The 46,604-nt window shown below is 61.5% G+C and carries 47 protein-coding genes; 32 read left to right on the top strand and 15 right to left on the bottom strand.

Going from position 1 to position 46,604, the window contains the following annotated elements; all coding sequences use genetic code 11:
- Positions 1–72: 72 nt before the first annotated feature.
- Entirely contained in the window at positions 73–1,047 is a 975-nt protein-coding gene (locus SO156_RS35885) for a quinone oxidoreductase family protein (RefSeq protein WP_498538082.1), read from the top strand.
- A 40-nt stretch (positions 1,048–1,087) separates the two neighbouring features.
- On the opposite strand, the gene SO156_RS35890 is transcribed toward SO156_RS35885, so the two are convergent.
- Together SO156_RS35890 and SO156_RS35895 are read right to left on the bottom strand one after the other, a co-directional pair.
- Positions 1,088–1,363, bottom strand: a complete 276-nt coding sequence (locus tag SO156_RS35890) for a hypothetical protein (RefSeq protein ID WP_254104509.1) — start codon at positions 1,361–1,363, stop codon at positions 1,088–1,090.
- A 117-nt stretch (positions 1,364–1,480) separates the two neighbouring features.
- Positions 1,481–2,092 (bottom strand): S24 family peptidase, encoded by a 612-nt coding sequence (locus SO156_RS35895; RefSeq protein ID WP_458148843.1) that lies wholly within the window; start codon positions 2,090–2,092, stop codon positions 1,481–1,483.
- 172 nt (positions 2,093–2,264) lie between these two features.
- On the opposite strand from SO156_RS35895, the gene SO156_RS35900 reads away from it, so the two are divergent.
- Both SO156_RS35900 and SO156_RS35905 read left to right on the top strand, forming a co-directional pair.
- Positions 2,265–2,780 (top strand): GcrA family cell cycle regulator, encoded by a 516-nt coding sequence (locus SO156_RS35900; protein WP_498538083.1) that lies wholly within the window; start codon positions 2,265–2,267, stop codon positions 2,778–2,780.
- Between the two features lie 59 nt (positions 2,781–2,839).
- Positions 2,840–3,421 (top strand): hypothetical protein, encoded by a 582-nt coding sequence (locus SO156_RS35905; RefSeq protein ID WP_498538084.1) that lies wholly within the window; start codon positions 2,840–2,842, stop codon positions 3,419–3,421.
- 254 nt (positions 3,422–3,675) lie between these two features.
- Here the strand turns inward: SO156_RS35905 and SO156_RS35910 are convergent, their stop codons facing one another.
- Positions 3,676–4,032, bottom strand: a complete 357-nt coding sequence (locus tag SO156_RS35910; RefSeq protein ID WP_498538085.1) for a hypothetical protein — start codon at positions 4,030–4,032, stop codon at positions 3,676–3,678.
- A gap of 203 nt (positions 4,033–4,235) precedes the next feature.
- On the opposite strand from SO156_RS35910, the gene SO156_RS35915 reads away from it, so the two are divergent.
- From SO156_RS35915 to SO156_RS35925, 3 genes are all read left to right on the top strand, one after another.
- Positions 4,236–4,700, top strand: a complete 465-nt coding sequence (locus SO156_RS35915; protein ID WP_458148839.1) for a hypothetical protein — start codon at positions 4,236–4,238, stop codon at positions 4,698–4,700.
- A gap of 481 nt (positions 4,701–5,181) precedes the next feature.
- Positions 5,182–5,364, top strand: a complete 183-nt coding sequence (locus tag SO156_RS35920) for a hypothetical protein (protein WP_027528419.1) — start codon at positions 5,182–5,184, stop codon at positions 5,362–5,364.
- A gap of 127 nt (positions 5,365–5,491) precedes the next feature.
- Positions 5,492–5,833 carry a phasin gene (locus SO156_RS35925; protein ID WP_458148838.1) on the top strand — a complete coding sequence of 114 codons (342 nt, stop codon included), beginning with the start codon at positions 5,492–5,494 and terminating at the stop codon, positions 5,831–5,833.
- Positions 5,834–6,090: 257 nt separating this feature from the next.
- Here the strand turns inward: SO156_RS35925 and SO156_RS35930 are convergent, their stop codons facing one another.
- The 5 genes from SO156_RS35930 to SO156_RS35950 all read right to left on the bottom strand — a co-directional run bounded on the left by SO156_RS35930 (position 6,091) and on the right by SO156_RS35950 (position 9,750).
- Positions 6,091–6,222 (bottom strand): hypothetical protein, encoded by a 132-nt coding sequence (locus tag SO156_RS35930; protein WP_458148837.1) that lies wholly within the window; start codon positions 6,220–6,222, stop codon positions 6,091–6,093.
- 35 nt (positions 6,223–6,257) lie between these two features.
- Complete coding sequence (locus SO156_RS35935; RefSeq protein ID WP_498538086.1) at positions 6,258–6,404, bottom strand: hypothetical protein; 147 nt, start codon at positions 6,402–6,404, stop codon at positions 6,258–6,260.
- A 111-nt stretch (positions 6,405–6,515) separates the two neighbouring features.
- A complete protein-coding gene (locus SO156_RS35940; protein WP_498538087.1) occupies positions 6,516–6,938 on the bottom strand; it encodes a DUF4870 family protein in 423 nt (140 codons plus the stop codon).
- Between the two features lie 63 nt (positions 6,939–7,001).
- Positions 7,002–7,832 (bottom strand): alpha/beta fold hydrolase, encoded by an 831-nt coding sequence (locus tag SO156_RS35945; protein WP_458148835.1) that lies wholly within the window; start codon positions 7,830–7,832, stop codon positions 7,002–7,004.
- A 121-nt stretch (positions 7,833–7,953) separates the two neighbouring features.
- Complete coding sequence (locus SO156_RS35950; RefSeq protein WP_498538088.1) at positions 7,954–9,750, bottom strand: ShlB/FhaC/HecB family hemolysin secretion/activation protein; 1,797 nt, start codon at positions 9,748–9,750, stop codon at positions 7,954–7,956.
- Positions 9,751–9,881: 131 nt separating this feature from the next.
- Here SO156_RS35950 and SO156_RS35955 point away from each other — a divergent pair, with 131 nt between their 5' ends.
- Positions 9,882–11,096: a FecR family protein gene (locus SO156_RS35955; protein ID WP_498538089.1), complete on the top strand. Its 1,215-nt coding sequence runs from the start codon at positions 9,882–9,884 to the stop codon at positions 11,094–11,096.
- 62 nt (positions 11,097–11,158) lie between these two features.
- Complete coding sequence (locus tag SO156_RS35960) at positions 11,159–13,909, top strand: EAL domain-containing protein (protein WP_498538090.1); 2,751 nt, start codon at positions 11,159–11,161, stop codon at positions 13,907–13,909.
- A 43-nt stretch (positions 13,910–13,952) separates the two neighbouring features.
- Here the strand turns inward: SO156_RS35960 and SO156_RS35965 are convergent, their stop codons facing one another.
- A complete protein-coding gene (locus SO156_RS35965) occupies positions 13,953–14,213 on the bottom strand; it encodes a hypothetical protein (protein WP_458148831.1) in 261 nt (86 codons plus the stop codon).
- A gap of 268 nt (positions 14,214–14,481) precedes the next feature.
- Between SO156_RS35965 and rocF the strand changes: the two genes are divergently transcribed.
- The 4 genes from rocF (at position 14,482) to SO156_RS35985 (ending at position 17,814) form a co-directional block, all read left to right on the top strand.
- Positions 14,482–15,459: an arginase gene (rocF, locus tag SO156_RS35970; RefSeq protein WP_458148830.1), complete on the top strand. Its 978-nt coding sequence runs from the start codon at positions 14,482–14,484 to the stop codon at positions 15,457–15,459.
- A 170-nt stretch (positions 15,460–15,629) separates the two neighbouring features.
- Positions 15,630–16,901 carry a sulfite dehydrogenase gene (gene soxC, locus SO156_RS35975; RefSeq protein ID WP_498538091.1) on the top strand — a complete coding sequence of 424 codons (1,272 nt, stop codon included), beginning with the start codon at positions 15,630–15,632 and terminating at the stop codon, positions 16,899–16,901.
- Entirely contained in the window at positions 16,888–17,427 is a 540-nt protein-coding gene (locus SO156_RS35980) for a c-type cytochrome (protein WP_458148828.1), read from the top strand. The genes soxC and SO156_RS35980 overlap by 14 nt, the downstream gene beginning before the upstream one ends.
- Positions 17,428–17,532: 105 nt before the next feature.
- Entirely contained in the window at positions 17,533–17,814 is a 282-nt protein-coding gene (locus tag SO156_RS35985; RefSeq protein WP_458148827.1) for a hypothetical protein, read from the top strand.
- A gap of 17 nt (positions 17,815–17,831) precedes the next feature.
- On the opposite strand, the gene SO156_RS35990 is transcribed toward SO156_RS35985, so the two are convergent.
- From SO156_RS35990 to SO156_RS36000, 3 genes are all read right to left on the bottom strand, one after another.
- On the bottom strand, positions 17,832–19,046 hold the full coding sequence (locus tag SO156_RS35990; protein ID WP_458148826.1) for a mandelate racemase/muconate lactonizing enzyme family protein: 1,215 nt from the start codon (positions 19,044–19,046) through the stop codon (positions 17,832–17,834).
- 533 nt (positions 19,047–19,579) lie between these two features.
- Positions 19,580–20,866 (bottom strand): NRAMP family divalent metal transporter, encoded by a 1,287-nt coding sequence (locus SO156_RS35995; RefSeq protein ID WP_498538092.1) that lies wholly within the window; start codon positions 20,864–20,866, stop codon positions 19,580–19,582.
- 226 nt (positions 20,867–21,092) lie between these two features.
- Positions 21,093–21,278, bottom strand: a complete 186-nt coding sequence (locus SO156_RS36000) for a hypothetical protein (protein WP_458148824.1) — start codon at positions 21,276–21,278, stop codon at positions 21,093–21,095.
- 478 nt (positions 21,279–21,756) lie between these two features.
- Here SO156_RS36000 and SO156_RS36005 point away from each other — a divergent pair, with 478 nt between their 5' ends.
- From SO156_RS36005 to SO156_RS36035, 7 genes are all read left to right on the top strand, one after another.
- Complete coding sequence (locus tag SO156_RS36005; protein WP_498538093.1) at positions 21,757–22,482, top strand: DUF4261 domain-containing protein; 726 nt, start codon at positions 21,757–21,759, stop codon at positions 22,480–22,482.
- Positions 22,483–22,552: 70 nt separating this feature from the next.
- Positions 22,553–23,212, top strand: a complete 660-nt coding sequence (locus SO156_RS36010; RefSeq protein ID WP_498538094.1) for an imm11 family protein — start codon at positions 22,553–22,555, stop codon at positions 23,210–23,212.
- A gap of 403 nt (positions 23,213–23,615) precedes the next feature.
- Positions 23,616–25,292: a hypothetical protein gene (locus SO156_RS36015; RefSeq protein WP_498538095.1), complete on the top strand. Its 1,677-nt coding sequence runs from the start codon at positions 23,616–23,618 to the stop codon at positions 25,290–25,292.
- A 353-nt stretch (positions 25,293–25,645) separates the two neighbouring features.
- Positions 25,646–26,275 (top strand): imm11 family protein, encoded by a 630-nt coding sequence (locus SO156_RS36020; protein ID WP_458148821.1) that lies wholly within the window; start codon positions 25,646–25,648, stop codon positions 26,273–26,275.
- A gap of 36 nt (positions 26,276–26,311) precedes the next feature.
- Positions 26,312–27,661 carry an AHH domain-containing protein gene (locus tag SO156_RS36025; protein ID WP_498538096.1) on the top strand — a complete coding sequence of 450 codons (1,350 nt, stop codon included), beginning with the start codon at positions 26,312–26,314 and terminating at the stop codon, positions 27,659–27,661.
- A gap of 347 nt (positions 27,662–28,008) precedes the next feature.
- Complete coding sequence (locus tag SO156_RS36030; RefSeq protein ID WP_498538097.1) at positions 28,009–28,482, top strand: cupin domain-containing protein; 474 nt, start codon at positions 28,009–28,011, stop codon at positions 28,480–28,482.
- Between the two features lie 302 nt (positions 28,483–28,784).
- Complete coding sequence (locus SO156_RS36035; protein ID WP_498538098.1) at positions 28,785–30,218, top strand: DUF1254 domain-containing protein; 1,434 nt, start codon at positions 28,785–28,787, stop codon at positions 30,216–30,218.
- Between the two features lie 458 nt (positions 30,219–30,676).
- On the opposite strand, the gene SO156_RS36040 is transcribed toward SO156_RS36035, so the two are convergent.
- Positions 30,677–31,435: a bestrophin-like domain gene (locus tag SO156_RS36040; RefSeq protein ID WP_498538099.1), complete on the bottom strand. Its 759-nt coding sequence runs from the start codon at positions 31,433–31,435 to the stop codon at positions 30,677–30,679.
- A gap of 1,533 nt (positions 31,436–32,968) precedes the next feature.
- Here SO156_RS36040 and SO156_RS36045 point away from each other — a divergent pair.
- From SO156_RS36045 to SO156_RS36075, 7 genes are all read left to right on the top strand, one after another.
- Positions 32,969–33,241 (top strand): hypothetical protein, encoded by a 273-nt coding sequence (locus tag SO156_RS36045; RefSeq protein WP_498538107.1) that lies wholly within the window; start codon positions 32,969–32,971, stop codon positions 33,239–33,241.
- Positions 33,238–33,537 carry a hypothetical protein gene (locus SO156_RS36050; protein ID WP_498538100.1) on the top strand — a complete coding sequence of 100 codons (300 nt, stop codon included), beginning with the start codon at positions 33,238–33,240 and terminating at the stop codon, positions 33,535–33,537. Before SO156_RS36045 ends, SO156_RS36050 begins: the two co-directional genes overlap by 4 nt.
- Positions 33,534–34,037, top strand: coding sequence for a GNAT family N-acetyltransferase (locus SO156_RS36055; RefSeq protein ID WP_498538101.1), 504 nt, complete (start codon positions 33,534–33,536; stop codon positions 34,035–34,037). The genes SO156_RS36050 and SO156_RS36055 overlap by 4 nt, the downstream gene beginning before the upstream one ends.
- Before the next feature lie 264 nt (positions 34,038–34,301).
- The gene (locus SO156_RS36060; protein ID WP_458148809.1) at positions 34,302–35,576 is read left to right on the top strand and encodes a CaiB/BaiF CoA transferase family protein; all 1,275 of its coding nucleotides are present in this window, start codon (positions 34,302–34,304) and stop codon (positions 35,574–35,576) included.
- Positions 35,577–35,621: 45 nt separating this feature from the next.
- The gene (gene maiA / locus SO156_RS36065) at positions 35,622–36,278 is read left to right on the top strand and encodes a maleylacetoacetate isomerase (RefSeq protein ID WP_458148808.1); all 657 of its coding nucleotides are present in this window, start codon (positions 35,622–35,624) and stop codon (positions 36,276–36,278) included.
- Positions 36,279–36,342: 64 nt separating this feature from the next.
- A complete protein-coding gene (locus tag SO156_RS36070; protein WP_458148807.1) occupies positions 36,343–37,572 on the top strand; it encodes an acyl-CoA dehydrogenase family protein in 1,230 nt (409 codons plus the stop codon).
- Between the two features lie 9 nt (positions 37,573–37,581).
- Positions 37,582–38,145, top strand: a complete 564-nt coding sequence (locus SO156_RS36075) for a flavin reductase family protein (RefSeq protein WP_458148806.1) — start codon at positions 37,582–37,584, stop codon at positions 38,143–38,145.
- A 35-nt stretch (positions 38,146–38,180) separates the two neighbouring features.
- On the opposite strand, the gene SO156_RS36080 is transcribed toward SO156_RS36075, so the two are convergent.
- On the bottom strand, positions 38,181–39,089 hold the full coding sequence (locus SO156_RS36080) for an NAD(P)-dependent oxidoreductase (RefSeq protein ID WP_498538102.1): 909 nt from the start codon (positions 39,087–39,089) through the stop codon (positions 38,181–38,183).
- Positions 39,090–39,267: 178 nt separating this feature from the next.
- Between SO156_RS36080 and SO156_RS36085 the strand changes: the two genes are divergently transcribed.
- From SO156_RS36085 to SO156_RS36110, 6 genes are all read left to right on the top strand, one after another.
- Positions 39,268–40,251 carry an ABC transporter substrate-binding protein gene (locus SO156_RS36085; RefSeq protein WP_458148804.1) on the top strand — a complete coding sequence of 328 codons (984 nt, stop codon included), beginning with the start codon at positions 39,268–39,270 and terminating at the stop codon, positions 40,249–40,251.
- 90 nt (positions 40,252–40,341) lie between these two features.
- Positions 40,342–42,036: a dihydroxy-acid dehydratase gene (ilvD, locus tag SO156_RS36090; protein WP_498538103.1), complete on the top strand. Its 1,695-nt coding sequence runs from the start codon at positions 40,342–40,344 to the stop codon at positions 42,034–42,036.
- 119 nt (positions 42,037–42,155) lie between these two features.
- The gene (locus SO156_RS36095) at positions 42,156–43,001 is read left to right on the top strand and encodes an ABC transporter ATP-binding protein (RefSeq protein WP_498538104.1); all 846 of its coding nucleotides are present in this window, start codon (positions 42,156–42,158) and stop codon (positions 42,999–43,001) included.
- Positions 42,998–43,783 carry an ABC transporter permease gene (locus SO156_RS36100; protein WP_458148801.1) on the top strand — a complete coding sequence of 262 codons (786 nt, stop codon included), beginning with the start codon at positions 42,998–43,000 and terminating at the stop codon, positions 43,781–43,783. The genes SO156_RS36095 and SO156_RS36100 overlap by 4 nt, the downstream gene beginning before the upstream one ends.
- Positions 43,780–44,547, top strand: coding sequence for an ABC transporter permease (locus SO156_RS36105; RefSeq protein WP_498538105.1), 768 nt, complete (start codon positions 43,780–43,782; stop codon positions 44,545–44,547). Before SO156_RS36100 ends, SO156_RS36105 begins: the two co-directional genes overlap by 4 nt.
- 40 nt (positions 44,548–44,587) lie before the next feature.
- A complete protein-coding gene (locus tag SO156_RS36110; RefSeq protein WP_458148799.1) occupies positions 44,588–45,634 on the top strand; it encodes a 2,5-dihydroxypyridine 5,6-dioxygenase NicX family protein in 1,047 nt (348 codons plus the stop codon).
- Between the two features lie 124 nt (positions 45,635–45,758).
- Here SO156_RS36110 and SO156_RS36115 read toward each other — a convergent pair.
- The coding region (locus tag SO156_RS36115; RefSeq protein WP_498538106.1) for a 3-hydroxybutyryl-CoA dehydrogenase at positions 45,759–46,604 on the bottom strand (846 nt) is incomplete at its 5' end.

A 46,604-nucleotide genomic window follows, 5' to 3' on the forward strand; every position in this document is an offset into this window, starting at 1 on the left:
GGACTAAATGCCTATTTCAGAGCCCAATCCGCTTCTTCGGCGAACACTCCAACAATAAGGGAGCAAACACCCATGACGCATGCCATTCGTTTTCACAGGACCGGAGGTCCGGAAGTCCTGGTTTGGGAGCAAGTCGAGGTCGGCAAGCCCGGTCCGGGTGAGGCGCGCATCCGTCACACTGCGGTCGGTCTCAATTTCGTCGACATATATAACCGCTCGGGTCTCTATCCCGCGCAATTGCCGAGCGGGCTCGGCAGCGAGGCGGCCGGCGTGGTCGAGGAGGTCGGACCGGGCGTGACCGATTTGAAGCCGGGTGATCGCGTTGCCTACGGCGCCTCGCCGCTCGGCGCCTATTCCGAGGCGCGGCTGATCCCGGCTGACCGGTTGTTGAAACTTCCGGACGGCGTCGACGACAAAACCGCGGCGGCGATGATGCTGAAGGGGCTCACGACGCAGTATCTGATCCGGCAGACCTATCGTGTGAAGGCGGGCGACACCATACTGCTGCATGCGGCAGCGGGCGGCGTCGGCCTGATTCTGAGCCAATGGGCGAAGCATCTCGGCGCGACAGTGATCGGCACGGTGAGCAACGACGAGAAGGCCAAGCTCGCAAAAGATCACGGCTGCGACCACGTCATCATCTATACCCGCGAGGATTTCGTGAAGCGCGTCGACGAGATCACCGGCGGCAAGAAGGTGCCGGTCGTCTATGATTCCGTCGGCAAGGATACTTTCCTGAAGTCACTGGACTGCCTGGCGCCGCTCGGTGTTGTCGCACTGTTCGGCCAATCCTCCGGCGCGGTCGAGCCGCTCAATCTCGGCCTGCTGGCGCAGAAGGGCTCGCTCTACGTCACCCGCCCGACACTTTTCACTTATGCGGCGAAGCGCGAGAACCTGGTGGCGATGGCAGGTGAGCTGTTTGACGTCGTGAAGTCCGGCGCGGTCAAGATCGAGGTCCACCAGACCTATCCGCTGAAGGACGCGGCGAAGGCGCATGCCGATCTTGCGGCGCGCAAGACCACGGGATCGACCGTGCTTCTGGTGTAATGCCAGATCGGATCGTGATGCAGGCCGCTCGCGGCCTGCGTTACGATCGTTCGTGCTTGCGAAGGTCGCGGGCGTGATCGAAGCGGGCCGCCTGGAGGTCGACCTCTCCAGGCGCAATCTCCGGCAGGGCGGCCTGGGTGAGGATGTCCTCGGTCACGTCCTCGACCGCGGACCCGCTGATTTCGTGGATGAAGCAGATGTTTCCGTACTCACCGGAGGCGACGCGCGAGACGACCTCGCGCCGGGTTACTTCGGGGTCGACGACTGCTTCGCGTCCGCGGCGACCATAATCGATCATCACGACGAAATACTGCATCAAGATTCCTTGCCCGCCTCGAGGCGAGCTGCAGTATTTCTGAAAATAGGAATATAGTCAAGCCCCGTCTTCCAAAAATCGGAAATCGAGGCTCTGTAATCTCGAGCAGATCGCGCGTTACTTGCCCTTGCCTTTGCGAGCGCGGGCCGACTTGGCACGCAGCCGCTCGAGCTGGCCCTTGGGCATGGTGAGGCATATCTCGCCGACCCACTCCAACTTCACGCCGACGATCGGCTTGGCGTTGAAGCTGGCGAGATTGACGAGCGAGGGAGACTTGCCTCGTTCGATGGTCTTCAGATAACGCTCCCCCGTCTTCAGCCGGACTACCGCCTCCTCGCCATAGAAGCTCGACAGCGGGAAACGTTGCTCCTTATAGACCACGATCACGTCGCCGTTCTCGTACTTGGGCAGCATGGAATCGCCCATGACCTCGAAGGCGACGGTCTCCTCCATGATCGGGAAGGGCAGTACGATGTCGCCAAGTCCTTCCGGCGGGACCTGCTCATATTCCGGCTCGATGACGGCGCCGGCGCCGACACGGCCCATGATCGGCGAGAGATTGAGCTCAAGGTATTCCATAATCGGCAGGATCTCCGACGCCTTGACAAGGCGCTCACCGCCGAGGATTTCGGAAACCGCGCCCGGTCGGACGCCCATGGCCTGGGCCAGCCCGCCCTTGCTCTTGCCTGACCGCTTCAGGCCTCGTTCGATCATCGTCGCGTCCAGCATGGTGATTCCCCTCGTTTGTCCAGCTTTCGTAACTACCTTAACCCGAAATTCGGAATTATCTATTACGAATATCAGAAGTCTAGCTTGACTTATTATTCGGAATATCGGAATGTGTGCTTCGCCTCAGGAACGTCGTTCGGACCAGGTGAGGCGGATCACAGGGCAAGACAGTATGGAACCGGGCATCTGGGCGTCGGAGCACTCCGACGCGCTGCGCGACTATTTTCTCAAGGGAATGTCTTTTGCGGAGATCGGCAAGGAGATTAACGTAAGATTTGGAATGAATTACAGCCGAAACGCGGTGATCGGGCGGGCCAAGCGGATGGGTCTCGCCGCGCCCAAGCAGATGCCTGCTCCACCGATCGCGCCGCATCTGCCGAATGGACTGCAGCGCTGGCCAAACCCTGCGGGGAAGGGCGAGGCGTCCAAACCGCCTTTCGTCCCGGCCGAGCCGATCAAGCTGCGCTGCGTCGGTATCCGGCCGCGGCTGGTCTCGCTGCTCGCGCTCGAACCCGGCGACTGCCGCTATCCGTATGGCGGGGACAAGGATGGGGAGGCGATCGCCTTCTGCGGTCATCCCCGGCGCCCGGGCACCAGCTATTGCACGCCCCATTTTCATCTGACCTCCGGGCCCGACACGGCGCGAACGACCGGCCCGGTCATCCTGCGGCTCGTCGCGGCCGCCTGAACCTGGCCGCCCCGTGCTGGGAATCCGATTTCCGGCCTTTTGTGTCAAGGAGTATCCAAGTGGCACGTGCAAAACGCAGCAAAACCTTTCGCCTGGGAGGGATCTACGACCGCAGGTCACGCGACTTGGCGCTCCACGCCGAGGTGGCGGAAGTCGAGGTCGACAATCCCTTAGGCCTTGATCCCGGCGAAAAAATCATCGCGTTGCGCTCGGTCCGCAACGATCCATTGGGCCGGCTCCATGCCCATCACCAGATCGACGAAGCACAGTACCGCGGCGGCCGTGCGTTTCAGAACGACTGGGAGAAGGCGGAGCGGGGTCCGCAGGCGGTCGATCCCAGCCGGGAATATGTCGACGGCACCCTCGGCCGGGAGCCGGTTACCGAGGGCCAGCGCCAGGCGGTGCTGCGGCTGAACCGGGTCGAGCGCGAACTCGGCACGGACGGCGCGGCGCTCGTTCACGACGTCCTGGTGCTCGGATTGACGATGGAGCAGGTCGGCGAACGCCGCACCGTGCGCAGCCAGCGCTGGAACGACTATTTCTCCAAGAGGTTGCAGGAATGCCTGGACCGATTGGCGCAGGTCTACGGCTTTGCGACCGACGGCGGCGAGTCGAGCCCGCCAAGCGCTAAGGCGCGATGAGATCGTCATCGCGCGTTAGGTTATTGTTCGAGCATGATCTCCGCGCAAACGAGTTCCGCGTTTGTCGCGGGGGATAACCGTGTCACACTTTGCGCTAATGCGGTCCTTCGGCTCCGGATCATGTGCGCTTTCTCGCTTGAGGAGGGGGCAGGGACAGTCCGGCGCCGTTTTTTGTCGACATGCCCAAGAGCGCGACGGGATTTGGATGAATCGTCATCGCGCTCTGGGTTATTGTTCGAGCGTGATCATGCATCTCACGGATGCGGCACGATCTGGTACGGTGTCGTGTAGGGTTCGACGCGGAGCGAGGCGTTGGCCAGCAATCCGATCTTGGCGGTCGGCGCTTGCTGCAATTCGCCGTTCTGGCCGCGGTGGACGTTGTATTGCCACACGGTGAGATCGCCCTTCTGCGCCAGCGCATGGGCGACCGCGCTGGCGTCGGTGCCGCCGAGCGCCTGCAGCTCTTCGGCGTTCAGTCCGATGATGATTTCATCCTTGACGGTAACGATCTTGAACAGGTTCATCTTGGCCTCCTGCGCCCATGCGCCGTGTGATGCGAGAGTGAAAAGCGCAACCGCCGCGCCCTTGATGAGATCACTGCGAGAAAGCATTCCGTCTTCCTTTGCTGGATGCGCGCCCGAATCGTTAGTCCAGAAGTCAGCCATGGCGCCCGTGATCTGCGTGGCCGTATCGCACTGGGCTCTTGGTCGCTCGCTTGCGAATGACGGTTCATGCCTTTGAAAAATATCTTAAGATGGTGAACCGCGACGGGGCGCGCCGCGTCCAAGCACGAGACTTAAGGGGGGACCTTCCGATGAAATTTGCCGGCGTCGTTTGCTTCCTCGCTTCCCTGGCTGCGGCCGGCGCCGTTCACGCGGCCGATCCTTCCTACGTCGGAACCTGGAAATTCACGAGCGCGGTGGTGGCGCCTTGGGCGGATGCGCAACACAAGCCCGACAGCGCCGAACAGGCACGGCTGATGGGCAAGATGGTTCTCGTCAAAGCCAAGGAAATCTCCGGCCCGCGCCCCTTTGCCTGCGCCAAGCCGCAATACAAGCTAACCGACTACGCCGCCGATATGATCTTCCAGGGCGCTTTCGACGAGATGCAGCACTCCAGCAAGAAGACCGATCCGAAGGCGCTCGCCGCCTCGCTCGGCTTCACCGGCGACAAGATCAAGACGCTTGAAACAGGCTGCGAGATCGATTTCCACTTCGTGGATGATACGACTATCGAAGCGGGCCTCAACGATTACGTCTACACGCTGAAGAAGCAGTAATCCGATCGGTTCTGCTGTGCGGCCATCCTTCGAGGCGCTCGCCAAAGGCGGGCGTCTCGAGAGGCCGAGGACGTTCTCAGCCTTCGAACCGGGTGCGCCATCCTTCGGGGCCCCCGTTCCCCGTTCATGTTGGGAAACAAAATAGCCGCGTTGTCGCATTGACGTAGATCAAGCCAACGTGCAGCTATGACCTGCTGACTATGACCTGCTGAGTCCTGTCGCGGGCGGGGGTGGACCGGATCCGTCCTCCGGAATTGCCGAGGTGCGATGACGACGAAGCAATCCTCCCCCAGCAGTTTGGCTTGCCGGGAGGGTTGTTCCTTGTCATAATTGCAACCTCATCGGGTTCACCCGACCCGTTGCGGGCATGCGGTTTGGCGGTTCGCCCGCGGTCGCCAGGCCGAGAGCCGTCCATGTCCGACGTCCGGTTCTCGAATGACGTTTGCCCTCTTACGAAGGTTGTTCCTTTCATAGGTGCGAGATGAAAAACCTCAATTTCGCGACTGAACTGCACCTGAAGCTGGGGGCGCCTGCGAGTCAAACAGTCGAGAGCCTGCGATTGCTGCGCGCATTTCTCAAGCTCGCGCCGCGGCAGCGCTTCGAGGTCATCAAGCTGGTCGAAGACCTCACCACCGAAGAAATTCCTGAACATCCACTTTCGTAAGGGGTATCGCCCACCGAAGTCCCAACCTTAACTGACCGCCCCAGGGATCCCTGACGCCCAGCGGAGCCGCTGGAATGCGATCCGATAAGTGTGATAAATCCGTCAGGGACAAGGGGAGGACGGCGACATGATCGAACCGAAGCTCGAAGTTCCGGCCGAATTGCGCGATCTGGCCGAGAAGACCATCGATCAGGCGGAAAAAGCCTTCGGCCTGTTTTTCGATGCTGCCACCAAGTCGATGTCATCGGTGCCTGGAACCAGCACAGACGTTTCCAAGCAGGCGCTTGCTTTCACTGAACAAAACATGAAGGCGGCGTTCGAGCACGCGCGCAAGCTCGTTCACGCAACCGATCTCCAGGAAGCGATGCGCATCCAGTCCGAATTCCTGAGAAGTCAATTTACCAATGCCGGTGAACATATGCGACAGATCACCGGCAACCTGATGCAGCCCGGCAAAGGCAAGTCCTGAACCGCGGGCGGTGCGGCGTGCTCACAAATTGATCTTGCGTGAAAGCGTCGCGCGGAATTCAATCGTATGGCAGGTCCATGATGGGCCACCGGATGAGCATATCATCCGCCGTCCGTCATCCTTTCTGCTGATCCCTGTCGGCTCAACCGGCAGGGATTTGCATTTGAGGGGCCCAGCTTCTCCGGCGTGATGTCGGGCCTGCGCGCGATGGCCGCAAAAGGCGCTGACCTCGGCGCTCGCCTGTTTCTGTTCGCTCGTCACGACATGACAGCCAGCGCACCTGCGCTTTGCAAGATCAGCGCCGTGATCGGGTCGGCGGCGTAAGCCGGCGATCCGGACAGGCCGGCCGCGACGATCAGAGTTGAGCGCCGTTTGACGAGCGCTCGCATGAGGCGTCCTCGAACCATTTGTCCGGTGTCCGCGCTCAACCGCAGCACGATCCGGGGAATTGCGAGAGATCTATGCGGGCGATGATCGACCGGACCAGGCCGCGGGCGAAGCGGTAGAGGCGGCGAAGGAAGGTCGGCGCAGCCGCAGCGGGCAGCATTAGACTTTGTGTGTAGTGCGACATCTGGGCTTCCCCGACGCTCGAGGTTTGCCTTGTCGCGCATTCGGCGCCGGGCCGCCTTGATCTGTCGCAAACCCGTTTGGCAGGCGTGTCCCGCGGTACCCGATGGCGGGACTAGCCGAACAGCCAGGACGTAGGATTAGCAATCGGTTTGTGCTCGTTCAGCAACAGGCCGCCCTTGACGATGCGGACCATTGACCAGATGAACCACCAAGCAAAAATCGGAAAGCCGATCAGCACCATGCACAGCGGAATGCCGACCGCGAGGTACGCCAGTCCGATCCAGAAGGTCCTGATCTGAAACCGGTAGTGCGAGCGCGGCACGGGGTCCGCACCGTCGACCTTCGTATGCGCGATGATGACGCCGATCAGCGCCGAAATCCCGGTAAAATAGCCCACGCCGTAAAGCACGTAGACAACGACGGCGAGGTTGTCGTCGGAGACGACGGGGCGCTGGTTTTCATAAGGGAGTGTGATGGCCGCCTCCGTTGCCATGGGATCGAGCTCTGCGAACGCCCAATAGGTCGCTCCAGCCATGTTCCCGGTTCAACAAACCGTTGGTTGTTGGAGGAAAAGCGGACCTCAGGCGTGCCAGTGAACCTAGTAGTCGCCGGGGTTCATGATCAGCGGGCTCGTCGTATCGGTCGGCGCAAGCTCGCTGCTGGAGCTGCTGCGCAGGAACTGATCCAGCGTGGCCTGGATCTTCTCCTTCACCGAATCCGGTCCCCGGTCGCTCAGCTCGGTGTGCTGGGCACCGGTATTAATGATGTCGATGCCGCGCCGCTTCGCCTGCTCGGGCGTCGGCAGGACGCCGGGATCGGTGACGAACCTCGGGTCCTTCGAGCGGAATGACAGGATCTTGAGGTGATCGCTGAGCACGAAGGGCACCCGCAGATTGTCGAGCGTGATCACCTTCGACACCAGCTCGGGATGCTGATGGGCGACATACATGGAAACGTCGCCGCCGTTGGAATGGCCGACGAGCGTGATGTGATCGTATTCCGCGTTCTCCTGCTGCTTCTTCAACTCGTTCAGGACGAACAGGATGTTGGCCTCGCAGCGCATGTAAACACCCTTTCGACCGACATAGGGCTGACCGACCTTGGTCATCAGGGGCGGATCGGTCGGCAGATCCTGCTGGATGCTGGCCACGAGATATCCGCGCGCGGCGAGTACGTTGGCCAGGAACGAGTACTCTGTGGCCTTGACCGTGTTGCCGTTGCTGATGACTGCAAGCGGAAGCTTCCAGAGGCCGAGATTGGCCTTGGTCTCGTAATCTCGGCGCACGGCGATGTCGACCGAGACCGGCCGCTGGCGTGCGGCGTCAAACAGATTGAGCGTCTCGTGGCGGATCGCGAACTTGCTCACGGCGAAAAATTCGCCCGCAGCAAGTACGCAAAGGAACGCCAGAATCGCGAAAGCCCTCTTCATCGTTTCACCCCGATCACTTTTCACAGAGGTAGTGATGGGGAACCAGCGGATCGAGCGATTGTGAGGGCTAGGCGGGATTAAATTTAGGCAAGCTTGATCGTATGCAAACGAAGGAGGGGAATTAGAGGCAATTGGCCTTTCCCCGTTCCGGGCAGAGCCTGAAGGCGTTCGATAGCGTGAACAGGAACCGCGCATTTCGCCGTTCATTGTCGGGCGCGCGGTAGCTGAGCGGAACAGCGACGGCGAGATCAGCCCGCAAATCGTCCGACAGGAACAGGCGTATGCCGGCGCCGGCGGATGTCAGCGACAACCCGTCGCTCAGCCGATAGCCGTCGTTCCACACCACGCCGGCATCGGCAAAGCCGTAGATCTGGTAGCCGGTCCAGTAGCGGAAATTGACCGTCTGGTCGAAGCGAATCTCGAACGATCCGGCAAGCCCGTTGTCGCCGCTGATTTCGGCGGCGCCATAGCCACGGCCGAAGGCGATGCCGCCGAGATAGAATTGTTGCGACGTGAACAGAGGCCGGGATGCGGTCTGGCTCGCGCCTGAAAGCTTGATCGACCATGCGTCGGTGAGAGTCTGGTAGCGCGTGAACCAGGCATTCAACACCGAGAAGTTCGCCGAGGCGCCGTCGCGCGACAGAAGGTCGTCGGTCCAGTGCGAGGCGCCGAAAATGTCGAGCCCCTGGCGATAGGTCAACGTCAGATAGTTGGTGCCGCCGAAGCGGTCCTGCAGCCGGTAATCCGAGGTCAGGCTCGCGGTTCTGATATGATCAAGGTACGATGGCCCGAACATATCGTGTTCCGATACGTTGCTGAAGGTGAAGGCCGAGGTGAGCGTGAGCGAAGATGCTTGCGACTGAAGCGGCACGATGCTTGCCCGTAACTCGAAGGCTTCCGTCGTCGTGATGTCGCTGTCGAGGCGACGGGCATCGCCCGGCCGTACCGCGCTGTACAGGATCGAGGCGCCGAGCCGCACGCCGTCGACACCAACCGGCGCGTCATAGGACAATCGTCCGAAGCCAAGCTGACGCGGATCGTTTGCAATCGTCGACAGGTTGACCGCCAGCGTGTCGCCGGGCGTGAGGTAAGAGTTGAAGGCGCCGGTCGCATAGGTCTGCCACGGTCCGACCGACGATGATCCAAGATTGTCCAGGCCGAACGAGGTGAAGATGTGCCAAGTCTTCAGGAAGACGGTGAGGCGGAAGCGGCCGCTCGCGGTGCCGATTTCCTCGAGCGCAGTATCGGCGATCCGCACGCCCGGCCATCCGTTGATCAGATAAAGCTGGCGTTCGAGCGTGGCGAGGCGCGAGGGATGCTCGGCGAGGGCCGGATCCAGCATCGGACGGATGCCGAATTGCTCGGCGCCATCGCCTTTCAAGTCGGCCTCGACGATGGAGCCTTCGATCACCTGTATCCGGACGCGTCCATCCTGGATGTCTTGCGGCGGGATGATGGCCCGGCTCAGATGGAAACCGGCGGAGCGATAGAGATCGCTGATGGCGCCGGCGATCGCCGCGAGGTCCGCCTGCGAGACCTGCTTTCCAAGATACGGTTGCCAGGTGCTGGTGAGGCGATCACGCGGAATGCTGTCCGCACCAATGATGCTGACGTCGCGAAGCACGAATTGCGGTCGGGCATTCGCGCCGACGTCGGGGCGGCCGAAACTCGGTAGTCTTACGGGGGAGCGACTGCGGGAGTTCTGATCCGATTGTGTGTCGAAATATTTTTCGGTCTGTCGCGGATCGAAGCCCGGCTGGTTCGCTTGCTGCGCGAGACCTTGCGGAATTGCCGCAAGAATAGGCACAAGCAGGCCCATTACGGTAGCAAAATGTCTCCACGAGCGGCTCCATCGAGACCGCTCTCCGTAGTTCAACTGAGTCGCTCCACGGGCTCGGTAAGAGGTCGTTAGGCACATGATTTTTCATAGTTTTTTATGGTCAACGATTGGTTAACGGTGCGATGGAACTTGGCGCGACTCCGGCTAATCCAATCTTGAGACATCTCCGATAAATCTCAGGTCCGCTGTTCGCGGACTGAGGACTCATCATGCTCGGCAGAGATGGAATGCGGCGCGCCCTGTTGGCCGCGTTGGTACTGGGATTTGCTTCCAACGCGTTTGCAGCGGATGGCGGTGTCTGGTCGGTCAGCAAGGCGTCGGGCGACGTTTGGATCGCGACGGACGGAGCACAGCAGGTCTCGCTCAAGCAGGAAGAGACGCTGAAGCCTGGTGATACCATCCGGACCGGGCGCAACGGTCGCGTGCTTGTGGTGCGTGGCGAAGAGACCATCCTGATCTCACCGAATTCGGTCGTCGGTCTGCCGACGGAGCAGAAGGACGGGCTTTCGACCACCATCGTGCAGCAGGCGGGTTCTATCCTGCTCGAAGTCGAAAAGCGCAACGTCAAGCATTTCGAAGTCGAGACGCCCTATCTCGCCGCCGTGGTCAAGGGCACGCAGTTCAGCGTCACGGTGAACGCCGACAGCACCAAGGTCGGCGTCGTCCGTGGGCAGGTCGAGGTCTCCGATTTCCGCACTGGTCAGATCGCTCAGGTGATGCCCGGCCAGGCCGCGACGGCCTTCGAGCATGGCAAGCCTGGCCTCAACCTGAGCGGCTCCGGTACCTTCAATTCGATCGAGCAGGGCAAGCCGCGCGCGTCGACCATCGAGCGAGTGCCGGTGCCGAAATCGGGCCTGCCGGCACCGCGCAATGCTGCGAACGGCCACACCTTCCACGCTCTCGCGCACATAGAGAACGGCAAGGTCGCCGGAGCGGCTTCCAAGCCCCAGCAGGCGGCGGGCGGGTCTCATGTCAAGCCGAGCGTGGTCCGCATCTCCAGTCCGCTTGGCGAGGTGAAGCTGAATTTCAACAAGGTGACGCACGGGCTCGCACGCGGACCGGTTACTGCCGCCGCCGCCGTCAGAAGTGCGTCAGGCTCCAGCACCGATACCGTCTGGAGCGACAGCAAGACGAACGCGACGTCGGCCTCCAACAGCGCCAGCCAGACGGCGGTGACGACGAGCACCAGTAGTACGACGAGCAGCAGCACGAGCACCTCGAGCACGACCACGACGACGGCTGCGACAACGGCCGGGTCGTCGAGCGATAGCTCGAGCAGCAGCTCCGGCGGTAACAAAAAGAGCAATTCCGAAGACGGCAATAGTGGCTCGACCGGCAACGGTAAAGGCAACAACGGCAACGGCAACGGGAATGGCGGGGGCAACGGCAGTAACGGCAACGCCTACGGCCACCACAAGAACTGAGGCCATTCCGTAGGGGATCAAGGGGGCGCATCCGGATTGAACCGGATGTGCGGGGGGACTAGGTGAAACGCTATCGACCGCATATTCTGGTTGTGGTTGCGCTTGCCGTCGTGCTGTCGACGGGATGGCACGGTGCGCTGCGCAGTGCGCTCACCGATTTGCGCTTCGCCTCGCAATCGCGCGAGGCGAGTGGCGATATCGCGGTGGTTGCGATCGATGCGGCATCGATCGACCGGATCGGCGTCTGGCCGTGGCCGCGGCAGCTACATGCCGAACTCTTGCGCAAGCTCGAAAGCGCCGGTGTTCGCGATGTCGCCTTCGACGTCGACTTCAGCACACCGTCGGATCCTGCATCCGACCAGGCTTTCGTCGAGGCGCTGAAGGACGTCGGCGGTTCGACGATCCTGCCGTCCTTCAAGCAACCGGCACCGAACGGCGGCGGTATCCACATCAACCGTCCTCTGACGCCATTCGGCGAACAGTCGTGGCCGGCCGTCGTCAACGTTAGCGTGGAGTCCGACGGGCTGGTTCGACGCTATCCTTTCGGCGAGAGGCTCGGCGAAGAGTTCGTGCCTTCGATGGCGGCGGTGTTGGCGGGGCAATATGCCAACCGGAGCTTGCCGTTCCTGATCGATTTCTCGATTCGCGCGGCATCGATTCCGCGCGTTTCCTTTGTTGATGTGCTACGCGGCGACGCCACGACCCTTTCCAAGTTGAAGGACAAGAAGGTCCTCGTCGGGGCGACCGCTCTCGAGCTCGGCGACCGCTTCAGCGTACCCAACGGCAATGTCGCATCCGGTCCCGTGCTACAGGCGCTGGCGGCGGAATCGATCCTTCAGCATCGCACGCTGCGCTGGACCTCCGATATAGGCATGATCCTGGGCCTCGGTGCCCTGGCCTTGCTCATGATGTTCTCCTGGCGCCGCCTTGGTCCGGGCGTTAGGGTCGTCATCCTCGTTGCGGCGGCGGCGGCAGTCGAGCTCATCGCTGCCCTCGTGCAGCTAAAATGGCCGCTCGTCATCGACACGTCGCTGTTCCACATCGCGACCGTTGCCTATCTCACCGCGATTGCGCTCGACGAGATCGATTTCCGCAGCCTGCTCGGTCGCATCGCCGAGAGCCGCTTCCACCGCATTGCGATGTCACTCGGCGACGGCCTGGTCTGCACCGATGAAAACCACATGATCACAGTGTGGAATCCCGGCGCGAGCGCGATCTTCGGCTACATGCCGGCGGAAATGATCGGCCGCCCCTTCGAAGCGCTCTGCGCATCGCCGACCGACGGCGCGGCCAAGCGCTTCTCGACGCGTGACGCCGCGCGTCAGGCGTTGCTGGTCCCGGGCGGGGCCGTCGTCGTCGAGTTTGAGGGACGGCGCAGGAACGGCGAGGTGTTTCCGCTCGAGGCCAGCTTCTCGGGCTGGCAAGGCACAGACGGCTTCCAATATGGCGCGATTCTGCGCGACATCTCGGTCCGCAAGCGCGAGGCCGAACGCGTTAAATATCTCGCCGAGTACGACTCGCTCACGGAGATAGCCAACCGCAACACCTTGCATACGGGGTTGGTCGGCCTGGTCGCGGCGGCGAAGCGGCAGTCGCGCGAGGTCGCGCTCCTGGTGCTGGGCCTGGACGGTTTCCAGCAGATCAACGATATGTTCGGTCATGCGGCCGGTGATCTCGTGCTCAAGGCGGTCGCCGAGCGGTTGCGGGTCGAGGCCGGAGCCAAGGCGATAGTCGCGCGGCTCAGCGGCGACGAGTTCGCGATCGCGATTGACTGTGTCGAGGCCAATGAGCCGATCGCGGCGTTCACCGAGCGCGTGATCCGCGCGTTCGAGCTGCCGCTCGCGGCCGGCACGCGCCAGCATCGCGTCAGGACCAGCGTCGGGATCGCCGTCTATCCGGACGGCGGGCAGAACGCCGACGACCTCCTGAGCAACGGCCATCTCGCACTCTACCGGGCGAAGACGACCCACCGCGGCGGCTACGTAATCTTCGAGAGCACAATCAGACAGGAGCTCGAGAACAGGCTGACGTTCGAGAGCGAGCTCGCGCAGGCCGTGGACCGCAACGAATTCGAGCTGTTCTACCAGCCGCAGGTTCGCCTGGTTGACGGCGCGCTCCTTGGCGCGGAAGCGCTGATCCGCTGGCGTCATCCCTCGCGCGGCTACGTCTCGCCCGCCGAGTTCATGCCTGTCGTCAATACGTCGGCGCTCTCGGAACGGATCGCCGGCTGGGTGATGGAGACGGCCTGCAAACAGGCGCGGGCGTGGGAGCTCGCCGGCAACAACGTTCGCGTCGCGATCAATCTGTCGCCGTCGCAGCTTCATTCGGGGGATCTCGCGCATTCGGTCGGCGAACTGCTCGCCGCCACCGGGCTCTCGCCTTCGCTGCTCGAGCTCGAGGTGACCGAGGATATCCTTCTCCTCGACGAGGCGCGGGTGCTCGACATGTTCAAGCGGATCCAGGAGCTCGGTGTCCGCGTTCTGTTCGACGATTTCGGCACGGGTTACGCGAGCTTGAGCTATCTGAAGAAGTTTCCGCTCGACGGGCTCAAGATCGACCGCTCCTTCGTGCTCGATCTGCTCGCCGATTCCGACGACGCAGCGATCGTCAGCTCGACCGTCGGATTGAGCAGGCAGCTTGGCCTCTCCGTGATCGCCGAGGGCATCGAGAACCGCGCCACGGCCGATTTCCTGGTCAGCATGGGATGCGAGGAAGGGCAGGGCTATTTCTTCGGCCGCCCGATGCCGGCCGAAGCATTCGCGCGTCAGTTTCTGACGGTGCAGCCGATCCAGGAAGTCGTCGGCGCCGCCTGAGTGAGACGCGTGGCGGTACGGACAATTCCGGCAGAATCGGTTGCTAGCGGCGGCGCGCGATCGCGATGCCGAGCAGGAATGCGACGAACAGGCTCGCCAGCGGCGCCTCGCGCGTGATCGCGGCGACCGTTGCGAGCGGCTTGCCGGGCCTTCGCGCCTCCTCGATGGCCGTCGTAAGGCGATCGACTGCGGCATGCAGGCCGCCGGCGACCTCGCCGATCGTGCGGGTGACGTCGGTTGCGGCATCGACGGCGCGCTCGGCCAGGCCTGGCTGCGAAACTGGTTCCGGTGTGTCCACGCTCAAGGCTTATGGCCTCCAGACCCGCGAAATGGCAGGGACCGGCACCTTTGGCTATCCTCGCGAGCGCTCGTTTTGAACAGCGGGTCCGAAGACCTTTGGCTATCCGCGACTGGCGCCGTCTTGACGGCGGGTGCCGGCCTGCACTGAAAATGCGGCGGACGTGGTTTGGTTCCCTCCAGTGTCGGCCGGCGACAGCATCAGCCCGGGAAACGACGGACGCGAATCTCTGTTAGGCTGATGCCCCAGCGCAGACCTGATCAGGGAGATGGTCGTGACCGATCGCACAACGTCGGATCGAACCAGGCGCATAGCGCTGCTCGGCGCTGCCATCGACATGGGGGCTTCGCAGCGCGGAACGCTGATGGGCCCTGCGGCCCTGCGGACCGCCGGCCTTGCGACCCTGCTGGAAAATCTCGACTTCGAGGTCGTCGATCATGGCGATCTTTCGGTCGCCGGCATTCCCGATTCCACCGACGAGCCGCCCCGGAACGCCAATCACTACCGCGAGATCCAGCGCTGGACACGCGTCGTGAGCCATCGCGCCTATGACGTCGCCAAGAGCGGCGCGGTCCCGATCTTTCTCGGCGGCGATCACACGCTGTCGATGGGCTCGGTCAATGCCATGGCGCGTCACTGGCAGGAGCACGGGCGCAAACTGTTCGTGCTCTGGCTCGACGCGCATGCCGACTACAACACGCCGGCGACGACGATCACGGCGAACATGCATGGCATGTCCGCGGCGTTCTTGTGCGGCGAGCCCGGGCTCGACGGGCTGCTCGGCAAGGAGCCGCGCGCCTCGATCGACCCCGACCAGCTCGAGCTGTTCGGCACGCGCTCGATCGACAAGCTCGAGAAGGAGCTGATGCGCACGCGGCGCATCCGCGTCGCCGACATGCGCCAGATCGACGAGTTCGGCGTCGCCGTCCTGATCCGGCGCTTCATCGAGCGGGTGAGGGAAAGCGACGGGGTGCTGCACGTCAGCTTCGACGTCGATTTCCTCGACCCCTGCGTGGCCCCTGGCGTCGGTACCACGGTGCCGGGCGGGGCGACCTATCGCGAGGCACACCTGATCATGGAGCTGCTGCACGATTCCGGCCTGGTCCGGTCGGTCGACATCGTCGAGCTCAATCCGTTCCTGGACGAGCGCGGCCGCACCGCGCGGACGGCGGTCGAGCTGATCGGCAGCCTGTTCGGGCAACAGATCGCGGACCGCCCGACGCCGAGCAACGCGATCTCGCCTGGCGAGTAGAGTCCGAGGCGCTCGTCCGGTCGCACAAGCGCTGCCGCGCTGGGATGGAACTCCTCCGCGAGACCGAGCATTTAGATCAGCCGTGGCGACGATCGCCTGATTTTGAAATGCACGCGAATTGCCAAGGCGCGCGCGAGGCGATTTCATGCGGCTGAGCACGAGGGCCCGCAATGACCAAGACACGAACGACTGACGGCATCGACGCGACCACGCGCCGTCGCTTCCTTAAGTCCGGCGGCGTGGCCCTGAGTGGAGTCGTTCTCGGCAGCGGCACCGCTGCCACGGCGGCTGGAACGGACAATCTGCCGCCCGACATTCCTGAATGGATGAAGGCGCCGGGCGAGCCGATGGGCAGTCAGCCCTATGGGGCGCCGTCGCCGTTCGAGAAGAACGTCGTCAAGAACATCTCGAAGAACCTCAAGCAGTACATCTCCGCTTCGGGCCGGACGCCGTTGCAGGAGCTCGACGGCATCATCACGCCGAACGGGCTGTTCTACGAGCGCCATCATGGCGGCGTGCCGACGATCGATCCGGCGCAGCACCGCCTGATGCTTCATGGCCTGGTCGAACGTTCCCTGATCTTCACCATGGACGACCTGCGGCGCTTTCCGTCGCAGTCGCGCATCCACTTCCTCGAATGCTCGGGCAATCCCGGCTACACGAAGCCTTACGGCAAGACCGCCTCCGACCTCGTGGGCCTCGTGAGTTGCGCCGAATGGACCGGCGTGAGCCTGAAGCTGGTGCTCGAGGAAGCCGGTCTCAAGCCGGACGCCAAATGGGTCGTGGCCGAAGGCGCCGACGCCGCGGCGCTGACGCGCAGCGTCCCGATCGAGAAATGCCTCGAGGACGCCATGCTGGTCTACAGCCAGAACGGTGAGCGGCTGCGGCCGCAGCAAGGCTATCCGCTGCGGCTCTTCCTGCCCGGCTTCGAAGGCAACATGAGCGTGAAATGGCTGCGGCGCCTGCATGTGACGTCGGAGCCTACCTATTCGCGCGAGGAGACCTCGAAATACACCGACCTCTTGCCTGACGGCACCGCGCGCGAGTTCTCCTTCTACATGGAGGCCAAGTCGATCATCACGCGTCCCTCCGGCGGACAGCGCCTCGATGGGCCCGGCTTTCACGAGATCACCGGCATCGCCTGGAGCGGGCACGGCAAGATCGCCCGCGTGGAAGTGTCCATCGATGACGGCAAGAGCTGGCAGTCAGCGCAATTGCAGGAGCCGGTGCTGACGCGCGCATTGACGCGCTTCCGCTTTCCGTGGCGATGGGACGGCAAGCCGGCCGTGATCCAGAGCCGCGCCGTCGACGAGACCGGCTACGTCCAGCCAACGCTTGCCGAGCTCCTCGCCGTGCGCGGCGAGAACTATTTCTACCACAACAACGCGATCTGGCCCTGGCGCATCGCGGACGGCGGCGAGGTGACCAATGCGCTGGCGTGAATCCTGCGGCATCGCCGTCGCGGTCCTGCTCTGCGCTTGGACGAGCGGCGCGTCTGCGCAAAGTCCTTACGGCATCGGACGGCCGGCATTGCCCGCGGAGATCGCGGGCTGGAACATCGACATCGGACGCGACGGCAGCAATCTGCCTGAGGGCCGCGGCACGGTCAGTCGGGGAGGCGAGGTGTTCGCTCAGCAATGCGCGTCCTGCCATGGCGACAAAGGCGAGGGTGGCCTCGGCGATCGCCTCGTCGGCGGGCAGGGGACGATCGGCACAGCGAGGCCGATCCGCACTGTCGGCAGCTACTGGCCTTACGCGACGACGCTGTTCGACTACATCCGCCGCGCGATGCCGCAGAACGCGCCGCAGTCTCTCAGCAATGACGACGTCTATGCGGTGTCGGCCTATATCCTCAGCCTGAACGGACTGGTCGGCGCAGATGCGACGCTCGATGCCAAATCGCTCGCCGCGATCAAGATGCCGAACCGCGACAAGTTCGTTGGCGACGCGCGTCCCGACGTGAAGTGAGGTTGCGCGACGATTCCAGGGTTCCGCGGAACTCCGCCGCATGAGGCGGAACCACGCGCGACCTCATTGCATTAACCCATGAGAGGAAATAGCCCAGAGTGTTCGATGGCAACAAGCTTCACGAACTCCCTTGCTATGGCGCTTCGCCACCCCGGCGTGATTGCGCTGATCGTCGCAGGCCTCACCATCGCCGCGATGCTGCTCGTCGACCATGGCCCGTGGAGCCGGGCGAAGGCACAGCCTGCGCATGTCGCGATGTATCACACCACGGGTGAAGCCGCGCACGCCGCCGGCGCCATGGTGCTGCCGACCGATCCGAAGTCGCCAATCGAGCCCGTGCGACCGGGACCGAAGACGTCCCCAACCGTCAACCCCGTGACGCCTTAACCTTCAGCTTTCGCCCTTCAGCTCTTGCGGCCGTAGCTGAGCAGCCCGCCGTGCGTCTTCGGCGGATGCGCGGCAAGCGCCTCCTCGTTCGGCTCGGTGCCCCAGCCCGGACGGTCCGGAATGACGAGATGGCCGTTCGCGATCTCGGGCTCGTGCGTGAACAGCTCGCGGTCCCACGCCAGGCGATCGATGTCGATCTCCATGATGCGCAGGTTCGGCACCGCGGCACAGAAATGCGCGTTCATCATCGAGCAGAGATGGCCGTAGAAATTATGCGGCGCGACGTTGACCTCGAAGGCTTCCGCGACTGAAGCAATCTTCATCGACTGCCAGACGCCGTTCCAGGGCGTGTCGATGATCGCGACGTCCATCGCCTGCTCGCGGAAATAGGGCAGGAATTCGCGTAAGCTGAGCAGCGTCTCGCAGGACGAGATCGGGTGCGGGCTCTGCCTCCTGATGTAGCCGAGCGCTTCCGGATTGAAGCTGTCGATCTCGACCCAGAACATGTCGATGTCCGCGATCGCGCGCAGGATCTTGAGGTAGCCTTCGGTCTTGGCGTTGAAGTTGCAGTCGAGCAGGATCTCGACATCGGGGCCGGCGCCGTCGCGGATCGCTTCGAGATGCATGTGCAGGTCGCGCAGGATTTTGCGGTCGACATTGATCTCGGGCAAGAATGGCGAGCCGAAGCCGGGCCGCCAGCCCGTCGGCTTGCCGTCGTCATAGGAGAAGATGTTGGTCTTGAGTGCTGTGAACTTTTTCTCGCGCACCTCGCGCCCCATGGCCTTGACGCCGTCGAGGCTTTCGATCGGCGGCTTGTACCAGGACGGATGATTGATCCGCCACGTCGCGCAATGCGACCAGTACACGCGCACGCGGTCGCGGATCTTGCCGCCGAGGAGCTCGTAGCAGGGCACGCCGAGACATTTGGCCTTGGCATCGAGCAGCGCGTTCTCGATCGCGCCCAGCGCCTGCGCCACCACGCCGCCGGCGGCCGGCCGCGTCGCCGCGAACAGCTCGGCATGGATGCGCTCGTGCTGGAAGACGTTTTGCCCGATGACGCGGCTCGAGAGCCGCTGGATCGCAGCACCGACGCCCGGCGAGCCAAAGCCCTCGTCGAACTCGCTCCAGCCGACGATGCCGTCTTCCGTCGTCAGCTTGACGAAATGGTAGTTTCGCCAGCCGGCATCGCAGGCGAGGATTTCGAGGTTCACAGCTTTCGATGAATTCGTCATGTCGCTCCCCGGCGGCTGCTTGTTGAGCCTTTGATCTCGGCGCAAATGCTTTGCGTTTGTCGCGCTTGATTTGTTAAGCCAAGGCGCGAGCCCCGTGAAGCGATGGAGGCGCGCAGCGCATATGCAGTCGCGTCGTTTTTGCGGCGCGGCAAGGCTGTCGGACAAGGCTGCCGGAAAGGCTGGGGATGGCCATGATGTTTCCGGGGATCGCCGCGAAATCGCGCCGGCTTCTTTCCGTTTTGGCCACAATCGACCCCAACGATCAGCCCCATGCAAGCCTTGGCGGTTATATCGATTCTGGCGCTGCTCACCTTGGGTGGGGCAGCCATTTCCGACCAGATTCTCACGGCGGATCAGCAAATCGTGCAGAGGGTTGAGTAAGGAGCACGATCAAGCGAAGGCGCATTGTCTATGGGGGATGACAGATGCTTTCGGTAGACCAGTTTCTGAGACTGATCAGCGTGCCCGCCGTGTTCGTGGCTTTCATCATTGCATCGCAGATTTCGGCGGCCCTGACCTCGAACTGAGCCACCTCAAGCGACGAGGGAAGAACCGAGCAGCGCCACGACCGCGAGCGCCATCAGCGCCGTGCCGAGCCAGCCGAGCGCGATGAGCGATGTCCGCGCCCTGAAGGCGCCCATGACGCCGGCGTTCGAGACGATCAGCATCATCATCACCATGATGGGGACGGCGACGATGCCGTTGAGCACGGCGCTCCACACCAGCATGTGGATGGAATCGATGCCGGTGAAGCCGAGCGAGAAGCCGATGACGGTGGCGGCCGCGATGATCGTGTAGAAGCCGACGGCTTCGTCCGGCTTCGCTTCCAGCGTGGCGCGCCAGCCGAAGATCTCCGCAACGCCATAGGCCGCCGAGCCCGCCAGCACCGGGATCGCCAGGAGGCCCGTGCCGATGATGCCGAGCGCGAACAGCAGGAAGGTGAAATCGCCGGCGAGCGGCCGCAGCGCTTCGGCGGCTTCCGTCGCCGAATTGATTTTGGTCACGCCATTGGCGTGCAGCACGGACGCCGTGGTCAGGATGATGAAGAAGGCGATGCTGTTCGAGAGCAGCATGCCGAGCGTGGTGTCGGCCTTGATGCGCGTCAGCTCGGGATCGCCGGTGCGCGGCGCCTTCGTCAGGGGCTTGTGATTCCTGTGGTTCATCTCCTCGACCTCCTGGGAGGCCTGCCAGAAGAACAGATAGGGGCTGATGGTGGTGCCGAGCACGGCGACCACCATCAGGAAATAATCGGCGCTGATATTGGCCTGTGGCCAGACCGCTGCCAGCAGCGCCGTGCTCCAGGGAATGTTCACGGTGAAGGCGGTCGCGACATAGGCGAACAGCGACAGCGTCAAAAATTTCAGCACCGGCGTGTAGCGGCGATAGGGCACGAAGACCTGGAGCAGGGTGGAGGATGCCGCGAAGATCAGCGCGTGCTCGTGGTTCAGCCCGCCGATGACGAGCGAGAGCGCCTCCGCCATCGCGGCGATGTCGGCGGCGATGTTGAACGTGTTCGCGGCAACCAGCATGGCCACCAGCGCCAGCACCAGCCAGCGCGGCACGAGCTTCATGACGTTGGCCGCCAGCCCCTTGCCGGTGACCCGGCCGATGCGCGCGCTGACGAGCTGGATCGCGATCATGAAGGGCAGGGTGAGAAACACCGTCCACAGCAGGCCATAGCCGAACTGCGCGCCGGCCTGCGAATAGGTGGCGATGCCCGACGGATCGTCGTCGGCCGCGCCCGTGATCAGACCGGGCCCGAGCCGTTTCAGCACCATCCGCAGGGATCTTGGCGGTGCGCGAAGGACGGGGGCGGTCATGGAGGGCGGTGTCTCGCGTCGGGGCGCTTTCCGAAATCTCCCGGCTAACTCAGGTTAGGGAGGAAAAGTTCCCGCTGTCTGCTCGACGGCTCGTTTCGGATTGTCAGTATTTAAGGTTGACACGTCGGGCAAATCACCTGTAAACAGGCATCATCGCAAACATCGTCGAGCCCGTGCCGTCACCGGTCGCGGGCTTTGTTGTTGAGGCGGGGGCGGAGATGGCGGACTATCGGACGCTGACGAACATACCCCAGGCGGCCGCGAGGCCTGCGCCTGTAACAACATAAATGGGGTTGTCGCAGAAGGCGCTTCCGTAAGTACACACGGCGGCACCAAACGAGCCGATCTCGTGGTGGCTCGCGGAATAGAACAGGCCTGACAGGCCAAGCAGTGCACCGGCGACGTAGTACATCGATCTCCTCCTCGATGGATTTCAAACGTCGGGCCGCCGCTCAACGCTTGATCCTTCAGTCACTCGACAACATCGGAGAGGGTGGCGTGAAGAAGTTTCATTCCGCCAAATTCGACTCAATGCATTTTAGATAAAGTTTGACACGTTGGGGCAATCACCGGCTGAATGGCATCATCGAAAGAGTTCGCCTCAACCGCGCGGAGAAATCCGCTGCGGTTTTTTCGTTTGATGAGCGAGATCATGCAGAGCGCACACGAGGGAGTCGAAGTCCAATGCGAAATTGACGATCGGTCGTTTGCTCGCTGAGCCGACTATTCCGCTCACCCCGGCGAACTAACTTGAGAGGGGGCCACCTGTTGACATGGTTCTCGTTTTGTTCCATAGGAGATCTTAGTTCTACCTGCGAGTGAAAATGTGATCAGCAATGAGTAGTTCGTCTCTCGCCTTTGTTCTGCTGGACAATCCGACAACCCCGGACATGTCGGCCGTCGCCAAAGCTCTTCGCACGCGGTATCCCGAATTGCCGGTGGAGATGGTGACGGACAACGGCCCGGCAGGAGCCCGCCAAAATCCTGCGAGTTCGCCGTTGATTCGCTGTGGTGATGAACTCGTCGCGGTGATGTCGATGCCGGCGCCCATACCGCAGGACCTGGGCCTATGGTCGCGTACTGCCACCACCTGGCCGGATGGCAAGACGATTGCGGCGCGGCATCGAGGTCATCTGATCGTTTCAGTGCTTGGGAAAGGCCAGCAGCCGCTGCCCGCCGCGCGTCTCAGCACCGCCGTCATCGGCGCGCTAATTGCAGTCGTCCCGGAATGCTGCGGCGTGGTGTGGGGCGGCAAGGTTGCGCGGCCTGCGAAGCTTTGGCTCGAGATGTCCAGCCGGTCCTTTGCGCCGTTTCCCGACTATCCCTTCACGCTGTGGCTCGACGTCCTTCCGTTTCGTTCAGGTGCGGGGATCGGCGCGGTAACGATGGGGCTTGCGGCATTCGCCGGACGTGAGATCGAATTCGAGACTACGAAGCTGCCGTTTCCAACGATGATCGACAAGGTGGCAGGCCTTGCCGCCTATCTCGTCGAGCACGGAAACGTGGTCAAGGACGGCGACACCTTTGGTGGCGATGAACGCGAGCGCTTCGCGGTCCGTTACAAGGACTCCGAGCGGTTTGGCGGGATGCCCGTCTTTTCTTGCGTGGCGGCTTGAGGCTCTCAGCAAGACTTGCGTCGACAATGATAGCATTCAAGTCATCTAGGTCCCCACGAGAAGATCAACTATGACTGATCCCTCGACCAAGAAGCGCTCGTCGAAAGCGAAGGCGCGAAAGTTTTACATGATGGACCCCGACTACAGGTTTGAGACATGTCCTGGATGGGAGATGAAGAACCTGGCGCTGCTGACCAACGGGGGCCGCGTACTTTTTGCTCCCCCGGAGCGGGGCTTTCGGCAATTTCCCGAGCCGCCGCGCCTATTGATCGATAGATCTCTTGGACGCGCGCCAGTCGATTGTGAGCGGTTTCACGACTACTGGCTTGTGTCGGACCGGATGAAAACCGTCCTTGAGTCGGTGGATCGTGCCGGAGTCGCATTTGTGAAATGCGAGACCGGCTACCGGGGCGGTAGCGCGGGGCCAGTCTACTGGTTGTGCGATGTTCTCCGCCTTCTGGACGCCGTTGACGAGGAAAAATCGCGCGTCAGAATTGAGTACGATTCCCCCGATCACAAAGCATACAACCTAATGGGCGGCGCGAGTCTCTTCTTCAGAGATGAGATTGTAGGTTCGGCACATATCTTCAGACTGCGCTTCTTGTTCCCGCAAATCATCTGTGATCAGTCAATGAAGGACGCGTGCAAAGCAGCGGGCCTGAAAGGCATCGGCTTCAAGGATGCTGCCAAGCGTCGAGTTCGTCGATTGGCGCGTGATCGCGCTTCATAGGGCAGTCCCGCGTTTGGACAGAGTAAAAAGAAGGTCAACCGACAGTCTCGTGGCTTGGTTTGGCCTGCTACCGCTGCCCGCCGGCGTGCTCGAAACGCGTGTCTCGCAGTAAGGCTGGAAAGAAACCTAACGCTGCGTTCGATCATTCGCAATCAACGCAAGGTGAGATCGTTTCGTAAGACGACTGCTCCACCTAGCCTCATCGTCACGTTCTCTGTCGCATAGGCATCTGCGGCAATCGCATCGATCTAAAAACGCGGACGTTGGGAGGTCCCCAACGATCGGCCCATTTTGCCCACCCACAATCAGCGCGCGCATACGAGGCTGGCCGATCCGCTGAGCCTCTTGAAGCGAAACCGCAGATGATTCTGCCGGCAGAATCCATTGAGACCTGAGCCGTCGCATGTTTCACTGCCATCATATCCTGCCAAAACAGTTCGCAGACCACCGGGTTGTCAGATTTTTGAGCGATCTGTTCAACCGGGACGGCGTCGAAAATCTAATGGCATTGCCTTCCGAACAGTGGGTCGCAAATGATTTTGGTTCGAGCCCGCACACGGGCGGGCACCTCCAAACATACCACAATGGCTTCGAAGGATTCCTCGATCGCGTCGGTACATCGCCAGAGTTCGGAGAGGCCAGGGCCGGTGACGCAGCGGCGCGTGATCAGCTGTCTTCAAAATTGAAGGGATTGGTCGCTGCCGCCAAATACGCTCTCGCGAACAAGCATCTACTTGCCAACACGCCACTGGGAATGACGCCTGAGGATGCGAAAAAAATCAACGAAGACTGGTTTGAAAATTGGGAGGACTACGCCGAGAAGCATCACGACGAAATCCAGCAGATGCGCGACACGGTGGAGCAGCTGCATAGATTTGGTCAACTGGACCAAGCGGTGTTTTGGCCGCTTCTGTCGCCGACCAGCACTCTCAGTCTCGCGGATAAGATCGACATTCTACGGCGGCATCGAGACTCTCCTATCACGCAACAGTTCACGACGATCGGTCCGATTCCTGATCTTCCGGGCTTCGTTCCGTCTATCGTTGATACTCGCCTGCCAGGCTTCATCCCCCCTTCCTTGGATGGCCTGATCCAAAGGGAAGGTTTCATGCGACATGATCCGTCCGTGACTTACGGACTGCCCGGGTTTCCTGTGTCCAATCCCGCATTGCAAGGGCTTGGGCCGTTGCCTCCGAGCATCGCCATGCCACAAGCTCCCCAGGTTCTCCAATTCAACCAGGAGACCGGGCGGCCTCTGACGTTTTCCGATGGATCGCCGGTCTTCGGGCCCGCTCCCTCCGCCACGTCCACGGCCGTTGGTCGAGCGGCTCTCGCTGGGACGGCCGCGGCAGGTGCTGGGATGGTGGCACTCTCCGTTCCTGCGCTATGGCCGACGTTGCCGCTGTCGGCGAGGTTGGCCATGCTGGGAATCTTTGGGACCACTGCGAGCGCTCCTGCCGTTGCAGGCGACGCTGCAAGCAGCGCCGGGGCCGCCGGTGGAGGCGCCTTCTCAACGGGCACGGCTCCGTACGACGCATTCAACACCAGCTCTTCTGCTTCCAACACGAACACCAGCGGCGGCAACCCTCGCGGATCTCTGTTCGGGCCGCCGCTGGTCGAGAGCAAACCGCTTCAGCAAGGGTCGGATCTCGCCAACACTTTTGCTGATCGCTTCGGAAACTGGACCGAGACGTCGGCGGGCACGATGCCTGCTCAGGCGTCGCCCTCGCTTGGGGGGCCGGCTCCCGGCGCGGCGGGAGCCGTCGCTCCTGAAGATGTTCGGCGGTTGACGCGCGTGAACGCGTCGAACTCAGCCAACGCGTTCGCGTCGGGTACCTCGCCCATCCAGTACCTGCCTTCTTCGGAGTTCAACGACCGTTTTGGTAGTTGGAGCTTGCCGCCAGGCGATCGACAGTCGCCGCAAGCAAGCAGGCCAGTTGGCGCCCTTGCGGATGATCCAGCCTATTCCATCCCGCCGCCGATTTGGGGATTGGAGGATCCTCGCAGCGCGCAGAATGATGCCGAAGAATGGTTCTCGCGCTGGATACGGCCGCTTGTGCGGCAGGACCGAATGGATTGAAGACCACCCTGCGCACACGAACGACGGCGTCTGCCGTCTGCGTGACTTCAATTGATCGTTGACACGTCGGGCAAATCACCGGCAGAATGGCATCATCGAAAGAGTTCACATCAACCCGCGCGGAGAAATCCGCTGCGGGTTTTTTCATCCCGATTTCCGGAATTGGGGCGTGTCGGCGCGCCGTAGTCTCGTTTCAGTTGAGTCGGGCTCTCACAGAGCGCTTCACCGCATCGCCACCGTCTTCGATCTGCTTACGAGCCCGACTACATCTTTTCTGCGCCTCAGGCTTGGCATCCTGAACACGCGGTGATGAGGTGGCCATCCCGACTTCGCGTTGAAATGGGCAGAATAAGATGAGCGACAAACAGCCAAATTCGATTCCGAGGCGTCCCAGAGCGCGCAAGCGCAAATTCTACGTGATTGGTCCCGATTACCGGGTTGGCGGCAAGCCGGGCTTCCGGTTGGAGGACAACAACATCCTTCCGCGGGGCCATTATCATCTGCCCCCTTTTGATAAGCCGCCCCGCTTTGTGTTTGACAAAAGGGCAGGTGACTTGCCGCGCGATCTGGAGAGTTATTATGGATTTTGGCTGGTCTCCGACAGGACCAAGGCGGTGCTGGAAGCCGTCGATCCGAAAGGATTCTCCTTCGCGTTGTGCGATGTGCGAATCCCCAACGGTGTTTACGAGGGGCCCCGGTACTGGTTTTGTGACGTCCTTCGTGTTCTCGATGCGCTGGATGAAGCAACGTCGCGTTTGAAGATCGAAATGCTTGATGACGTCCGCTATCGCCGCTTCGGCGAGAAGTTCTACAATTTTTCGGGTGGCGCTGAACTAGTCTTCAGGGAAGACGTGGTCGGCGACGCGCATGCCTTCCGAATGGCCTATCGCGGATCGACCGTCATATGCGACCAGGTGATGAAGGATGCCTGCAAGTCGGCGGGTCTAAAAAGAATATGGTTTGAAGACGCCTCGAAGCTTTGAATTGACTCAGCGAGACGTAGGTTTTGGAAACAACATATGTCGATCCTTTTTGATCATCACATTATCCCGCAACAGTTGGCTGACCATGACGTGTTTCGCGACATCGACTCCGAGATGTTCGATATAGATTCTCCTGGCAATCGAATCTATTTGCCAGCGGATAGCGAGCTTGCAGCGAATATGGATCTATCGCGGCATCCCAGCAGGCACGTATCAACCTATACTAGAGCTGTTAGGGAGGCTCTCGAAAAGATCAAGGAGACAGAGGACCCGAGCGCCCGCGCCGCAGAGATCAAGAACCTGATCGACGCCATGAGGGTCGGATTCGCCAATGGCGATCTCCACACGAACGTCGGTGCAGGCAAGACGCGGGAGGACGTTGACAACGGAATAAAGAAAGTCTTCGCCGACCACAAACGCTATCTCGCAGAACGGCCAGATCAGCTTCAGGCGATCAGAGATCTCGAACAGAAGGCAGCCGCTGCCGGACAGGATCATCTGATCCAATGGTCCGCTATCCTTGGCAATGCCGTAAGGGAGAGGTTGCTAAGTGATGCAATTACAAAGAATCCCGGAGTCAATGTAACTGAGGGAAATAAGAACCTGGGTGGAACGCCTTGGTATTCTAAGTTTAGCACCGCCGATCCCAATGCATACCTTTATCCCACTCCCGGATCGGTACCGCTTAACGCTGAGCACTTCGCGCCGCTGCCGGGCTTCAGTTCGCCTTCGCTTGACGGTGTAGATCAAGCAGAAGGATTTACGCAGCACGATCCAGCGCCGACCTACGGATTGCCCGGATTTCCAGTATCCAATCCCGCCCTGCAAGGCCTTGGGCCGTTGCCTCCGAGCATCGCCATGCCACAAGCTCCCCAGGTTCTCCAATTCAACCAGGAGACCGGGCGGCCTCTGACGTTTTCCGATGGATCGCCGGTCTTCGGGCCCGCTCCCTCCGCCACGTCCACGGCCGTTGGTCGAGCGGCTCTCGCTGGGACGGCCGCGGCAGGTGCCGGGATGGTGGCACTCTCCGTTCCTGCGCTATGGCCGACGTTGCCGCTGTCGGCGAGGTTGGCTGCGCTGGGAACGCACCGCCCATCCCTTACTTGCCTTCTTCGGAGTTCAACGATCGTTTTGGCGGTTGGAGCTTGTCGCCAGGCGACCGACAGTCGCCGCAAGCAAGCAGGTCAGTTGGCGCCTTCGCGGATGATCCAGCCTATTCCATCCCGCCGCCGATTTGGGGATTGGAGGATCCTCGCGGCGCGCAGAATGATGTCGAGGAATGGTTCTCGCGCTGGATACGGCCGCTTATGCGGCAGGACCGAATGGATTGAAGACCACGCTGCGCACACGAACGACGGCGTCTGCCGTCCGCGTCAGTTGAACTGATCGTTGACACGTCGGGCAAATCACCCCGCAGAATGGCATCATCGAGAGAGTTCACATCAACCCGCGCGGAGAAATCGGCCGCGGGTTTTTTGTGGTGATACCAACCATGCGGCGCTGGGCTCCTTTTGGCTGGTGATTTGGGGCCGAGGGCTTTCAATACGAGAGCGGACCAACATGCGGCTAAGCCGCGACGGCCGCTTTTGACCCATAGCGGGCTCGCGCAGGCTTTCCACAGGATTAGGCGACCCTATCTTGCGCCAGGCCCATGCTGTAGTTTAGCGCCCGCGCGCGTGGGTCTGAGACCGGTGCCCTCCGGCTCCAACCGCCGACCCAGGAAGGATCGAGAGATGACGTACGCAATCTCCACAAGGCTGGCACCTTCATTGATTGGCCTTGCGACTGCGGCGTTTCTCGCGCTTGGTGGATCGACGCCGGCTTTTGCCCAGGATGCGGTTGTCGCAACGCTTCCTCAGGACATTCATTTCGAGGGACCCGCCGGAGCGGTGGGAATCGCCACCCTGTACGGCGACCCGAAAAAGGCGGGAGTATTTTCGGAACGGGTGAGAATCCCAGCTGGCTTCAAGATCATGCCGCATTGGCATGGTGAGACTCGAACGGCCATCGTTCTGTCCGGCACCTTGTATTACGCGAACGGTGATCAGTGGGATGAAAGTAAATTCAAGGCCTACCCACCCGGCTCGTTCTTGATTGAACCAGCGAAAATCTCCCATTACGCGACGGCAAAGGACGGCGAGGTGGTTCTTCAAGCGACGAGCATCGGTCCGAGCAGCACCGTCAAGATTGAACAAGCGAAGAAGTAGGTTAGCGGTGGCGCACGCCTCAGCCTGAAATTTCGCTCCTGATCCATCGCCGCAAATCTGACACGTCCCGCCGGCGTCCGCTTTCGGGCGCCGAGCCGACTAGATTCGCTCACACAGAGTTTCTCGCCTTTTTGACCCAAACCGGACGTCAGAGTCATGTGGATATTAAGGTGTATAGTGCGTGACACAATTTGTGGTTAGGCTAGCACCCACACACCGATCGCCGAAAAGGACCGCACTTTTCAACGAGCGGAGCAATTGGTGGAGAGCAAGATTTAACAGCGCGATTTTGGAGAGCAGCCATGTTCATCACGCGTCGCTTCGCAACTTTTGGAGGTTTAAGTCTCCTTGCCAGCGCTTCGATGACAACTCTGGCCCGTGCGGACTGGGGCGACAATGCCGGTATTGGTGAGGGTCTCGAAGACTTTTGGCTGGCGACCGACGCCTACATCTATGGCTATCCACTCGTCACCATGGAAATGACCCGTAGGGTCATCACCAATGTTGCCAAGCCCGAGGGCACACATGCGCCGATGGGGCAGTTGATCAGACTGCGTGAATATCCAAATGCCTCCTATCGCGACGTAACCGCGCCCAATGCCGACACGCTGTATACCACGGCTTTCTTCGAGGTCGACAAGGAGCCGTGGGTGCTGAGCATCCCCGACATGAAGGGACGATACTATCTGTTCCCGATGCTCGACGGGTGGACAAATGTGTTTCAAGTGCCGGGCAAACGCACGACCGGAACGGACGCGCAGACCTATGCCATCACCGGTCCAGGCTGGACGGGAACGCTGCCGCAGGGCGTGCGGGAGTACAAATCTCCGACCAACATCGTTTGGCTGCTCGGCCGCATCTACTGCACCGGCACTCCAGAAGATTACAAGGCCGTCCATGAACTGCAGGACCAGTGCAAGCTGGTGCCGCTCAGCGCGTATGGAAAGCCCTATACGCCGCCGGAAGGCAAGGTCGATCCATCGATTGACACGAAAATGGCCGTGCGTGAGCAGGTGAACCGGATGGATGCGGTGGCCTACTTCACGCTGCTCGCGCAGCTCATGAAGTCCAATCCTCCCGCCGTCGCCGATGCGCCCGCGCTCGCCAGGTTCGCCAAGATCGGGCTTGTGCCCGGTAAGGATTTTGATGCGAGCAAGCTCAATGCGGACTTCGCCAAGCGAATTCCGGAGATTGCCTTCGACCGCATCATGCTTCAGTTCAAGCTCAACAAGGATGTGCAGCACATCAGTGGCTGGAATTTCACCACCAAGACCGGCCTTTATGGCACGGACTACCTGATGAGGGCGCTCGTTACCGCGATCGGACTGGGCGCCAACCGGCCGCAGGATGCGGTTTATCCGACCTCGCTCAAGGATGCCCACGACGACGCGTATGATGGAGCCAACAAATACGTGGTCCGTTTCGATAAGGGACAAACCCCGCCGGTCGAGGGCTTCTGGTCGATCACGATGTACGACGCCCAATATTTCTTCGTCGCAAATCCGATCAATCGCTATTCGATCAGCCCACGTCAGAATTTGAAATCGAATCCAGACGGGTCGATTGACATTTATGTCCAGAAGGACTCGCCGGGCGCGGACAAGGAATCAAATTGGTTGCCCGCACCAGCTGGCAAATTCATCCTCATGCTGCGGATGTACTGGCCCAACGAAAGCGGTCCATCGATCCTTGATGGAACTTGGACGATCCCTGAGGCGAAGAAGGCAAGCTCGTGAGCGCCGGACGACATAGGCGGCGACCATAAATGAGCCGGTGGCGCGGGCGCAACGGTGAGAGGAGGTGCCGGGCACGGAGCCCCAATGTCTCCTCCTGGCCCTTAAGAGACAGGCTGTTCACACCTCTGGGAATGTCGGTTTGGAAACGTAGAGCGGACATTCGGCCGAGATAGGAAAATCCGAAAAAGACTTGACGCGTCGGGCAAATCACCTCTAAAGTGGCATCGTCGAAAGAGTTCGCATCGACCCGCGCGGAGAAATCCGCCGCGGGTTTTTTGTTTCGATACAAGCTGTGAGGCGATGCTGTCCCGTTACTAAACGGTCTGTAGCCGAACATCCGCTTCTAATGGGAGGGCAGACCAACCTGCGGCTAAGCCGAGACTGCAGCTTTTGACCCGAAGGCGACCTTGGGAAGATCCGGCTATTGAGGCAGTTGGATGCATTTATCGTCGTGCCGCTCACCCGCTGCTCGGCGAGACTGAAAGGACATGCAAGAGCGGTTGCGGCGAGACCGATATTTCTCCGACAAATGGGCGGTCGTAGGCGGCGATAAGGAGGATGGAAGCCGCTATGCTCGTCGCAAACAGCGCGAGTGAAACCAGACCTGCCAGGGGATCGTCGCAGTGGACGAAGGCAATTGTAACCAGAGCGATGACCGCTTGCAGCAGCAGGCACGACCACTTCACTATGTTCACCTGGTCGCGGCTGACGAGGATGCGATGCCGGCGCGCGTCAAGCGCCGTCTCGAGAGAGCTTACGATCTCGCGCTGAGCAATCTCCTGGCCCGAACCGGCCGTCGTCAGCGAGAGAACGAGTTGCAGCGCCTGGACGAGTGCCGGCGAGGGTGCGTTCAGCGGAGCGGTTTCGGCTCCCTGAGCCATCATGGGCCATTCCACGGTCGCGGCTCGCTGGACATATTCGCTCACCAGGCTGCGCAATTTGTTCTCCGGCTCGCCCGGGAAACTTGCGGCCAGAATGAGGACCGATCGAAGCGCGGAGGCCTCGCGGCTGACCTCGGTGCTGGCGCGGTCATTGTCCCTCCAGACCTGCGCGGCCGTAAACACGACAAACAGACCAAAGACAACGCCGAGCGGCGATAGCATGCCCGCTGAAATCGCTTTGAAAGATCTTATTCGCTTGTGCGTCGCGGCCGCCAACACGCCAATGTAGATCACCAAGGCTACCAGATAGACGCCCCCGAAGATGACCAGCGCCATCCATGGTATGGGCAGATTGTGCAACCAGTCGCTCATCTGTTGCCCCATCGGTTGCGCTGGCTTCGGCTTTGATCGCGTGTAGTCCGTTTGCGAGAAGCTGCAGCGCGGGTCACCCGTAACCGAATGATACATGCATCTGGCGCAAACGCATTCTTAATCTGACCGTTAGCGTAAGGCGGTATTGATCGGGTTCCATTGGAGTCCCGACGGCGCCGGCGCAATGCGACAAGAACGGAGCCGGTACGCTTCGTGTCTGTCGGCATGAGTCGCGCGTGTCTCGCCGTTGGAGATCCAATTGGTGCGGCATGAGTCCGATTCTGGCCCTAAAGAGAAAAACTGACATACTTCAGGAAATGTCGGTTTGGAAACGTAGAGTGGACATTCGGTTAGATAGGAAAATCCGAAAACGCTTGACGCGTCGGGCAAATCACCTCTAAAGTGGCATCATCGAAAGAGTTCGCATTAACCCGCGCGGAGAAATCCGCCGCGGTTTTTTTGTCGCGATACCAACCATGCGGCGCTGGGCTCATGGCTGGCAATTTAGGGCCGAGTCCGCTTTCAATACGAGAGCGGCCAACATGCGGCTCAGCCGAGACGGCCGCTCTTGACCCTAAGCCGACTTCGGCTGTCGTCCACGCTTCTTTAGGATGATCGTTTCTGAATGCAGCGACGCTGTCGCATTCCGAGCCTCGTGCCTTAATTTGTGGTAACTAGTGTCCTAAAGGTCTGAGTGCACCACGGAGGAAGCGAGCCATGAGGACCGCGTTGCTCACGGCGACCGCGCTGATTACCTTGTCGTCTCTGGCTGTCGCGCAACAGCTTCCCACAAGCACGGCCCCTAAGGCGAATGCCGTGGTTGATCCCGCAACACCCAAGGAACGGGCCAACGATGGGAAGGCCCCCGGCGGGGACAGACTCCACTATGATGTGCCTTGCCGAGTGTCGTCAGTCGGTACATGCGTCACGCCGGAACCGCCGCGATATAGGCCAAAACCCTGATCCAAACAGGTCGCATCTTGATGATCGTGTCGCCTTGTGGTCCTCAAGAGACAAACTGACGTGTTGCAGGAATGTCGGCTTGGAAACGTAGAGTGGACATTCGGGAAGATAGGAAAATCCGAAAAAGCTTGACGCGTCGGGCAAAACACCTCTAAAGTGGCATCATCGAAAGAGTTCGCATCAACCCGCGCGGAGAAATCCGCCGCGGGTTTTTTCATTCCTATACCGAGATCGGACGGCGGCTGCGCTTCGCGGCCTCGCCCTCGTTGAAGCGCGTTCATTGAGCGCCGATCAGCGCGCCGTCGTCCGAACGATGATTGGCCGTGCACGCGCGAACGTGCCGGCCCGCGGCGCGAGCCAGTTGCTTGCGCCGCCGCGGCCCCCGGGTGGGGATAGGGTTCGCGCCCGAAATGAATCGCGCTTTGTCTCGCGATCTGCCGCGCTTTTGCTTTTTGAGGAGAAGCCGATGACAGCCTATCTGATCTCGCTCGCGCTTGCGGGCCTGCTTACGATCGTCTTGTGGGAGACAATTTCATGAATGAGGATTTGGCGTGCGAGCACGAGAGCGACGCAGTCCGCCCGCTTGTCGCCAAGAGGACTTCCAGGGCGAGAACCCTGACTGAAATTCGGTCCGTGGCGCGTAGCCACACCAGAACCGCCATTAAACTTCTAGTCTGGGACAAGGTCCTGGGCCTTGGGCAGACAGATGCGCTGGCAGGATTTGCCTCGGTCACGGCAAATCTCGTGGTCTCATTCTATTTCGCCAAGCGTGGGTTCGAGAACGTCGCAAGGATCATCAAGCGGTGAGCATTCGGGATGACGAGATCAGGGCGATCGTGGTCGAAACGTTGGCCGAGCAGCAGAGGCTTCAGCACGAAAGTATCGACGCAATCGTCTCGAAGGCTGTCGCCTCGATCCTGGCATCGCTCGGCATCGAAGATGACGATCGCAAGGAATTGAGGGCGGACTTCCAGCACCTTCGCCGATGGAGAAGGAGCGTGGAACAGGCTCAGAGCTACACCTTCAAGGCGGTCATCACCGTGATCGCGACCGGCCTGATCGGTGCGCTCTGGCTGGGCGTCAAGGTCGTGCTGAGCAAATGAGCAAGGGTAGCGGCATCGCGGCCGAAGGTCCGTCTTGTTTTTCAGAGGGCGAGCTTGTGTACCGCATTCGAGCTGTTGACGGCGACGACGACGAGGTCGCCGAGATCCTCCGCGATCTTCATCAATGGACCTTCTTCGGGACCGCAGCCGTTCCACACTTCGGATCGGGATCCTGGTGGCTCGCCTATGACGGAGCCCAAGCCGTCGCATTTGCGGGCGTCGTGCCTTCCACACATGCCCGCAACAGCGGATATCTTTCTCGGGTTGGAGTCTTGCAAAAGCATCAGGGGCGCGGACTGCAACGCAGACTGATGCGGGCGGTTGAGGTGCAGGCGCGGCGGATCGGTTGGGAGAGCATCGTTTCGGACACGACCGACAACAGGATATCGGCGAACAACTTCATCAGGACGGGCTACCGTCTTTATGAGCCGGAGGTGCCGTGGGGGTGGAGGAACACGCTCTACTGGCGAAAGCGGCTGAACCCGGGTCTGGGTGGGTGATGCTTCCGTGAAGCGGAATGCACCACGCAACAGCATGGCACGGTCTCGCCTTTGAGGGGCGAGGGACCGCCATCCGTTGCGTGAAAGCGGCCCGGCAGCAGGACGGCTGCCGGGCCGCCTTTGCGTTTCGATCGACTCGTTGCGCTGGCGATCTTCAATGGTCGCTTTGTGATCGAAAGCGGGCAGGGGACTTGCATCGTGCCGTGGCGCGCGCTTTAAGGTCGGTATTCGGCGGCCACAAGCCGATGTAGGGAGTGAGCGCGCATGTTCGATCAGCCGCAACTGCCGGAGCGCCCACCGCGCGCCGGGAACGGACCTACGGCACTCGACGGACTGCTGGTCATCGATTTCACGCGCGTGGTTGCGGGACCTGCCTGCACGCAAATGCTCGGCGATTTCGGCGCGAATATCATCAAGATCGAGAATCCCGACGGCGGCGACGATACACGGGCCTATGAGCACGCCGAGATCGGAGGCGAGAGTGCAGCCTTCCTCAGCCTCAATCGCAACAAGCGCGGCATCGCGCTGGATCTCGCGGTGTCCGCCGCGCGCGACGTGGCACGCGAGCTGATCCGCAAGGCGGACGTGGTCGTCGAGAATTTCTCGGGCGGCGTCATGAAGAAGTTCGGCCTCGATTATGAATCGGTCGCGCCGATCAACCCGCGGCTGATCTATTGCTCGATCTCAGCCTATGGACGGACCGGGCCGTTTGCCTCGCGGCCCGGCTTTGATCCCATCACCCAGGCCGAGAGCGGCTTCATGTCGCTGAACGGTTTCCCTGATGGCCCGCCGGTCCGGACCGGTCCGCCGATCGTCGACATGGCGACAGGGATGGCCGCCGGCAACGCTATCCTCCTTGCGCTGCTGGCCCGGGAGAAGCTGGACCGCGGGCAGCACGTTGAGGTCGCATTGTTTGACATTGCGATGGCCATGACCGGCTTTTATGGCATGGCCTATCTGATCAACGGCCAGAATCCAGGACGATTTGGCAATTCGCCTAGCGGTTCTCCCACGGTCGGAGTTTATGAGGCGTCTGACGGGCCGCTCTATATGGCCTGCGCCAATGACAGGCTTTACCGGCGTCTGGTCGTCGAGGTGCTGGATCGGCCTGAGCTCATCAACGATCCTCGCTTTTCGACGCGGAAAGCGCGTTCCGAACACAAGGAGAAGCTGCGCGCTGCCATTGCAGAGGTGTTTGCAGGCGACCGCCTCGAGAACTGGATGACGAAGATGAAGCAGGCCAGTATCCCGGTCGGCTATCTTCGCACCGTCGAGGAAGGCTTCAATGCGCCCGAGGCGCGAGAGCGTCAGCGGCTGAACCGGATCCCGCACCCTACGGCGGGCTGGGTGCCCAACATCGAATCTCCGGTGTCCATGAACCTCACGCCCGCAGTTGAGCCCGTCGCGGCGCCGCTGCTCGGTGAGCACACCAGGGACGTCTTGCGCGAGACGCTTGGCTACGACGAGCGACGGCTCGCCGAGCTCGCGGAGAACGGCGCCTTCGGTGCCGGCCGACGATCGGGGGTAACCGATCCCTGAACGTCGTCCCGGGTCGGAAGCATCGGTGAATGGAAGGGAGTAACGATGGACATCGAACTCTACGGCTTCTGGCGATCGATCGCGTCGTTTCGCGTGCGGGTGGCGCTGAAGCTCAAGGCTCTTCCGTTCAAGGAAATTCCCATCGACATCATGTCCGGCGAGCAGTTCACGCCCGACTATGAGGCCGTGAACGCGGAGCGCATCGTGCCAACTTTGGTGCACGACGGATACCGGGTGTTTCAGTCGCTTGCGATCATCGAATATCTCGACGACGTCAGTCCCTGGCCGAGGTTGTTGCCGACGGATCCGGCCGATCGCGCATATGCGCGCTCGCTGGCTCTGGTGACGGTCGCGGACGCCCATCCGCTGGTGACGCCGCGCGTGCGCAATCATCTCGCAAAGGCATTCGGGGCAGATGGTGGGGCGATCACAGGATGGGCCGAGCATTGGGCGCGCGAGGGGCTGGCGACCTATGAGCGGCTCCTGGCCAGGCGATCGCCGGCGCCGTTCGCCCTGGGCGCCACGCCCGGGATGGCCGATATCTGCATCGCGGGGCAGGTTGTAGGGGCCCATTTCCTCAAGCTGGACATGGCGCCGTTTCCAACCGTGGCCAGGTTCGCGGATCGTTGTTTCGCGCTGCCGGCCTTTGCGACGTCTCATCCTTTCGAGCAGCCCGGGTACAAGGCCGAATCTAGCCGCTGACATGGCATCGTCTTGCTTTGGCGGGCTTCCGGCCGCATAACAGTGGCGGAAACGAGGGATACGAATGGTGACCGGCAATCCCATGTCAGGTGCGGCCCAGTCGGAGGCCGAGGCCGGCGAGCGTGCCTATGCCGCGATGATCGCGCGCACCAGGGCACTCGTTCCTCAATTGCGGCAGCGCGCAGCGCGTACTGAGGAGCTTCGGAGCCTTCCGCCCGAGACCGAACAGGACCTGCATGACGCGGGCCTGTTCAGGATTCTTCAGCCCAAGCGCTTCGGCGGATCGGAGCTCGACTACGTTGCGCTGATCGATTGTGCCGACCTGCTGGGACAGGCAGATGCTTCAGTGGCCTGGAATTTTGCCAATCTGGCGAGCCACCATTGGATGCTCGGCATGTTCGAAGAGAAGGCCCAGACCTTGGTCTGGAGCCACGATGCCAATGCCCTGATCGCGTCATCGTTCATTTTCCCCGCCGGTCGTGCCCGGAAGACGGATGGCGGCTATCGGCTGCACGGAAGCTGGCCGTTCTCGTCGGGCGTGGCGTCCTGCGAATGGAACATGCTTGCGAGCGTGGTCTACTCCGATGATGAGGCCGACGGCATCGAATACCGCATCTTTTTGCTTCCCAAGAAGGACTACAAGATCCTCGACACCTGGAACGCAGCGGGACTGCGTGGCACCGGTTCGAGCGACGTGGAAGTCAGGGATGCCTTTGTTCCCGACTACATGACGGTCGCCGTCGGCAACCTCACCGGAGGCCCGACACCTGGAAGCGCGGTCAATCCCGATCCGCTCTATGCGCTTCCGGTATTTTCCTTGTTTCCATACGTTCTGTCCGGCGTCGCGCTCGGAAACGCGCAGGCGTGCCTCGATGACTACGTCGAGGTCGTTCGCCACCGCATATCGACCTACAACCGCGCCAAGCTGAGCGATTTCCAGAGCACCCAGATCAAGATTGCCGATGCCTCGGCGAAGATCGACGCCGCACGCTTGATCATGCGCTCTGCCTGTGCGGTTGCCATGGAAGATGCGCGGCGTGGCCACGTTCCGAATATGGCAGCCAAGACGAGATACAGGCGTGACGGCGCATTCTCGGTCAATCTGTGTACCGAGGCGGTGTCGATGCTGTTCGCCGCGAGCGGCGCCCGGGGATTGTTCACGAGCGGCGTCTTGCAGCGGCAATTCCGCGATGCTCACGCCGTCAACTCGCACCTCGCGTTCAATTTCGACGCGGCTGGTACGAACTACGGCCGCGTGGCGCTCGGCCTGCCGTCCGAGAACCTGACGCTGTGAGGCCGGCCGATGACTGATTTGCCAAAGCAGCCACCGGCCGCAAATCCAGCTAACGAGTTGGCGAGCGACAGCTCGCCGATCGATCCGCGCGATTTTCGCAACGCCCTCGGCATGTATGCGACGGGAGTGACCATCATTACCGCTGCGGGTCCGGACGGCAAACCCTACGGCTTGACGTGCAATTCATTCGCTTCGGTATCTCTCAATCCGCCGCTCGTGCTGTGGAGTCTCGTGGTCTACTCGTCGAGCCTGACCGTTTTTCAAAATGCCAGCCACTTCGCAGTCAACGTGCTCGGCGCCTCGCAGCAGGCGCTCGCGAACAAGTTCGCCAAATCTTCGGACGACAAATTCACCGGTATCGACTGGAGTCCTGGCCTCGGGCATGCGCCGCTGCTCGCGGAAAGTGTCGCCAATTTTCAATGCCGGTCCGTCAATCGATATTACGGCGGCGACCACGTGATCTTTCTCGGAGCTGTAGAAGCCTACTCCTACAATCGAAGCGAGCCGCTGCTTTTTGCGCGCGGGAGCTACGGGCGGTTTTTGGCGGACGATGATCGCCAGAAGCCCTCGTGAGACGGACCGGTTCGGCGCGCGGCACCCAAACCAATTCAAACTTTTGGTGCGGAGAGCTTGTAGATCTCCAGTGCGTCAGCGTCCGCGCCGCGGCTCGCGCTTGCAAGGCTGAACAGCTGTCCCGCGAGCGAGGCCATCGGCACGGGCGTCGAGGTGGCGTGGGCGAGGTCGGCGATGGTGTCGAGATCCTTCAGCATGGTCGCGATGTGGCCGAGCGGCGGGGCGTGAATGCCCTGAACCATCCGCGGGACGAACAGCTGGAGGGGAATGGAATCGGCAAAGCCGCCGGCGAGGGCTTCCGGAAGCCGTCCTGCGTCGATCCCGGCGTTCACCGCAAGACGCGTTGCTTCGGCAAGGACGGCCATCGCGCAGCCAACGATCACCTGGTTACAGAGCTTGGTGGTCTGGCCGGCGCCGATCGGGCCCATGTGTGTGAGCCTGCGTGCCATTGCGAGGACGTACGGCCGCACCCTTTCGACATCGGCGGGATCTCCGCCCGCCATGACCGCTAGCGTGCCTTCCTCTGCTCCTTTCGTGCCGCCCGAGACCGGCGCGTCAATCCAGCCCATACCATTTGCAGCCTTGAGCCGCGCGGCGATGTCGCGCGCGGCATCCGGATGGATGGAGGAGAAGTCGACGGCGAGCTTGCCTAAGCCGGGGGCCGCTGCAAGTCCTTCAAAGCCGAAGATTACGTCCTCGACCGCTGCGGCATCGGTCAGGCACATGAAAACGATGCTGGCACCGGTCAAAACGTCGCGGGGACTGGCCACGGGCTTCGCTCCGGCCTCGACGAGCGCGGCTGCCTTCGCGGCCGAGCGGTTCCAGATCGCCACATCATAACCGGCCGCGAGGAGACGACGGGTCATGGGGGCACCCATCAATCCGAGGCCAAGATAGCCGAGCTTCTCGGCGGGATGCGGGTTCGCGCCGGTGGATTCAGCCATGGGTCGCCTCCTTGTGTCGCGGTGCAATGCTGGTTGAATGTCGCCCTAGCATACACGGGAGCCGATGGGGAAACTGCGCCGATGCGCATGGCTTGCCTGACTGTTTGAACCATGAAACATTTGGCTCCTGGTCGGGTTGGGTGGCGCCGGTCGGCGCCGAAGCAGCGGAGCGGGCATGATGCGGACGGTTTCAAAGTGGGTCCTGGCATTTGGGACGATGGCAGCGATCGCTGCGAGCGCAGGCTCGTCGCAGGCGCAGCAGACGATCCGTGTCGGCTGGACCATTCCGGCCGAGGAATCCAAATATTGGATGATGCGGCGACCGGCGGAATTTCCCGACCTCGGCAAGACCTACAATATCGAATGGACACAATTTCAGGGCACGGCGCCCATGACACAGGCACTTGCCGCCGGCGCGCTCGACTGCGCCACGCAAGCGCCTTTGTCGCTTGCCAACGGCGTGGTCGGCGGCAATCTGAAGGCCTACATCGTGGCTCAGCACGTGTTCGAGAAGCCGGGCGGCTTTTCGGTCTATTGGGCGGTCATGGACGACTCGCCGATCAAGACGATCGCCGATCTCAAGGGCAAGACGGTCGGTATTTCGGTGATCGGAGGCGGTACGCAGGGGCCGTTCAACATGCTGCTCAAGCAGAATGGTGTCGATCCCGCGAAGGACATCAAGCTCGTCGAGGTCGGCTTTGCGGTCTCGGAAGACGCGCTGCGGCAGGGCAGGGTCGACGCAGTCAACATGAACCAGCCATTCGCTGCGCGCGCGGAAGCAAAGGGCGGCACGAGGAAGCTGTTTTCGCTGTCGCAGGCCATGCCGAACATCGTGCACATCCTTGAAGCCTGCCGTGCCGACTTTGTCGACAAGAACCCGGAACTGGTGAAAGCCTATGTGCGCGACATCACCTCGGGCATGAAGAAGGCGTTGGCGAACCGCGAAGAGACGCTGAAAGTGGTTTCGGAGGTGCTCAAGGCGCCGATCCCGGTCCTCGATACTTACTTGCTCAAGGACAATGATTTCGGGCGAGATCCGGGCGCCGCACCGAATTTCCCGGCGATCCAGAAGATGCTGGATATCTACGCCGAAACCGGAATGCTGCCGAAGCTGGATGTCGCGCAGTTCAAGCATCCGACCATCGTTGCGCCATTGCAATAAGCAGCTTGGCAATAAGCAGGTTGGCGAATAGCCGGAACGATCTGCGGCGTCCCAGTATTGGGTGGGACGTCGAATGTAGATGATACAGGCATGAAGAAGCTGCGCTCCCGGGTAACGACTGACGGCCTCGACCGCGCGCCGCATCGCGCGTTCATGCGTGCGATGGGGCTGGACGACGCGGCTCTCGCCAAGCCGATGGTCGGGGTCGTCAGTATGAAGGGCGAGCAGACGCCCTGCAACATGACCCATGATTTCCAGGTCGACGCAGCCAAGGCGGGCATCGAGGAAGCCGGCGGAACACCGCGCGAGTTCACGACGATCTCGGTGTCCGACGGCATCAGTATGAATCACGAGGGGATGAAGTTCTCCCTGTTTTCGCGCGAACTGATCGCCGACTCCATCGAAGCCGTCGTTCACGGCCTTGCCTATGACGCATTGATCGGCTTCGGCGGTTGCGACAAGACGCTTCCCGGCGTGATGATGGGCATGATCCGCTGCAACGTGCCGTCGATCTTCATCTACGGCGGCAGTGCGTTGCCAGGCCGACTGGAAGGACGAACGCTGACCGTGCTCGATTCCTACGAGGCGGTCGGCGGCTTCATGACCGGCGAGATCGATGGTGCTACGCTCGAAAAGATCGAGCGGAGCTGCCTGCCGACCATCGGCGCGTGCGCCGGGCAATTCACCGCAAACACCATGGCGATGGTTTCGGAGGCGATGGGCCTCACCATCCCCAATTGCTCGATGATCCCCGGCGTCTACCCGGAACGCGCGCAGGTCTCGCGCCGTGCGGGCCGGCTCGTCATGGAAATGCTCGAGCGCGGCGGGCTACTGCCGCGCGATATCGTGACACGGAAGGCGCTGGAAAATGGCGCTGCAATTGTTGCTGCCACCGGCGGCTCGACGAATGCGGCCTTGCACCTGCCGGCAATAGCCAATGAGGCCGGGATTTCCTTCACCATCGATGATGTCGGTGAGGTTTTTGCCCGCACCCCGCTGATTGGAAATCTGCGTCCCGGCGGCAAGTATACCGCCAAGGATGTTTACGATGTCGGCGGAGCGGCCGTCGTGATCTGGGAGCTGGTCCAGAGTGGACATATTGACGGAAGCTGCCTGACCATCACCGGTCGAACGATTGCCGACGAGTATGGCAGTTCCAACGCGCCGGACGGCGAGGTGATTTATTCGGCCGGCACACCCATTATGAGCGATGGAGGCGTCGCAGTGCTCAAGGGCAGTCTCTGCCCGGATGGTGCCGTGATCAAGGTTGCGGGATTGAAGAGCCTGTCCTTTGAAGGGCCGGCGCGTGTCTTCGAAGATGAAGAGGCCTGTGTCGAAGCCGTGCGTAGCCGCAGCTACGGGGCAGGCGAGGTCCTCGTGATCCGCAATGAGGGACCGGTTGGCGGCCCCGGCATGCGCGAGATGCTCGGCGTTACGGCGCTGATCTATGGCCAGGGTATGGGCGAGAAAGTGGCCCTCATCACCGACGGGCGTTTTTCCGGAGCAACACGTGGCATGTGTATCGGGTACGTATCCCCTGAAGCCTTCGTCGGAGGCCCGTTGGCGCTGGTGCGCGACGGCGATAGAATTAGGATCGACGCGAGCAGCCGTCGCTTGGATCTGTTGATCGACGAACGAGAGCTCGAAGCGCGCCGGCGCGACTGGAAGCCGCGGCCACCGCGCCACCGCGCCGGAGCTCTTGCTAAATATGCGCGACTCGTTGGCCAGGCTCCAGGAGGAGCGGTCACTCACGAGGGACCGGCGGAATGGCCCTGGTTCAAGTGAACGGTTCGAGCGTTAGAACGGCATTTGCTTGGCAAGTTTCTTGATCAATCGATGCCGGTCGTTAGGGGAATTGAACGGGTTCGTACTCGGAGGCGCGCGCGCATGAGGCGAGAGACGGCATGAAGGTGTTGCCTTCGAGATCGGGTGAGGTAGCGACTCCGACGCTGGCACAACGGCCTGCGACCGCGATGATCGAAATCGACCGCGTATCGCAGATCTTTCAAACGTCGGCGCGCAAGGCCCATCTTGCGCTGTCGGATATCTCGCTGACGATCGAAGAAGGCGCTTTCGTCTCCATCCTCGGGCCGTCCGGCTGCGGCAAGTCGACGCTTCTCTACATTGTCGGCGGTTTCGTCAGTCCGACCAGCGGCTCTGCGAAAGTGAAGGGCAAGACGATCACGGCGCCCGGACCCGATCGCGGGCCGGTGTTTCAGGAGTTCGCGCTCTTTCCATGGAAGACCGTCCTGGGCAACGTCATGTACGGGCCGCGTCAGCAAGGCATCCGCGCGACAGAGGCAGAGGCACAGAGCCGCGCGCTGATCGAGATGGTTGGCCTCAAGGGTTACGAGAATTTCTATCCCAAGGAGCTGTCAGGCGGAATGAAGCAGCGCGTCGCGCTTGCCCGCACGCTCGCCTACCATCCCGAAGTGTTGCTGATGGACGAGCCCTTCGGAGCGCTCGATGCTCATACGCGTACGCGGCTTCAGAACGACCTCCTCAACATCTGGGAACGTGACCGGAAGACGGTTCTGTTCGTGACGCACTCTGTCGACGAAGCGGTGTTTCTTTCAGACAAGGTCGTGATGATGTCGCGATCTCCCGGTCGTATCCGGCAGGTGATTGATGTCGATCTGCCACGGCCACGCCGGCGGACCGAGCTGCTGCTCGATCCGCGCTATCAGAAATACATCGTCGATATCGAGCGCATGTTCGATGATGGCGACGAGGTTGGTGTGAACGCATGACGTTGCCCGCTACCATCGGTAGGCGTGTTGCTCCCGTGCTCGCCTGCGTCGGACTGTTCGCGGTGTGGCAGGTTGCGGCGCTTGCCCTGAAGAACGACAGTTTCCCAACCGCGCTCGAAGCCATGCGTGCGGTTCCGGCCATTCTTGGCGACAAGGAGTCCCTGATCAATATCCTGGCGTCGCTGCGTCGCATGGCAATCGGTTTTGCTGCGGCCGTCGCCGTTTCGATCCCGCTCGGGCTCCTGATGGGCCGGAGCCGGGCCGTGGCGGCTTTCTTCAATCCGCTTCTAATGGTGATCTATCCCGTGCCAAAGGCGGCGTTGATGCCGATCATCATGCTGTGGCTCGGTGTCGGCGATATCGCCAAGACGCTCGTCATCTTTCTCGGCGTCAGTCTGCCGGTAATTTATCACAGTTTTGAAGGCGCCAAGGCGGTCGAAGAGAAGATGCTGTGGTCCGGGGCCGCCATGGGCCTGTCATCTGTACAACGCCTGGTCCGTATCGTGCTCCCGGCGGCGTTGCCGGAGATCCTGACTGGTTGTCGTACGGGGATCGTGCTGGCGCTGATCACCATGATCACCAGCGAGATGATCGCCCGTCAGTCCGGCGCCGGCAATATCCTCTTCAATGCGCTCGACATGGGCCAGTATGACACCGTCTTCGCGATGATCATTATCGTCGGTGCCATGGGAATAGGTCTTGATGCGGCCTTTGAGAGGGTCCGGGCCCGCTTGGTGCGGTGGTCGGAGCCGCAGTTCGATATGCCCCTGAGCTTTTCATGAAGTCGCGCACGCTCTCTACGGACGTCTTCCTCGGGCTTCTGCCGATCGCCTTGCTGATCGCATTGTGGCAGGGCCTGGTATCGTTTGGAGTGGCGCCAGTCGCCTTGCTGCCTCCACCGGGATTCGTTTTTACGCGGTTGCTGCAACAGCTTGCCACCGCCGGTTTTCAGCAGGAGATCATCGCGACCCTGTTCCGGTTATTCGCTGGTTTCCTGATTGCGGTCGCGCTGGGCGTCAGCATCGGTATGGTGGCGGCTGCGAGTCCCGCGATCAACGCCATCGTGCGGCCGGTCGTACGGGTTCTCGCGCCGTTGCCGAAAGTCGCGTTTTATCCTGCGCTGCTGCTTCTGCTCGGCTTCAGCCATGAATCGAAGATCGCGCTGGTCGCTGCGGATGCGCTGTTCCCGATCCTTTTGTCCACCTATTATGGTGCTTCCACCGTGGAGCAGAAGCTGATCTGGTCGGCGATGGCGGCTGGTACGCCGCGGCGGGAGATATTGCTCAAGGTCGTGTTGCCGGCTGCGATGCCGTCGATCCTGACGGGGTGCCGCATCGGGCTCGTCATTTCGTGCATCGTGGTGTTCCTGGCCGAGATGATCACGTCAACCGACGGCCTCGGCCATGTGCTCATCACTGCGGCTCGCACTTTCCAGGCCGTTGACATGTTCGTGCCGTTGATCACGATCTCCCTGCTGGGATTGATCCTGAACGCCCTGTTGCAGGCCGCACGGTTGTACCTGCTGCGGGGCTTTCCCGAGGCGTGATCTGAGAGCACAAGAGAATAAGAAAGTCGGGGAGTGAATCATGCTGGCAGATCGGATCGAGGCGAAATGGATCGACGCGTTCTGCGAGATTTTTGAGCGGTGCGCCGTCAAGGCGGGCGATACGGCCGCCATTCTTTCGGAAACCCAGTCGCGTGCGCTCAACGTGCATCTGGCGGAGCTCGCTCTGCTGCGTCTAGGCGCACGGCCGTTCCATGTCGTCATGCCCACTCCGAGAAACCGCCATAACGTGCCCGTCCGTTCCACCGGAGCGAGCGAGGCGATCCAGCGGATGGCGCCCGTCATCAGCGCCCTGCAGCAGGCTGGTTTTGTGGTCGATTGTACCATCGAAGGCTTGATGCACGCCGTGGAGACGCCGGAAATCCTCAAGGCGGGCGCCCGAATTCTGGTGATCTCCAATGAACACCCCGAAGCGCTTGAGCGCATGGTGCCGGATCCAGCGCTCGAAAAGCGGGTCCGCGCGGCGGCCAAGATGCTGCGGGGGACGAAGAGGATGCGCGTCACCTCGAAGGCAGGCACGGCGCTCGATGTCGACATGGTCGGGGCTTCCACTGTCGGGGTCTGGGGGTGGACCGACAAGCCGGGTACGCTGGCTCATTGGCCGGGCGGCATCGTCGTCAGCTTTCCGAAGAGCGGGACCATCAACGGGACTCTGGTCATGGCCCCGGGCGACATCAATCTCACCTTCAAGCGCTATCTGACGTCGCCAGTGAAGATGACGTTGAAAGACGACTATGTCGTCGAACTCGAAGGAGAGGGCACCGACGCCGCTATGATGCGCGCCTATCTTGCCGCGTGGGGCGACCGAGAGGCCTATGCGGTGTCGCATGTGGGCTTCGGCATGAACCCGGGCGCGCGCTACGAGGCGCTGTCGATGTACGATCAGCGCGACACCAACGGCACGGAACTGCGCGCGGTCTCCGGCAACTTCCTGTTCTCGACCGGTGCGAATGAATTTGCCGGTCGCTACACGGCGGGGCATTTCGATCTGCCCATGATGGGAACCACGATCGAGCTCGACGGCGTTGCCGTGGTGCGTGACGGCGTGCTGCAGGACGTGTTCGGCTAGAGCATGATCCGGAAAAGTGTGAAGCGGTTTTCCTTCGCGACAAACGCGGAACGCGTTTGCACGGAGATCATGCTCAAACAACAACCTAAAGCGCGATGACGAGTCTTCCTGATCTCATCGCGCTTTAGTCGCCGTCGAGCGCCGGCGGTTGCGCAAGGCCAAAGTGCCGGAGCAGGTCGACCATCGCCTTGAGCCGTGCCTCGCGATAGGCGTCGACATCGAGCCCCGAATAATCGAGGAAGCCTGCGCCGGTACGGAGTCCGATCCTGCCTTCCTGCATGTTGCGGGAAATGACCTCCGGTGCCCGATAGCGATCGCTACCGAGGGCGGCTTCGAGATAGCGGCTGGCGTAAAAGAGAATATCGCCGCCGCCCCAATCGATGAACTCCAGCAGCCCCAGCACCGCGTAGCGGAAGCCGAACCCGTAGCGGATCGCCTTGTCGATCTCCTCGGCGCTGGCAACGCCTTCCTCGACCATGCGCGCAGCCTCGTTCATGGCGAGCGCCTGGATGCGCGGAACGATGAAGCCGGGCGTTGCGGCGCAGACCACCGGCACCTTGCCGATGCCTTCAAGCAGCGCCTTGACTCGATCGACAACGGCGGGATCGATGGCAGCGCCTGGCGAGATCTCGACAAGCGGGATCAGATAGGCCGGATTGAGCCAGTGAACGTTGAGGAAGCGGCCGGGATGTTCGATCGCACTGGAGAGATCGTCGACGAGGATCGTCGATGTCGTGGAGGCAATGATGGTGTCGTGTGGGACCTGCCTTGATGCAGCCGCGAGCACCTCGCGCTTGAGCGCGACGACTTCGGGGACCCCTTCGAAGACGAGGCCAGCGCTTGACAGGGCTTTCTCGCTTTCGCTGGCCTGTACCACCGAGACCCGTCTGATGAGCATGTCAGCTTGCGCGTCGGCGAGCAGTCCCAGGCGCGCCAGGCTTCCGAATGTCGTGCGGACCTCGTTCAACGC

The sequence above is a fragment of the Bradyrhizobium sp. UFLA05-125 genome, assembly GCF_059803515.1.

What these genes read in the sequence shown, in the direction of transcription:
- SO156_RS35885 (WP_498538082.1), top strand. Translation starts at nt 73, where the DNA reads ATGACGCATGCCATTCGTTTTCACAGGACCGGAGGTCCGGAAGTCCTG.
- SO156_RS35890 (WP_254104509.1), bottom strand. Translation starts at nt 1,363, where the DNA reads ATGCAGTATTTCGTCGTGATGATCGATTATGGTCGCCGCGGACGCGAA.
- SO156_RS35895 (WP_458148843.1), bottom strand. Translation starts at nt 2,092, where the DNA reads ATGCTGGACGCGACGATGATCGAACGAGGCCTGAAGCGGTCAGGCAAG.
- SO156_RS35900 (WP_498538083.1), top strand. Translation starts at nt 2,265, where the DNA reads ATGGAACCGGGCATCTGGGCGTCGGAGCACTCCGACGCGCTGCGCGAC.
- SO156_RS35910 (WP_498538085.1), bottom strand. Translation starts at nt 4,032, where the DNA reads ATGCTTTCTCGCAGTGATCTCATCAAGGGCGCGGCGGTTGCGCTTTTC.
- SO156_RS35915 (WP_458148839.1), top strand. Translation starts at nt 4,236, where the DNA reads ATGAAATTTGCCGGCGTCGTTTGCTTCCTCGCTTCCCTGGCTGCGGCC.
- SO156_RS35920 (WP_027528419.1), top strand. Translation starts at nt 5,182, where the DNA reads ATGAAAAACCTCAATTTCGCGACTGAACTGCACCTGAAGCTGGGGGCG.
- SO156_RS35925 (WP_458148838.1), top strand. Translation starts at nt 5,492, where the DNA reads ATGATCGAACCGAAGCTCGAAGTTCCGGCCGAATTGCGCGATCTGGCC.
- SO156_RS35930 (WP_458148837.1), bottom strand. Translation starts at nt 6,222, where the DNA reads ATGCGAGCGCTCGTCAAACGGCGCTCAACTCTGATCGTCGCGGCCGGC.
- SO156_RS35935 (WP_498538086.1), bottom strand. Translation starts at nt 6,404, where the DNA reads ATGTCGCACTACACACAAAGTCTAATGCTGCCCGCTGCGGCTGCGCCG.
- SO156_RS35940 (WP_498538087.1), bottom strand. Translation starts at nt 6,938, where the DNA reads ATGGCTGGAGCGACCTATTGGGCGTTCGCAGAGCTCGATCCCATGGCA.
- SO156_RS35945 (WP_458148835.1), bottom strand. Translation starts at nt 7,832, where the DNA reads ATGAAGAGGGCTTTCGCGATTCTGGCGTTCCTTTGCGTACTTGCTGCG.
- SO156_RS35950 (WP_498538088.1), bottom strand. Translation starts at nt 9,750, where the DNA reads ATGTGCCTAACGACCTCTTACCGAGCCCGTGGAGCGACTCAGTTGAAC.
- SO156_RS35955 (WP_498538089.1), top strand. Translation starts at nt 9,882, where the DNA reads ATGCTCGGCAGAGATGGAATGCGGCGCGCCCTGTTGGCCGCGTTGGTA.
- soxC (WP_498538091.1), top strand. Translation starts at nt 15,630, where the DNA reads ATGACCAAGACACGAACGACTGACGGCATCGACGCGACCACGCGCCGT.
- SO156_RS35980 (WP_458148828.1), top strand. Translation starts at nt 16,888, where the DNA reads ATGCGCTGGCGTGAATCCTGCGGCATCGCCGTCGCGGTCCTGCTCTGC.
- SO156_RS35985 (WP_458148827.1), top strand. Translation starts at nt 17,533, where the DNA reads ATGGCAACAAGCTTCACGAACTCCCTTGCTATGGCGCTTCGCCACCCC.
- SO156_RS35990 (WP_458148826.1), bottom strand. Translation starts at nt 19,046, where the DNA reads ATGACGAATTCATCGAAAGCTGTGAACCTCGAAATCCTCGCCTGCGAT.
- SO156_RS35995 (WP_498538092.1), bottom strand. Translation starts at nt 20,866, where the DNA reads ATGACCGCCCCCGTCCTTCGCGCACCGCCAAGATCCCTGCGGATGGTG.
- SO156_RS36000 (WP_458148824.1), bottom strand. Translation starts at nt 21,278, where the DNA reads ATGTACTACGTCGCCGGTGCACTGCTTGGCCTGTCAGGCCTGTTCTAT.
- SO156_RS36005 (WP_498538093.1), top strand. Translation starts at nt 21,757, where the DNA reads ATGTCGGCCGTCGCCAAAGCTCTTCGCACGCGGTATCCCGAATTGCCG.
- SO156_RS36010 (WP_498538094.1), top strand. Translation starts at nt 22,553, where the DNA reads ATGACTGATCCCTCGACCAAGAAGCGCTCGTCGAAAGCGAAGGCGCGA.
- SO156_RS36015 (WP_498538095.1), top strand. Translation starts at nt 23,616, where the DNA reads ATGTTTCACTGCCATCATATCCTGCCAAAACAGTTCGCAGACCACCGG.
- SO156_RS36020 (WP_458148821.1), top strand. Translation starts at nt 25,646, where the DNA reads ATGAGCGACAAACAGCCAAATTCGATTCCGAGGCGTCCCAGAGCGCGC.
- SO156_RS36025 (WP_498538096.1), top strand. Translation starts at nt 26,312, where the DNA reads ATGTCGATCCTTTTTGATCATCACATTATCCCGCAACAGTTGGCTGAC.
- SO156_RS36030 (WP_498538097.1), top strand. Translation starts at nt 28,009, where the DNA reads ATGACGTACGCAATCTCCACAAGGCTGGCACCTTCATTGATTGGCCTT.
- SO156_RS36035 (WP_498538098.1), top strand. Translation starts at nt 28,785, where the DNA reads ATGTTCATCACGCGTCGCTTCGCAACTTTTGGAGGTTTAAGTCTCCTT.
- SO156_RS36040 (WP_498538099.1), bottom strand. Translation starts at nt 31,435, where the DNA reads ATGGCGCTGGTCATCTTCGGGGGCGTCTATCTGGTAGCCTTGGTGATC.
- SO156_RS36045 (WP_498538107.1), top strand. Translation starts at nt 32,969, where the DNA reads ATGAATGAGGATTTGGCGTGCGAGCACGAGAGCGACGCAGTCCGCCCG.
- SO156_RS36055 (WP_498538101.1), top strand. Translation starts at nt 33,534, where the DNA reads ATGAGCAAGGGTAGCGGCATCGCGGCCGAAGGTCCGTCTTGTTTTTCA.
- SO156_RS36060 (WP_458148809.1), top strand. Translation starts at nt 34,302, where the DNA reads ATGTTCGATCAGCCGCAACTGCCGGAGCGCCCACCGCGCGCCGGGAAC.
- maiA (WP_458148808.1), top strand. Translation starts at nt 35,622, where the DNA reads ATGGACATCGAACTCTACGGCTTCTGGCGATCGATCGCGTCGTTTCGC.
- SO156_RS36070 (WP_458148807.1), top strand. Translation starts at nt 36,343, where the DNA reads ATGGTGACCGGCAATCCCATGTCAGGTGCGGCCCAGTCGGAGGCCGAG.
- SO156_RS36075 (WP_458148806.1), top strand. Translation starts at nt 37,582, where the DNA reads ATGACTGATTTGCCAAAGCAGCCACCGGCCGCAAATCCAGCTAACGAG.
- SO156_RS36080 (WP_498538102.1), bottom strand. Translation starts at nt 39,089, where the DNA reads ATGGCTGAATCCACCGGCGCGAACCCGCATCCCGCCGAGAAGCTCGGC.
- SO156_RS36085 (WP_458148804.1), top strand. Translation starts at nt 39,268, where the DNA reads ATGCGGACGGTTTCAAAGTGGGTCCTGGCATTTGGGACGATGGCAGCG.
- ilvD (WP_498538103.1), top strand. Translation starts at nt 40,342, where the DNA reads ATGAAGAAGCTGCGCTCCCGGGTAACGACTGACGGCCTCGACCGCGCG.
- SO156_RS36095 (WP_498538104.1), top strand. Translation starts at nt 42,156, where the DNA reads ATGAAGGTGTTGCCTTCGAGATCGGGTGAGGTAGCGACTCCGACGCTG.
- SO156_RS36100 (WP_458148801.1), top strand. Translation starts at nt 42,998, where the DNA reads ATGACGTTGCCCGCTACCATCGGTAGGCGTGTTGCTCCCGTGCTCGCC.
- SO156_RS36105 (WP_498538105.1), top strand. Translation starts at nt 43,780, where the DNA reads ATGAAGTCGCGCACGCTCTCTACGGACGTCTTCCTCGGGCTTCTGCCG.
- SO156_RS36110 (WP_458148799.1), top strand. Translation starts at nt 44,588, where the DNA reads ATGCTGGCAGATCGGATCGAGGCGAAATGGATCGACGCGTTCTGCGAG.